Below are 56,110 nucleotides of genomic sequence, written 5' to 3'. Positions count from 1 at the left end.
TTGGGCCTGTTGAAGGCTTCCTTTACGAACCGGATGGTGCGGTCATCCGCGCGGGTCTGGTGGCCGACGTCGCTGAACGACTCGGCGGGCATCTGGTGGACGAGCACATCGCCTACATTTGCGCTCCCGAACTCCACGACACCCCTTTCGCCCGCGCGTACAAGGTGCTGGAAATAATGCCGTTCAACGTCAAGGCCCTGAAGGCCTGGGTCAAGGGCAACGGCATCACGGTCCTGGACATCAAGAAGCGTGGCACCGCAGTGACTCCCGAAGAGCTCCGCAAGCAACTGCTGCCGGGCAAGCCTGCCAAGGGCAAGGACGCAAAAACAGCCACCCTGGTCCTCACCAGGATCGGCGAGGAACGGGTGGCTGTTGTGGTGGAGCCGGTGACCGCCTGAGGCGTCAGCGACGCGAGAATTCAGAGGCTTCGCGCACCTGCCCGGGAGTCGGGCGCACCCCTGTGTAAAGGACGAACTGTTCCTCGGCCTGGATGGCGATGACTTCGGCACCGGTAATGACCGGCTTTCCGGCAGCCCGCGCAGCAGTGATGAGCGGGGTTTCGGAGGGCAGGGCAACGACGTCGAAAACCACCTGCGCCGCGGCGATAGTGGCGTCATCGAAGGACTGCGCAGTTTCATCCGCTCCGGCCATGCCAAGCGGTGTGACGTTGATGATGAGGTCCGCGGTCGCTCCGTTGACGTCGTCCTGCCAGCCGAAACCGTACAGCTCCGCAAGAGCGCGGCCGGTGGTTTCATTGCGGGCCACAATGGTGACGGCGGTGAAGCCGGCGTCCCGGAGGGCTGCCGCAACGGCCTTCGCCATACCCCCGGCACCGCGCAGCAGGACCGTGTGGCTTGTGGGAACCTCGTGGTCTTTCAGCAGTCGCGCAATGGCGATGTAGTCCGTGTTGTAGGCGGTCAGGACGCCGTCGTCGTTCACGATCGTGTTTACCGAATCGATGGCTTTGGCCGACGGATCCAGCACATCCACCAACGGGATGACGGCCTCCTTGTAGGGCATGGACACCGCGGCGCCCCGGATCGGGAGGCCGCGGATGCCAGCTACTGCAAGCGTGATGTCCGCAGGTGCGAATGCCTTGTAGATAAAGTTCAACCCGAGCAGATCGTACAGATAGTTGTGGAACCGGGTCCCGATATTGCTGGGGCGGGCCGCGAGCGAAATGCACAGGGACATGTCTTTATTCAGGATGGGCATTCCCCCATTAAACAACGGGCCGTTGACCGTTTAGCCTTGGCGTGCCTTCATCCGTGGGTTGTTCTTGTTGATGACGAACGTGCGGCCCCGCCTGCGGACGATTTGGGCGCCCGGGATCTTCTTCAGTGCACGCAGCGAGTTCCTGACCTTCATGGTGTTTCTCCTTTTTCTTTGGTGATTTGGCCTTGGAGGCTTCTACAGGGAGTTGCTCAGATCCAGCGGATCCTCCCACACGGCAAAATCCGCTTCCATCTCGGCCTCCGTGAGCTGGCAGCTGTCCAGGAGATCGCTGACTTCCTGCGCGTCGATGTCCTGCGCATAGCCGGTGAGGGCCAGGACGGTGCCCCGGTCGCCATGGTTTGGGTGCCAATCAAGGGCAGCGTCGACGTCCGTTCCGGGCACTGATTCAGGCCTGTCAGCCAACCATGCTCCGGTGCTTTCGAGCCACACCCGGGGTCCAATCCCCTGCACGGCAATCCGGGTTGCAGGGGCCGAGGCAATCCAGAGCCGCCCGCGCATCCAATGCGTTCCGCTGGCCAGGTGTGGCAGGGCGTCGCGGAAACGCCCCGGATGCAAGGGACGACCGGCTTTATGCAGCACGGTGGTGAAGGAACCTTGGGATTCGCTGACAGGAAGACGTACGACGCCGGGCTTGTTCCGGGCCGCCGCTTCCGCGGGGTCGAAGCACCCCGGCCGGAACGTGTCAGCCGGAGCCACGAGGTGGGCATGGGGCGCCAGCTCGCCCAGCAGTTCAACTCCCGTCAACCATGATTCCGATCCTTCGCCCGGATTTCCGGACAACACCGAGCCCAAGCCCGGGGACATGAGCACGGTATCCACCTGCCCGAACTCTCCGACGAGGAACTCGCCGCTGGTGCGCTCGTCGCTGGGCATCGAGGTGAAGCCGGATTCGAACAGCGTGTGGCGGTCCCAGATCTGGTTGTCCACCTCCGCCGGGTCCACGGCCAGCACTGCGTTGTCCACCACAACGGGGGCGTCCAGTCCGCGACGAAGCTCGTCCACGGCCATACCCGTGGCAACTCCTGGCGGCAGGCCCAGGACCACGTGGTCGAAGCCGCACGCGGCGAGCCGTTCCGCCGTCGGAATTACATCCAACCGGACTGTGCAGCTAAGGCAGCCGTGTTCCAACAGCGTCGTTTCCCGCTCGAAGAGCCGGCCATCGCGAAATACGCGACGAAGGACCAGCGATCCGTCCAGGAGGTCGTGGAGGACCACCACGGAATTGTCGTGGGTGCGGCCCAGCCGTTCTGCGGCGGCTTCGCGGCACTGACTGTCGAGGGAACTGACAACGGTGAAATGCATGAAATGACAATAATGCGAATGGTTCTCAATAGCAAGTTGCGGGCAAGGAACGGTTACGCTCCGTGATGCCGGATCTTTCCCCTGCATTAGACTTGATCCGACCGCTGGCGGCCCCGCAGCGGGGAACCACGCCCGGCCGGGGCAACCCCCAGCCGGAAAGTACATACCGAGGGGACTACGTGCAGATTGATTTTGCGCCATCCAGGCAATCGACACTGGGTGTGGAATGGGAGTTGGCGCTCGTCAATGCACGCACCGGAGAACTTGTCTCCGTGGCAAACGATGTCCTCAAAGGCGTGGCGGCAAACCACCCCGACCTCAACGAGGACGACGAACACCCCCATATCAAGCGCGAACTCCTCCTGAACACGGTGGAACTCGTCACCGGCATCTGCGAGACAGTCAAGGACGCCAAAGAGGACCTCAGCCGCTCCCTCGAAGCAGTACGGGAAGTCACCGATCCCATGGGCGTCGAAGTGTTCTGCGCCGGCAGCCATCCCTTCAGCCCTCCCCTGCTCCAGCCGGTCACCGACAAAGAGCGTTACGCCAAGCTGATCGAACGGACCCAATGGTGGGGACGCCAGATGGTCATCTACGGCGTGCACGTCCACGTGGGCATCGACCGCAAGGAAAAAGTCCTTCCGATCCTGGACGGTTTGGTCAACTACTTCCCGCACTTCCAGGCGTTGTCGGCCTCCAGCCCCTACTGGGCCGGTGAAGAAACGGGCTACGCTTCCCAGCGCGCGCTCATGTTCCAGCAACTCCCGACGGCGGGACTGCCCTTCCAGTTCGACGCCTGGGAAGGCTACGAAGCCTACGTCCAGGACATGTTCACTACTGGTGTGATTGACGCGATCTCGGAGATCCGTTGGGACATCCGGCCTGTCGCAGCTTTGGGCACCATCGAGATGCGGATTTGCGACGGACTCGCCACGTTGGAGGAAGTGGGCGCGATCGCGGCGTTGACGCAGTGCCTGGTCCACGAGTTCTCCGGCATCCTCGACGCCGGTGGAACCATCCCCACCATGCCTCCGTGGCACGTGCAGGAAAACAAGTGGCGCGCTGCCCGCTACGGCATGGAAGCGATCATCATCCTCGACGCTGAAGGCAACGAAAAGCTGGTGACTGAGCACCTGGCGGAGACCTTGGAACGCTTGGAACCCATCGCTGCCGAACTCGGTTGCTCCGAGGAACTCAAGGACGTTGCGAAGATCATTGAACGGGGTGCCAGCTACCAGCGCCAGCGCCGCGTCGCCGCCGAACACAACGGCGACCTCCAGGCCGTGGTGATGGACCTGGTGCAGCAGATGCGCAAGGGCCCGGACGCCTAAGAGCCAACGCGGGGTCACTTATGGCCCATAATTGCCGTCGGGATGGGCCATAAGTGACCCCGCGTTGCTTGTTGGCTAGGCGGGCACCGACACCGTGGTGACCGGCATTGACGAATCCGGCGCGAACTCCACCCCGCTGGGTCCCACACCTGCCATGATCAGCTGGGCTCCGAGGGCCGCCACCATGGCACCGTTGTCCGTGCACAAGTCCAACGGCGGTACGTGAAGCCTGACTCCGGCGGAGGTGCAGCGCTGCCCGGTCAGTTCCCGGAGCCGCGAGTTGGCGGCCACGCCACCTCCGAGCAGGAGGTCGGTGATGCCGTTCTCCTTGCAGGCCAGAATTGCCTTCGAGGTGATGACATCCACCACGGCCTCCTGGAATGCAGCCGCGATGTCCGCCACGGGCACTTCCTCGCCCCGTGCCTCGAACTGTTCCACGCAGCGTGCCACCGCGGTTTTCAAACCGCTGAAGGACCAGTCATATCGGTGCGGCCCCTTCTCCTCCGCCGTGCCCATGTACTTGGGCTGGGTCAGGCCGCGCGGGAAACGGATCGACTTGGGGTTGCCTTGGCGGGCCAGTTTGTCGATGGCAGGACCGCCCGGATAGCCAAGGCCCAGGATGCGCGCCACTTTGTCGTAGGCTTCCCCGGCGGCGTCATCGATGGTCGAGCCTAACAGCTCAACATCGTCCGTGATGCTGCGGATACGCAGGATTTCCGTGTGCCCACCCGATACCAGGAGTGCTCCCAGGTTCTCCGGCAACGTCCCGGCACCCAGGCCGGCGGCAGCACCGCCGTCGGGCTTTCCGTCCGCCCCGGGCCGCTTGTCCAGCAGGCCCACACCGACGTGGGCCACCAGGTGGTTGATCGCGTACAGCGGCTTTCCGGTAGCGACAGCCAGGGCCTTTGCCGCGCAGACTCCCACCATCAGTGCCCCTGCAAGGCCGGGTCCGGATGTCACGGCGATGGCGTCGACATCGTCCAGGGTCACTCCGGCTTCATGCAGTGACTCCTGCAAGGTGGGGACAAAGGCGTCGAGGTGTGCTCGGGAGGCAATCTCCGGGATCACCCCGCCGAACCGTACGTGCTCATCCATGGAGGATGAGACCGTGTTGGTGAGCAAAGTGGTTCCCCGGACGATGCCGACGCCGGTCTCATCGCAGGACGATTCGATGCCGAGCACCAAGGGCTGCTGCGGAACGGGCGTGCTCATGCTGTGGGTCCTTCCGGGGATGTGGCGTCGCCGAGCTGCAGTCGCATGATCAGGGCATCGGTGCCATCACGGTAGTAGCGCGGCCGAATGTGGATCTGTTCAAAGCCAAAGCGCAAGTACAGTTGCTGGGCGCGGGGGTTGTCTGCCCGGACCTCGAGCAGGACATCAGCCGCGCCGCGTCGCCGGGCTTCATCGATCAGTTCGGTCAACATGGCCGATCCGATCCCCTTGCCCTCATATTCGGGAACGACGGCGATCGTCTGCACATCCGCGATGGGTTCAATGCACATCAGGCCCGCGTACCCCACGATTTCGTTGCCCACCTCTGCCACCACATAACGGCGGGTCCCAGGCTGGGCCAATTCATCAATGAACATCTGGAGCGGCCAAGCGTCGACGGGGAAGAGCCGGCGCTCCAACGCCTCCACTTCCCGGATATCGGCGTTGCCCATGTCCCGCAGGGAAATCCCGGCGAGCTCCAGCTTCGGTGACAATTTCACAGTTTCCGTCCGATCAGAGCGCGCGCTTACGGGGACCGGGCACCTGGGCGTCCGACTCCCGCAAGTACAGCGGCGTGGAGTCCAGCAATGGCTGCCCGGCGTTCAGGCGGGCCAAAGCGAATTGACCCAGGGAGGCGGCGTCCGGCTGTGTCGTGGCGAAGTCTTCGTCCGCACGCAGGACGTCAGCGTACAAACCCGCACCCGCTCCGAAAACGGGCAGGTCCGGCAGTTCAGAGGCGAAGCCGACGTGCGGGCCATCGACGAGTTCCGGAAGCTGCCCCTGGACATAAACGTAGCGGGCCCAGTAAACCTCTTTGCGCCTGGCATCCGTGGCCACCAGGAACTCCGGGACAGCAGCCGTGGACTCAGCCACTTCCAACGCGATCGCATCCAGGCTCATCAGGCCGTACAGAGGCTTGTTCCATACGAAGGAAAGGGTCCGGGCGGTGGCAATGCCGGATCGGAGGCCGGTGAAAGGGCCCGGGCCCACTCCTGTGACGATGGCATCAATGTCGGTGCCCGTAACACCGGCGCCCGCCAGCAGCTTCTCAATGCCCGGGGCCAGCACTTCGGCGTGGCTGCGGGTGTCCTCCGTGGCGAACGAATCCACCACGCCTTCCATGGCTTCATCGGAAATGAGGGCAGCACTGGCCACAGCCGAGGTATCAATAGCCAGGATCAGCATCAGTTGCCTCCCAGTTCTGCGTTGTCAAGAATCGAGGGAGCCTCGGCCCAACGGGGACCGAACCCCCGGAAAACAATGGTGCGGGGCTCGTCGTCGTCATCGGTATCGAAGTCCAGCACATCCAGCGCCTCCGTGGACCTTTCGCCACCGACGGACCTGTGCAGCTGAACTTCGAGCCGGCTCTCCGACAGGTGCTCTACCCGGTCCCGCCCCCACTCCACCACCGTGACGGCGGTATCCATGGTGTTCTCAAGATCGATGTCGTCAATCTCGGCGGCGGACTCCAGCCTGTAAGCGTCCACGTGGACGAGGTCCGGTCCGCCCGGCCGTGGCCCGTCAGGCAGGTTGGGGTGGATCCTGACCAACACGAAGGTGGGCGAGATGATGCCGGCACGAACGCCCAGGCCCTCCCCCAGTCCTTGCGTGAAGGTTGTCTTGCCGGCACCGAGCTCGCCGGTCAGGACCAAAAGGTCACCGGCTTCCAGCACCCCGCCCAATGCCGCGGCGAGTGCGTGGGTCTGGTCCGCCGTCGTAACCGTTAACGTGCGCTCCCAAAGGGCTCCGCTCACAGCGTCGCCTTTTCAGGGTGGGCGGAAACAGCCGAGGATTCTTCCGCAGCCGCAGGAACCTCGTTGACGTAGCTGCGCGGTACCCGGGAGCTGATACGCGTGACGATCTCGTAGTTGTTGGTCCCGGCCGCGGCAGCCCAGTCATCTGCCGTGGGACCGTTATCTGCGCCGTTACCGAACATGGTGGCTTCTGCGCCCTTGTAGGACGCCGCAGTCTCCGGGGTCATCGGTCCAAGGTCGATCACCATCTGGTCCATAGCGATCCTGCCAACCACAGGGTAGTTGACGCCGTTGACGCGGACCGGACCGCCGGTACCAATCCGGGGGACGCCGTCGGCATATCCCAAAGGCACCAGGCCAAGGGTGCTCTCTTCGCTGGTCCTGTAGTTCAGTCCGTAGGAGACACCTTGGCCTTCAGGGACCTTCTTGCAGTTGGACAGGAGCGTGCGGACCGTCATTGCCGGGTGCAGGCCAAGTTCGGCCGAGGTAGCGCCCTCAAAGGGGGACAAACCATAGATGCCGAGGCCTACGCGGACGAGGTCGAAATGCGAGTCCGGGCGGGACAGGGTCGCTGGCGTGTTGGCGATGTGCCGGACTTCAGTGTCCACACCTGCGTCCTCGGCCATGGCGATGGCTTCGCGGAACACGGCGAGTTGCTCATCGGTTTCCGGGCGTCGGGGTTCGTCAGCCACGGCCAGGTGCGAGAAGATACCGACCACCCGCAGCAGGCCCTGGTCCTGGTAGTCCATGGCCTGGCCCAGAAGCTCGTCCCAGTCGGCGATGGTGCAGCCGTTGCGGCCCAGGCCGGTATCCACTTTGAGGTGCACGCGCGCGGGCCGTTCCTGCTCACGCGCTGCCGCGACGACAGCGTCAAGTTCCCAGCCCGAGATTCCGACGTCGATGCCGGCGGCTACGGCCGCTTGGAAGTTGCTCTCCCGGGTGTGCAGCCACGCAAGAAGCGGGGCGTCGATGCTGGCGGCCCTCAAGGCGAGCGCCTCGGAAATGTGGGCGACCCCCAACCAGGCGGCACCGGCGTCGAGGGCGGCCCGGGCGACCTGGACGGCGCCGTGGCCGTACGCGTCGGCTTTCACCACGGCCATCACGGCGGCGGGAGAGGCAATGCCGACGAACTGCCGGACATTGTGGCGCACTGCTTCGAGATCGATCACAGCGGACCGTTCAAGCACCGCCGCTTTGGCTATTGCGGCCTTTGAGCCGATCCCGATATCTGCAGCTGCTTCATAAGTCACCCTAGAGATTCTAGTGGCGCCAGTGAATTCGGGTTAACTGCGGGTGTGCTCCCAGCTCTACTGGGCGTCCGACAAGTGGGCTATCGTGGCACGCGCGCGACGTTGGGCTTCGGCCGGGATATCCTTCACGATCGGTTCCAGGAACGCGAAGCGACGCAACCATTGGCTGGATTGGCGTTCCTTCCGGGCATTGGCCCGTTGCCACCAGTCCGCGATGTCACCCCACCCTGGCGCGGCCAACGATCCGCCGACTTGTTGGACGGCCAGGGAGGCGCACAGGTTGGCGAAGCGGAGGCGGTCCCCCAGCCGCCATCCCGAGAGGCATCCCACAATGAAGGCCGCCCCGAAGCAGTCCCCCGCCCCCGTAGGATCCGCAGCCGACACAGGCAAGGAGGGAACCCACTCTTCCTCACCGCTTTCGGAATCGACTGCCACCGCACCCTGGGGGCCAAGGGTCACCACCGCCACCGGAACGCGGTCGGCCAGGGCATACAACGCCGCCCAGGGATCGGACTTGCCGGTGAACGCCATGGCCTCCGGCGCGTTGGGCAGGAAGGCATAGTAATTTTCGAGCTGGTCCAGCCTGCGCTCCGACCATTGTCCGGTCGGGTCCCAACCCACGACGCCGAAGAGCCTGGTGCCGGCTGCCTTTGCTGCGACCATCCACGGCTCCATCTCCTCTTCCAAGTCGGCCACTGCTGCGAGCGCCCGGGGAGGCTGGCCAATCAACTGGGATGAAGTGATCGGGGCAGGGTGGCCGTGCGTGACCATGGAGCGGTCCTGGTTCACGCACATGGAGACGGTCACGGGTGAGTGCCATCCGGGAATCCGCCGGGACAAGGACAGGTCCACGTGTTCCTGTGTTTCCAGGATCTGCCAGTTGTAGTCGCCGTAGCCGTCATCGCCAAAGGTGGCAGCAAGGTTGGTACGCAGTCCAAGCCGGGCTGCGGCGATGGCCTGGTTTGCGACTCCTCCCGGGCAGCTTCCCATCCCCTCGCTCCATACTTCGGTACCGGGTTCAGGTGCTTGGGGAAGGCCCGTGAAAATAATGTCTTGGAAGACCGTGCCGGTCAGGAGGAGATCGCATCCGGCGTCGGCGTCGGACCTCACGGCGGCCAGGGGGTCGAATCGTCGCTGGGGCATAGCGTCCATGAACGGCACACTACGCCGGAGCTTGCAGGGCTGCATAGACTCGGAGCATGCGGCTCATGATCGCCGGTGGTGGCGGGTTCCGGGTTCCCCTTGTGTACCGGGCGTTGTGTGAGGGCCCGTTCGCCGGCCTGGTCAGCGAACTGGTGCTTTACGACGTCGACGATCAACGGCTCAGGGCCATCCAGGCAGTACTGAGCGCCATGCCGTTAACCTCCGGCTCCGTTCCCGCCGTCGTGGGCTGTACGGATCTTGACGAGGCACTCACGGGGGTCGACGTCGTATTCGCGGCCATCCGGCCCGGCGGAACGGCTGGCCGAATCGCTGATGAAGGCGTTGCGTTGTCCCTTGGCCTGCTGGGCCAGGAGACCACCGGCGCCGGGGGAATTTCCTACGCCCTTCGATCCATCCCCCGGATGCTGGAACTCGCCGAGGCCATGCTGCGTCATTGCCCCGAGGCCTGGTTGATCAACTTCACCAACCCTGCGGGAATGGTCACGGAGGCCTTGGTGCCAGTTCTTGGGAAGCGGGTCATCGGGATCTGCGATTCCGCCGGAGGACTGGTCCAGCGGGCATCGCGGGCGGCGGGCTTTGCGCTGGAGGAGGGAAATCTCGACGGCGTGGGCTACTACGGGCTGAACCACCTCGGCTGGCTCTACCGGCTTGCGCCTGGTGGAACGGAGCTGCTGCCCGGGTTGCTGGAGGATCGCGCCGTCCTGGAGTCGCTGGAGGAAGGGCGGCTGTTCGGGCAACACCTCCTGGAGAGACTCGGGTGCATCCCCAACGAGTACCTGTTCTACTACTACCAAACAGCGCAGGCCACGGCAGCCATCCGTGGACAAAGCCAGACCCGTGGGGCGTCCATCCACCAACAGCAGCATTCCCTGTATCCGGAGTTGCTCCGGTCCGGCGATCCCTACGCCCTCTGGGACGCGGCGCGGCGGTCCCGAGAAGAGGGGTACCTTGCCGAAGCCCGCCTCCACGGGGAACAACGGGATGAGGCCGATCTCGCCGGCGGCGGTTATGAGCGGGTGGCCTTGTCCGTCATGCGGGCTCTCGCGGGAGGCGGGACCGCCCAGCTCATCCTCAACGTGCCCAACGCGCCGGTGCTGGCGGCTCACACCGCCGCTGGGGTGGCGGTGCCCGGGTTGCCGGCGGACGCCGTCGTCGAAGTCCCGTCCCAGGTGACGCCCGACGGCGCGGTGGCGGTTGCGCAGGATCGCCCGCCCGGGCAGTTCCTCACCTTGATGCAGCACGTCAAGGAGGTGGAGCGGCTCACGATCCGCGCGGTGCGCGAGCACGACCGCGAGGCAGCTGTCCAGGCCTTTGCCTCGCATCCGTTGGTTGGATCGGAACTGTTGGGCCGGCAACTGCTCGCGGGGTATGAGGAGGCATTTCCCACGCTGGCCGGGCTCTGGGAGTGACGCTCCGGCTTTACAGCTTGCGGTACATCACGTGCAGGCCGACGTAGCCGATCTCAGGGTGGCTGAAGGCCTCCGGGACGGTGGCGAGGATACGGAACCCCATCGACTGCCACAGCCATACGGCCCTGACGTTGCTCTCCACCACGGCGTTGTATTGCATTGAGTAGAAACCTGAGGCTTTGGCCTCCTCAAGGGAGTATGCGCAGAGAGCGCGGGCAATACCCTGGCCCGAATGGTTGGCCGCCACCATATAGCCTGCATTGGCCACGTGGCTTCCGCCGCCGCCCTGGTTGGCATGGAACTCACCGGTGCCCAGGATCTTGCCGGTTTCCTTGTCCACGGCAACAAAGGTCTGGCCGGGAGCTTCCTTGGTCCACTTGGCCTTGGCCGCTTCCTCGGTGGTGTCCCGGTCCCAGGTGAAGGTCTCGCCTTCACGGATCACGGGCTCCAGGATGGACCAGATTCCGGCCCAGTCCTCTGCGCTTGCCTTGCGGATGTCGAAGGTTTGTTCTTGGCTCACAAGCCACACGCTAGCAGCCTTGCACGGCTGGGGGTTTTCCACATAGCGGCGACTTTCCAGCGACTGTCCACATACCGGGGGCACTTTCCCGGGGCATGCACCGGCAGGAGTAGTGTTTTCTGCAGTGAAGTGGTGAAAGTCAGGAGGGATGCCATGCCGATGGTCCGTCGTGTGGCGTTCCTGTCGCTGCATACCTCCCCCATGGAGCAGCCCGGCGCCGGCGATGCCGGCGGAATGAATGTCTACGTTCGAGCTTTGGCAATGGCCCTCGCTGAATCCGGCGTGGAGGTGGAGATTTTCACCCGGGCCACCAAAGCCAGCCAGCCCGCCGTCGAGCATCCCGGCCCGGGCGTGTGCGTCCACAACATTCCTGCCGGACCCCGCCGCAAGGTTCCCAAGGAAGAATTGCCCGAACTCCTGCACCAGATGGTGGTGGAGATAGACAACATCCGGAACCGGCAGCTGCATGGCCGTTACGACGCCATCCATTCCCACTATTGGGTTTCCGGTGTCGCGGGCCTGGAACTGTCCGCTTTGTGGGGCGTCCCGCTGGTGCACACCATGCACACCATGGCGAAGGTGAAGAACCTGGTGCTGCAACCGGGCGAACATCCGGAGCCGCGACGCCGGGAGAACGGCGAGCAAAGGATTGTCGACGGCGCCGACCGCCTGATTGCCAACACCCCCGCCGAGGCTGATGAGCTCGTGTCGCACTATGGAGCGGACCGTGACCGCATTGATGTCGCTCCGCCCGGTGTGGATCTGAACATTTTCACGCCCGCTTTCCGCAAGAAGTCCCGCGCCAGGCTGGACGTGCGGCCGAACAGCTTCCATATCCTGTTCGCAGGCCGGATCCAGCGGCTCAAGGGCCCCCAGATTTTCGTCAAGGCCGCCAGCATCCTCCGTCAGCGGCGACCCGACATTGACCTGGAAATGACCATCCTTGGTGCGCTCAGCGGGGCCAAGGACTTCAATCTCCAGCAAATCATCAGCGACGCCGGAATGGACGACGTCGTTGCTCACCGCCCGCCGGTGGTGGCGACGGAGTTGGCTGGCTGGTTCCGCTCGGCCGACGTCGTAGTGATGCCTTCCTTCAGCGAATCCTTCGGTCTGGTCGCTTTGGAAGCACAGGCGTGCGGCACACCGGTGGTTGCCACCAACGTCGGAGGGCTCTCCCGGGCCATCTCGGATGGCCGCACCGGCATCCTCGTGGACGGACACGACCCCTCCGACTGGGCAGATGCCCTCGAGGATCTGTACGACGACGTCCAAACCCGCGAAGACATGGGCAGGCTCGCTGCCACCCACGCCGAGTCCTTCGGGTGGCAACGCACGGCTGCCATCACTCTGGAGAGCTACCGCGAAGCCGTCGGAGGACTGCTGCTCCCCAGGGGTTGAGGTTCCTCAGCATCCTGCCCCAGTGCTGGTAGATTGGCGCGCACAGCGTGTGCGCCACAAGCGTCAGCCCTGAACGGGAACATCCAGCCGAAGGACAACGATGTCTGAAGACAAGGTCTTGAGTGATCTTGAGATTGCCCATCAAGCCGCCATCCTCCCCATCGAGGAGATCGCCCAGAGAGCCGGCATCCCGCGTGACGCCCTGGAGTTGTACGGGCCTTACAAAGCAAAGATCAACACTGGCAAGCTGGTTGTTCCCGAGAACAAGTCACCGGGAAAAGTGGTCCTGGTCTCTGCCATGTCCCCCACCCCGGCGGGCGAGGGCAAGTCGACCACAACGGTGGGCCTTGCCGATTCCCTGGCACGTGCGGGCCACAAGGTGATGATTGCCCTCAGGGAGCCTTCACTGGGTCCCATTCTTGGAATGAAGGGCGGGGCCACGGGCGGCGGATATTCCCAGGTCCTGCCGATGGACGACATCAATCTGCACTTCACCGGGGATTTCCACGCGATCACCTCAGCGAACAACGCACTCATGGCGTTGGTGGACAACCACATCTTCCAAGGTAACCAGCTTGGCATCGATCCACGGCGCATGACGTTCAAACGCGTGCTGGACATGAATGACCGTGCTTTGCGGGAAGTGGTCATAGGCCTCGGCGGCCCCGCCCAGGGCGTACCGCGCCAGGACGGCTTCGACATCACCGTGGCATCGGAAATCATGGCCGTGTTCTGCCTGGCCTCTGACCTGGACGATCTGCGGACCCGACTGGGCCGGATCACCTTTGGGTACACCTACGACCGCGCACCGGTGACCGTGGCTGATCTCGGCGTCGAAGGCGCGCTCACCATGCTGCTGAAGGACGCCATCAAGCCAAACCTTGTCCAGACCATCGCCGGGACTCCGGCATTGGTTCACGGAGGTCCATTCGCGAACATCGCCCATGGATGCAACTCATTGATCGCCACCAGGACGGCCATGCAGCTGGCTGACGTCGTGGTCACCGAAGCCGGCTTCGGCGCGGACCTTGGCGCAGAAAAGTACATGGACATCAAGGCGCGCATCGCAGACGTGGCGCCATCCGCCGTCGTGGTTGTTGCCACCATCCGTGCGCTCAAAATGCAAGGCGGAGTTCCCAAGGAGCGCCTCAGTGAACCGGACCTGGACGCGATGGCGGCTGGGGTGGAGAACCTTAGGAGGCATCTGCGGAACGTGGCCAAGTTCGGCATCACGCCTGTGGTCTCCATCAACAAGTTCGCCACTGACACTGCCGGGGAACTTGAATGGCTTCTGTCCTGGTGCGCAGCGGAAGGCGTGGAGGCCGCCGTCGCGGACGTCTGGGGCCGCGGAGGCGGAGGCGACGGCGGAGACGAGCTCGCAGCCAAGGTGGCGGCCGCATTGGGCGCGGCGTCGGACTTCCACCACCTCTATCCGCTGGAGCTGCCTGTGGAGGACAAGATCCGGACAATTGTGCAGGAGATCTATGGGGCCGACGGCGTCGAATTCTCGGTGCCTGCGTTGCGTCGGCTGGCGGAGATCGAGAAAAATGGCTGGTCCGGTATGCCTGTCTGCATGGCAAAGACGCAGTATTCATTCACCGATGACGCCTCCAGGCTCGGGGCGCCGAAGGGATTCAGGGTGCATATCCGGGACCTGATTCCCAAAACCGGTGCCGGCTTCATCGTTGCCTTGACCGGCGCCGTCATGACGATGCCCGGGCTGCCCAAGGAACCGGCCGCCATGCGCATGGACGTAGACCCCGACGGCAACCCCACCGGCCTCTTCTGACCCTCTCTCACATCCCCCGTGTTTCCCCCCCAACCCTCACTCACATCCCGACCGCTTCACCCCATCCCTCACTCACATCCCGACCGCTTCACCCCATCCCTCACTCACATCCCCTGTGTTTCCTCCAAACCCTCACTCACATCCCGACCGCTTCACCCCATCCCTCACTCACATCCCCCGTGTTTCCTCCAAACCCTCCTCCATTGGGGTGGGGAACGTGAGAGAGCGACCCGCACAAACCCCGGGAACATGAGAGAGCGACCCGCCCAAACCCCGGGAACATGAGAGAGCGACCCGCCCAAACCCCGGGAACGTGAGAGAGCGACCCGCAAACGACTGACGCCCCCGCACAGAAATGCGGGGGCGTCAGAGGTAACGCGGTGTTTAGCGCTCGATGTCGCCGCGGATGAAGGCTTCAACCTTCTCACGGGCGATGTCGTCGTTGAACTGCTCCGGCGGCGACTTCATGAAGTAGCTGGAGGCAGAGAGCAGCGGGCCGCCGACTCCACGGTCCAGGCCGATCTTGGCGGCGCGGATGGCGTCGATGATCACGCCGGCGGAGTTCGGGGAATCCCAGACCTCAAGCTTGTACTCGAGGGAAACCGGGGCATCGCCGAAGTTGCGGCCCTCAAGGCGGACGAAGGCCCATTTGCGGTCATCGAGCCAGGCAACGTAGTCGGACGGTCCGATGTGGACGTCGTCGGCGTGCAGCTCGGCCTCGACGTTGGAGGTGACGGCCTGGGTCTTGGAGATCTTCTTGGATTCCAAGCGGTCGCGCTCAAGCATGTTCTTGAAGTCCATGTTGCCGCCGACGTTCAGCTGGTACGTACGGTCCAGAGTGACGCCGCGGTCTTCAAACAGCTTTGCCATGACGCGGTGGGTGATGGTGGCACCGATCTGGCTCTTGATGTCGTCGCCAACAATCGGCACGCCTGCTTCGGTGAACTTGTCGGCCCATTCCTTGGTACCGGCAATGAACACGGGGAGGGCGTTCACAAAGGCGACGCCGGCGTCGATGGCGCACTGGGCGTAGAACTTTGCAGCCTGCTCAGAACCGACGGGCAGGTAGCAGACCATGACGTCGACCTTGGCTTCGCGGAGGGCGGCAACGACGTCGACTGCTTCCTCGGAGGCCTCAACGATGGTCTCGCGGTAGTACTTCCCCAAGCCGTCCAGGGTGTGGCCACGCTGAACGGTGACGCCCGTGGCGGGGACGTCGGCGATCTTGATGGTGTTGTTTTCGCTGGCACCGATGGCGTCTGCCAGGTCCAGTCCAACCTTCTTGCCATCAACATCGAAAGCAGCAACGAACTGGACGTCGTTGACGTGGTACTGGCCGAACTCGACGTGCATCAGACCCGGGATCGTGGCCTTGGGGTCAGCGTCGCGGTAGTACTGAACACCTTGGACCAGCGATGCGGCGCAGTTTCCTACGCCGACAATGGCAACACGAATCGGATGTGAAGACACGGAACTCCTTTGAGAACTAAAGCTCAGGTGCCAAGCGCAACCCTGACTGAGCACAAGGCGCGGCTGATTGGCACGGCGCCATTCGGCGCACACTTGCATTGTAGCCAACAGGGAAGGGACCGGCTTTGTTCCCCGCCGGTCCCTTCCGTTTATGTCGTTACTGGACCGCTACTTCTGCGCCCACAGGTTGATGTCGGATTCGACGGCGAACTCGTCGATCGCCGTCAGTTCTTCCGTGCTGAATTCCAGGTTGTTGATGGCGCTGAGGGTGTCTTCGAGCTGGGTCACGCTTGAGGCACCGATCAAAGCCGACGTCACCGGAGAACCCTTTGGCTGGTCCCGGAGGATCCAGGCTACGGCCATTTGGGCGAGCGTCTGCCCACGCTCCTTGGCGATGGCGTTCAGCCCACGAACACGGTCCAGTTTGTCTTCGGTCAGCTGCGACTCGGACAGGAACCGTTCCTTGGCCGCGCGTGAATCCGCCGGCACTCCGTTGAGGTAGCGGTCGGTCAGCATCCCTTGTGCCAGCGGCGAGAAGGCGATGGAACCGGCACCTACCTGGTCCAGGGTTTCGTAGAGGTTGGGTGAGCCGTCCTCGGTCCAGCGGTTCAGCATCGAATAGCTCGGCTGGTGGATCAGGAGCGGAGTGCCAAGTTCCTTGAGGATTCGAGCCGCTTCGAGGGTCTGCTCCGGGGTGTAGGAAGAGATACCCGCGTACAGCGCCTTGCCTGAGCGGACCGCGTAATCCAATGCGCCCATGGTTTCTTCCAGCGGCGTCTCGGGGTCGGGCCGGTGGCTGTAGAAGATGTCAACGTAATCCAGGCCCATGCGTTCGAGGGACTGGTCGAGGCTGGAAATCAGGTACTTGCGCGAGCCCCACTCTCCGTAGGGTCCAGGCCACATGTAGTAGCCGGCCTTGGTGGAGATAACCAGCTCGTCGCGGTAGGGCTTGAAGTCGTCCTTCAGGTGACGCCCAAAGTTCGTTTCAGCAGATCCGTCCGGCGGACCGTAGTTGTTGGCGAGGTCGAAGTGGTTGACTCCGAGATCGAAAGCACGTCGCAGGATGGCGCGTTGCTCGTCGAATCGCTTGTCGTCGCCGAAGTTGTGCCAAAGGCCCAACGAGATGGCGGGCAGCTTGAGTCCGCTGCGTCCGACACGGCGGTAGGGCATTGTTTCGTAGCGGTTTTCCGCGGCCGAATAAGTCATACGCACCATCCTGCCACTGCTGAAACCGGGGCGACGGCGTTGTCCGCCATGTGGGCGCCGTCACCCCGGCCCGGTGGTTGCTTCAGCTGACGCGTACGACGGCGGCGCTACCGCCGGGAAGCGTCAGCGTGTCCTCGTCGAGGACTGCTTCAGGGTCGGTGGCCAGCAACAGTGAGCCTTGGAGGGGGGTCGAGAGTGCGTCCCCACCCAGGTTGCACACCACGCGGACACTGCCGCGGGAGAACTGCAGCCAGTGCTCGTCGTCGTCGAACTCCACGGAGGTATCTCCAAAGCCGCCGTCGACGAGTTCAGGCGTGTTCCGGCGCAGCTGTGCTAAATCCTTGTACAGCTGCAGCAGCCGTGCGTGGTCCCCTTCGCCGGCTTCCTCCCACTTGAGCTTGGAGCGCTGGAACGTCTCGGGATCCTGGGGATCGGGCACGACGGCCGGATCCCACCCCATCCGTTCGAACTCCTTGATCCGGCCCTCGGCTGTAGCCTTGCCCAGGTCCGGTTCCGGGTGGGAAGTGAAGAACTGCCATGGAGTGGACGCCCCGAACTCCTCTCCCATGAACAACATGGGCGTGAAGGGAGAGGTCATGGTCAGGACTGCCCCAACAGCCAATTTGCCGTAGGACAACGACGCCGTGAGCCTGTCGCCGGTTGCCCGGTTTCCGATCTGGTCGTGGTTTTGCAGGCACACCACCAGAGCCGAGGGGTGGGCGAGGTCGTGCCGGATGGGCCGTCCGTGGTGGCGTTCCCGGAAGCTCGAGTAGCTTCCATCGTGGAAGAAGCCGTGCTCGAGGACCTTGGCCAATACGGACAACGAATCGAAGTCCGAATAATAGCCGGTGGTCTCCCCGCTGAGGTTGACGTGGACTGCATGGTGGAAGTCGTCGCTCCACTGGCCTTCCAGTCCGTAGCCGTTGTCCTTGCGGGGGTAGATCAGGCGCGGGTTGTTCAGATCAGATTCCGCAATCAGGGTCCGTGGGATCCCCGTTTCGGATTCGATCTGGTCCCCCAACGCCCCGAAGTCCTCGAGGATGTGCACGGCACGCTCATCACGGAGGGCGTGCACGGCATCGAGGCGGAGTCCGTCCACGTGGTAATCCCGGAGCCACATCGCGGCGTTCTCCAGGATGTAGCGCCGCACATCGTCCGAGCCCGGGCCGTCAAGATTCACTGAGTCGCCCCAGGTGTTGCCCTCCCCCGATTTCAGGTAGGGCCCGAACTTTGGCAGGTAGTTCCCGCTGGGACCGAGGTGGTTGTAGACAACGTCCTGGATGACTCCGAGCCCTGCCGCATGCGCAGCATCAACAAAGCGCTGGTAGGCGGCCGGGCCACCGTAGGGCTCGTGGACGGCGTACCAAAGAACACCGTCGTAGCCCCAGTTGTGCACCCCATTGAACCCGTTGACCGGCAGGAGCTCGATGAAATCGATGCCCAGGTCCACCAGGTAGTCCAATTTCGCAGCGGCAGCATCCAGCGTGCCCTCGGGGGTGAAGGTTCCGAGGTGCAGTTCATAGATGACCGAACCCTTGAGGTGCTTCCCCTTCCACCTGCTGTCCTTCCACTCATGGATGGAAGGGTCGAAAATTGCGGACAGCCCATGGACTCCGTCCGGCTGCCGCCGTGAGCGTGGGTCAGGGAACGGCCCTTCTCCATCCACGAGATAGCCGTACGACACGCCGTCGGCATCCTGCGCTACGACGTCAGCCGGCGCGTGCCACCAACCGTGCGCGGCGGCGTCGTCGAACTGCTCCATGCCGTACTCGTGGCCTCCGGCCACCAGCCGAACGCTCTTGGCGTTCGGCGCCCACACATCAAATCTATTTTTTCCAGCAGCGTGCTTGAGCATGATGTTCCCCTGTACGTTCCTTAAGCGTGCGTTGCCGCGAATTCAGGTTGGCTTCAGTCGGTGGGTACCAGCAGCGCCACCGGGTACCGTTCCAGCAGCTTCCCCACCTGGACGGGGCCGGGGCCGTAGCTTGCTCCGGTGAGTTCGTCCTTGCAGTTCACGGTGAGTTCGATGCTGGTGTCCCGCCAGCCGCCTTCCCGGGCGAGACGCCTGGGCAGACGCGTGGCCACAGTCAATGCACCTCGTCGGCCCGCACCGCGGTCGAAGGCCACAACATGCGCCGCTGCCGCCCCCTGCGCTGCGACGGGCAAGTACCCTTCGAACAGCTCCGGCCGGGTTTTCCGTAGCCTCAGCGCACGGGAAACCACCAGCAGCTTGGCGGATTCCTCCGTGAAGGATGGAGTGGTCCCTTGGTCCAGCTTCGCCAGTGCCGCCTGGCGGGCCTGGAAGTCCACTGGCCGGCGGTTGTCCGGGTCAGTCAGGGAGCCGTCCCTGAACTCCGTGCCTTGGTAGACGTCCGGGACGCCTGGCATGGTGAGCTGGATCAGCTTGGCGGACAGTGAGTTGGAGGTTCCATAGGGTTCCAGCTCGGCCACGAAGTTGGTCAGCGCGGCCGCGACCTCGGGAACGTCGAACGCGGCGTCGACGGCGGCTGCCAGCTGCCGTTCGAACTCCGGGTTCGGGTCGGTCCAGTTGGTTGAATTGCCGGCCTCGCGTGCCGCTTTCAGTGCATAGGACTGAAGGCGTCCGCGGTCTGCCGGCCAAGCACCAACGATCGACTGCCACACCAAGGCAGCCAGCGGGCCGTCCGGGATCGGTGCGAGCTGCTGCACCGTGCCAAGGAACAGTTCCCACTCCGGCACGGCCTCGGAAATGACCGATATCCGGGCCCTGGCGTCCTCGCTCCGCTTGGTGTCGTGCGTGCTCAGGGTGGTCATGGAGTGCGGCAGGAGCTGCTGGCGACGCGCCATCCGCTCGTGGAAGACCCCGTTGGGCAGGGAGAACTCGGTCGGATCCGCGCCGACCTCGGTGAGCGAGCCGAGCCGGGTGTAGCGGAAGAACGCGGTGTCCTCCACCCCCTTGGCCATCACCATGCCCGAGGTCTGCTGGAACCGTTGTGCCAGAGTGTTGCCGGCATCCAGCAGCAGTGGTTGCAGTTTGCCCAGCACTGGTTCAAGTTCGGGACGGTGACGCCCTGCTTTCTCGATCGCCTCGACCAGAGTCTTGCCGCCATGGGGCAGGTAGGTCCGGTAGATGGGGAACCAGCAGATGATCTCGGCCAGGGAATCGGCTACCTTGGCGAACGGCAGCTCCAAGGTGGCCGGCACCAGCCGCGCAAGCCGGAGGATCTCCGAGCGGAGAATGCCGTCGGCGATGCGACGCTTGGTCCCATGGATCATCTCGGCATAATCGGCCGGTTTCTCCGAGTTCCGCAGCCGCGCATCGAGCGAGTTGAGGTATTCCTCGGCCGTGGGGTCCACAAACAGGCGGTCGACGTCCGCGAGGGCGTCGTACCCGGTGGTGCCTTCGCAATTGAAGGTCTCCGGAAGCTGCTCGCCGGGTTCGAGGATCTTCTCCACCAGCAAATAGGCGCCGCCGGTGACTTCGCGAAGCCTTGCAAGGTAGCCTTCAGGATCGGCAAGCCCATCCGGATGGTCGATGCGGAGGCCATCCACCAGGCCCTCACGGAACCAGCGGACAATTTCGGCGTGGGACTCGTCGAAGACCCACGGGATCTCTACACGGATGCCCGCCAGGGTGTTCACGGCGAAGAACCGGCGGTAGTTCAGGTCCGCGTCTGCCCGTCGCCAACCGATCAACTCGTAGTTCTGGCGTGAGTGGACATCCTTGGGGCTGTCGCCGGCCCCGTACGTTCCATCAGCCAACGGGAAACGGTGATCGTAGTAGTGCAGTTCGCCGTCCACGACCTTGAGTTCATCGAGGTCGTCGTCGCTGCCGAGCACCGGGATCCGGATCTTGCCGCCGCCGAAATCCCAGTCGACGTCGAACGCTTCGGCGTACTTGGACTCCTGCCCTTCCTTCAGGAGGCTCCACCACCAGGCATTCTGCTTGGGAGAGGCAACACCCATGTGGTTGGGCACGATGTCCGCAAGAATCCCGAGGCCGTTCTCCTTGGCAGCCTTGGACAGTGCGGCCAAGCCCTCGGGACCTCCCCTGGCCGGGTCCACGGTGGAAGGGTCGGTCACGTCATAGCCATGGTCCGATCCCTGCTCGGCGGTCAGGATTGGCGAGACGTAAACCCAACCGATTCCCAGTGATTTCAGGTAGCCGATGAGCCCGGCGGCATCCTGCAAGGTGAAACCGGGACGGATTTGGAGGCGGTACGTGGAGACTGGCGTCCTCATGATTCCGTCTCCTCCGCTTCGCCGGCTTCAGCAGCATCGCTGTCGTCGCTGGCTCCAGCAGCCTCTGCAGGAGCAGCCTCTTCTGCAGGGGCCTCCTTGTAGTCATACGGCAGGGACGTCACGGCGGGCGCCGTGATGGAGGCCGTTTCCGGGGTGCTGGTCTGCGTCAGGGCTGCCAGCGAGGCGGCCACGGAGTGGTCCGGTTCGATCTCGGGGGTGCTGTGGGCACGCAGTACCACCAGCGACTTGCCGCCGACCGAGAGGATCTGGTCCGGCTTGATGACGCCGGCTTCCGCGCCCTCTCCTGCGGTATCGATCATCACGTCCCAGGCCGGTGCGTACTCGTCGGAAGGAATCCGGAAGTCCACCTCTTCCTGGTCCGCGTTGAAGTACAGGAGGAAGTTGACGTCGGTGATGCGTCGGCCTTGGTTGTCGCGGCCGTGGATGCCGTCACCGTTAAGGAACACACCCACCGAACGGCCCAGGGCTTCGTCCCAGTCCGAAGGACTCATGGTGGTTCCGTCAGCGTCCAACCAGACGATGTCCGGAAGCCGCTCCCCCTCCCCACGCAAAACGGGACGCCCGTCGAAGAATCGGCTGCGCCGCAAACTGGGGTGCTTGGCACGCAGGGCACTGACTGCCGCGGTGAACTCAATCAGCGGTTGGTCCACGTGCTCCCAGTTGATCCAGGTCAGTTCGGAGTCCTGGCAGTAGCCGTTGTTGTTGCCCTGCTGGGTCCGGCCCAGTTCGTCACCGTGCAGGAGCATCGGGACGCCCTGGGACAGGAACAGGGAGGCGATGAAGTTGCGCTGCTGGCGTGCCCGCAGAGCGAGGACGGTGGGGTCGTCGGTCGGTCCTTCGATGCCACAGTTCCAGGAGCGGTTGTGGGATTCGCCGTCGTTGTTGTCCTCGCCGTTGGCCTCGTTGTGCTTCTCGTTGTAGGACACCAGGTCCATCAGGGTGAAGCCATCGTGGGCGGTGACGAAGTTGATGGATGCGAACGGACGGCGCCCCGAGTGCTCGTAGAGGTCCGCCGAGCCCGTCAGCCGCGACGCGAATTCACCGAGCGTGGAGGGCTCGCCCCGCCAGAAGTCGCGGACGGTGTCGCGGTACTTGCCGTTCCATTCCGTCCACTGTGGCGGGAAGTTGCCCACCTGGTAGCCGCCGGGTCCGACATCCCACGGTTCTGCAATGAGCTTCACCTGGGACACTACGGGGTCCTGCTGGATCAGTTCGAAGAACGTGGAGAGCTTGTCGACGTCGTAGAACTCGCGGGCCAAGGTGGAGGCGAGGTCGAAGCGGAACCCGTCCACGTGCATTTCGGTCACCCAATACCGCAGCGAGTCCATAAGCAGCTGCAAGGAGTGCGGGCTGCGCACGTTCAGGGAGTTACCCGTGCCCGTGTAGTCCATGTAGTACTTCTGGTCGTCTTCCACCAGGCGGTAGTAGGCCGAGTTGTCGATGCCCTTGAAGGACAGCGTGGGGCCCAGGTGGTTGCCTTCAGCGGTGTGGTTGTAGACGACATCGAGAATGACCTCAATGCCGGCGTTGTGCAGCGAACGGACCATGGCCTTGAAGTCCTGGACCTGCTGGCCGGTATCGCCCTTGGAGCTGTAGCTGTTGTGCGGGGCGAAGAAGCCGATGGTGTTGTAGCCCCAGTAGTTGCTCAGGCCCTTGTCCTGGAGGATCCCGTCGTTGACAAACTGGTGCACCGGCATCAGTTCGATGGCCGTGACGCCCAGCTTCTGCAGGTGCGAAATCACTGCCGGGTGCGCAACGCCGGCGTACGTTCCGCGCTGCTCTTCCGGGACCTCGGGGTGCAGCTGCGTGAGTCCCTTGACATGGGCTTCGTAGATGACCGACTTGTGGTACGGGATCCTGGGGAGCTTGTCGCCGTCCCAGTCGAAGAAGGGGTTGATGACGACGCCCAGCATCATGTGTGCTGCTGAATCCTCGTCATTGCGGGAGTCGGGGTCTCCCAGGTTGTACGAAAACAGGGAAGGATCCCAGTCGATTTGCCGGTGCACTGCCTTGGCGTAGGGGTCGAGCAGGAGCTTGTTGGGGTTGAAGCGTTGGCCGGCGTCGGGGTCGTAGGGACCGTGGACGCGGTAGCCGTATTTCTGTCCGGGCTGCACCGTCGGGAGGTAACAGTGCCAAACATAGCCGTCCACTTCCACAACGTCGACGCGGACTTCGCCGCCGTCGTCGTCGAAGAGGCACAGTTCAACCCGCTCAGCCCTTTCGCTGAACAGTGCAAAGTTGGTGCCGGTACCGTCAAACGTGGCTCCGAGCGGATAAGCCGATCCAGGCCAGACTTCCATGCGTTCTCCTCTTGCTGATGCGAACAACTGTTGCAAGCCTACTCATGACCCTGACAACGACAGCAACCTTACGGTATTGTTCGGTCGTATTCCGCGCTGAGCGAACCCATGACGCGCGAAACGGCCTCAGCGATCGCCGAGGCTGTAATGGGGCCACCATAACAATCTGCCGAAGCCAGCGCTCCCGCCCGCCCATGGATGCTTGCTGCCACGGCTGCAACAGCAGCCCAGCGGTCGTCAGGGTCCAAACCCAAAGCGGCATATGCGCCGTCGTCGTCTGCCAGCTCTTGCGCAGCCTGCGCCACCAAGGCTCCGAGGACCCCTGCCAGGACGTCGCCGCTCCCGGCGGTCGCCATCCAGGGGGTGCCGTCGGACTGGCTGAACACAGTTCCCGACGGCGATGCCACCACGGTGGTGGCACCCTTCAGGAGCACTGTGGCCCCGGTTTGTTGCGCGGCCTGCCGTACGAAGTGCAGGGGGCGGGATTCGACGTCGGAGCGGGTTACGGCCACTTCGCCTGTGGAAGGCAGCGAGTCCAGCAGCGTCGCGAGTTCACCGGCATGCGGAGTGAGGATCCAGTGCGGCGGGCAGTGGCTTGGCAGGAGGCTCAGAGCCCCCGCGTCCACGACCACCGGAAGGTCATCACGGAGCGCAGTCTCAACGGCAGCTCCTGCCCGGCCAAGCTGTTCCTGCCCATCAACGCCCGGACCCATCACCCAGGCCTGCACCCGGCCCGGGTCCTGGGGCTCCCACAGGGCTTCCGGGGTCCGGCTGAGAACCATCCTGGCCGCTGATTCAGGGCCGAGGTACCGCACCATGCCAACCCCGGCCAGAGCAGAGGCATGCACGCTCAAAACAGCTGCGCCGGCGAAGCGGCTGGAGCCTGCAACGATTCCCAAGACGCCCCGGGAGTATTTGTGGGCGCGCCGTGATGGGCGGGGCAACAAGGCGCCCAGGTCCCGGGCCGTGAGCCGGCGCAGTCCCGGCGGTTCATGCAGCAGCGTGGACTCGATGCCGATCTCCACCAGTTCGACGCGGCCGGCGCAGCCTTCACCGGGGTCACTCAGCAGGCCGGCTTTGATGCCGCCGAAAGTGACAGTGATATCGGCATCCAGGACAGGCCAGTGGACCTCTCCCGTGCCTGCATCCAGGCCGCTGGGAACATCGCATGCCACCACCAGCGGAGGCCGCAGCTCCTGGAGCCCCGCTACCAGCTCGGCAGCGGCGTCACGCAAGCCGCCGCGGGCTCCCGTACCCAGGAGGGCATCGATGACCACGTCCTGGCCGGCGCACAGGACCGCGAGCTCTTCCGCGTTCGAAGCCTCCAGCCGCAAAACCCGGCCGCCAGCAGCCTTGAAGGCAGCCAGAGCCTCCGAGTGGACAGTTTCCGAGGCGAGTATCGCCGTCGTCCGCATTCCGCGGCGGGCAAGCTGCGCCGCAGCGTAGAGACCGTCGCCCCCGTTGTTGCCTTTGCCGACAAGAACCGTCGCGCCCGCTCCTGCCAGCCGGCGCTTTTTCCTCAGCTCGCGGATCACCGCTTGGGCAAGGCCATAGGCTGCCCGCTGCATAAGAACAGCGCCCTCACCGGAGTCCAGGAGCGGTTGTTCCGCGTCCCTGATCTGTTGTCCGGTGAAGGCGCTGATCATGTTTCGTTGTGTCCGTCTAGCCCTCGGCGAGCACGGTCGCCGTGGCGATGCCGCCGTCGTGGCTCATTGACAGGTGCCAGCGCTTGACGCCCTTGGCCTCAGCGACGGCAAGCACGGTGCCCTTGACCTGAACGGTTGGACCGTTCTGGTCCAGGCCGATCCAGCAGTCCTGCCAGTTCATGCCCGCAGGCGCGCCCAGAACCTTGGCAACGGCTTCCTTGGCCGCGAAACGGGCTGCCAAGGACCGCGTGTTGAGTTCGCGCTCAGCCGGCACGAACAGCCGGTCCCTCAGGCCTGGAGTCCGTTCAAGCTGCCGGCCAAACCGCTCAATGTCTACGACGTCTACGCCAATGCCAACAATCATGGCGTTATTCTACGGTGACGCTCTTGGCGAGGTTACGCGGCTGGTCGACGTCGTAACCCTTCGCCCCGGCCAGTTCGGCAGCAAAGATCTGCAGCGGAACCGTGGTGAGCAGCGGCATGAGCAGCGTCGGCGTTTCGGGAACGTAGAACACCTGCTCCGCGTAGTCCTTGACCGACTCGTCGCCCTCTTCAGCGATGACCAGGGTACGTGCACCGCGTGCGCGGACTTCCTGGATGTTGCTGACCACCTTGGAGTGCAGCGAGTCGCGGCCGCGCGGGGAAGGCACGACGACGAAGACCGGCTGGCCGTCATCGATCAGGGCGATCGGGCCGTGCTTGAGTTCGCCCGCGGCGAAGCCTTCAGCGTGGATGTAGGCGATTTCCTTGAGCTTCAGCGCACCTTCGAGAGCCACCGGGTACCCCACGTGGCGGCCCAGGAACAGCACGGACTTTTCGTCCTTCATGCTGCGGGCGAGCTCGCGCAGCGGACCTGCGTTGTCGAGGATCGTCTGGATCTTGGCCGGGATCTTGTTCAGGTCCGCGAGGACATCCTTGATCTGGCCGGAGAAGATGTTGCCGCGCAGCTGGGCCAGGTAGAGGCCCAGGAGGTAGGCGGCAGTGATCTGCGCGAGGAATGCCTTGGTGGACGCAACAGCGATTTCCGGCCCGGCGTGCGTGTAGAGCACAGCGTCGGATTCACGCGGAATGGTGGAGCCGTTGGTGTTGCAGATGGAGATCGTCTTGGCGCCCTGTTCGCGGGCGTAGCGGACGGCCATCAGGGTGTCCATGGTTTCACCGGACTGGCTGATGGAAACCACCAGCGTCTTGGCGTCCACAATCGGATCGCGGTAGCGGAACTCGTGGGCGAGCTCCACCTCCGTGGGGATACGGCACCAGTTCTCGATGGCGTACTTGGCCACCAGGCCGGCGTACGCGGCAGTACCACAGGCGAGGACGATGATCTTGTCCACCTGCTTAAGGAGCTCCGGGTCGATCCGGAGCTCGTCCAGGGTCAGCTGGCCGTTGAGGTCCGAGCGGCCCAGGAGGGTCTGCGCCACGGCGTCAGGCTGGTCGTGGATTTCCTTCTCCATGAAGGAGTTGAAGCCACCCTTTTCAGCCGATGCCGGGTCCCAGTCAACGTGGTATTCCTTGCCTTCGGCGGGAGCGCCGAAGAAGTCCGTGATCTCCACAGAGTCGGCCGTGATGGTGACGATCTGGTCCTGGCCCAGTTCCACCGCGCGGCGCGTGTAGTCAATGAAGCCGGAGACGTCGGAGCCGAGGAAGTTCTCGCCATCGCCCAGGCCCACTACCAGGGGTGAGTTGCGCCGGGCAGCAACCACGACGTCGGGCTGGTCCGCGTGCACTGCCAGAAGCGTGAACGCACCCTCAAGGCGCTGGCAGGCCAGGCGCATCGCTTCGGTGAGGTTGCCGCCGTCGCCCTTGAGCTGGTTCCGGAAGATGTCACCCAGAAGGGCGGCAGCCACTTCGGTGTCGGTTTCCGATTCGAACGTGACACCCTTGGCGAGCAGTTCCTGGCGGAGCTCAGCGAAGTTCTCAATGATGCCGTTGTGGATGACAGCCAGGCGGCCGCCATCGGAGAGGTGCGGGTGGGCGTTACGGTCGGTGGGGCCACCGTGAGTGGCCCACCTCGTGTGGCCAATGCCCGTCAGCGACTCGGGAACGGGATGAGCTTCCAGTTCCGCGACCAGATTGCTCAGCTTGCCGGACTTTTTACGCGATGAGATTGCCCCATCGGCTACTACTGCGATGCCAGCGGAGTCATATCCGCGGTACTCCAGACGGCGCAGCCCTTCCACCACGACGTCAAGGGCGCTGTAACCAGCTGCCTCGCGAGACGAATTGCCAACATAGCCTACGATTCCACACATGGATACAAGCCTAGCGGCTTCTGCAAACAACTGACGTGGGACATCCTATTTCCTAGACTACTTGCTCCCCGTTTAACAGCACACAATTCACCCTCTGGTCATCGCGCATTTCCTGATCAGCCGCGCGGAGGGCAGAATCATGATCGTGACTTTGCAACGCACCGAAGCTAATGGCGACGGCGCTTCCCCGTTTGTTGAGCTGGACCGTCAGACTTGGTCCAGGCTCGCGGCGCAGATGGAGCAGCCCCTCAACGAAGAGGACATTTTCCGCCTGCGGGGGCTTGGAGATCCCTTGGACATGAAGGAAGTCAGGGAGGTTTACCTGCCCCTGTCCAGGCTCCTTCACCTTTACGTCCAAGCCTCGCACCAACTGCACGCGGCAACCACTACCTTCCTCGGTGAACAGACCCAGCGCACGCCGTTCGTGATCGGCGTCGCCGGTTCCGTGGCGGTCGGCAAGTCCACCATCGCCCGCGTGCTCCGCGAGATGCTGCGCCGCTGGCCGGGCACGCCCAACGTCGAACTCATCACCACGGACGGCTTCCTCTACCCGCTGGCCGAGCTCAAGCGCCGCCACCTCCTTGAACGCAAGGGTTTCCCTGAGTCCTATGACCGGCGGGGACTTCTCCGCTTCGTCTCTGAGGTCAAGGGCGGCGCCGAGGAAGTCCGGGCACCGTGGTACTCGCACGTTACCTACGACATCGTGCCGGGCAAGGAGGTTGTGGTGCGGCGCCCCGACGTCCTGATCGTCGAGGGCCTGAACGTGCTTGCCCCGGCCCGGCCGCGCATGGACGGAAAACAAGGCCTGGCGATCAGTGACTTCTTCGACTTCTCCATCTATGTCGACGCCAAGACCTCGTACATCGAGGAATGGTACGTGGACCGCTTCCGGAAGCTGCGGAGCACCGCTTTCGCCCAGCCCGAGTCTTACTTCCACCGGTACGCCACCTTGTCCGACGAAGACGCCGAGTCCACCGCCCGGGGCATTTGGAAGCGCATCAACGAGCCCAACCTGAAGGAAAACGTCCTGCCGACGCGCGGGCGCGCTCAGCTGGTGCTCACCAAGGATGCAGACCACTCCATCCGGCGCATGCTGTTAAGGAAGGTCTAGTTTGCGCAACGACAACACGCCGCTGCCCAGCCGGCGGGCCTTCGCCGGGCTGCTCACTGCCGGCACCGGACTGGCCGCCTTGACCGCCTGCACGCCGCAGAACGGCGCGCCCTCCCCCGCTGCGGCTACGGTGCCGGTTCAGGCCGATGCCACGCCTTCAGCGGCCGTTTCCAGTAGCGCTGCTGCACCCACTGCCGCGCCAACGGTAGAGCCAACAGCCACTGCGGAGCCCACGGCCAGCCCGGTTCCGTCCATCACCCTGAAGACCCAGCACTCGTTGACCGACCCCACCAGCCCCTGGGTCATCGTCAATAAGCACCGGCCCTTGAACCCGCAGAACTTTGTGCCCGCAGATTTGGTGCAGCCTGCCGTACGGCTCGCCGTCAGCGGAGAGGCCGCACTGCTGAACAGCACGACGGCGGCTGCCGCGGAAAAGATGTTCGGCGCTGCTGCTTCGGAGGGCGTCATCATGACGTTGGCTTCGGGCTACCGCTCCTACACCACCCAGGTGTCCACCTACAACGGATATGTGGCCAGCACCGGACAGGCCGCGGCCGACCGTGCTTCGGCACGCCCGGGCCACTCAGAGCACCAGACGGGTTGGGCTTTCGATATCGGCGACGGCGGCGGAGCCTGCAGCTTCCAGCCATGCTTCGCCGAGCAACCGGCAGCCATCTGGGCCAAGGCCAATGCGCACAAGTACGGATTCGTCGTCAGGTACCCCTGGATGTTCCATGACACCACGGGCTACTTCTACGAATCCTGGCACCTGCGGTATATCGGAGTCGATGCCGCGGTGGACATGGCCACACGCGGCATCGCGACTCTCGAAGATTACTTCGGGCTTGAGGCAGCGCCGGACTACCTCTAGCTCCGTTCCTAGACGGCCATCTCGCTGGAAGCGCCGAGGCGCTCCTTGACCACTGCTGCGAGCTCCGTGCAGATGCGTTCGGCGGTTTCCATGTCCGCCGCTTCCACCATCACGCGGACCAGTGCTTCCGTGCCCGAGGGACGGAGCAGCACGCGACCGGTTTCGCCGAGTTCCAGCTCAGCTGCGGCCACAGCCGCGGCCACGCCTTCGTCGGTAGCGGCGCGGGCCTTGTCGACGCCCTTGACGTTGATCATGAGCTGCGGGAGCTTGGTCATCACGCCGGCAAGCTCCTGGAGGGAGCGTCCGGTGAGGGCCACCTGCGCGGCAAGCTGCAGGCCGGTCAGGACGCCGTCGCCGGTGGTGGCGTAGTCGGAGAAGATCACGTGGCCGGACTGTTCGCCGCCGAGGTTGTACCCGCCGTCGCGCATTTCCTCCAGGACGTAACGGTCACCAACACCGGTTTCACGGATGGTGATGCCGGCATCGCGGAGGGCAATCTTAAGGCCGAGGTTGCTCATGACCGTGGCTACCAGGATGTCGTCCTTGAGCTTTCCGGCCTTCTTCAGTGCCAGCGCCAGGATTGCCATGATCTGGTCGCCGTCCACTTCGTTGCCTTCGTGGTCCACGGCAAGGCAGCGGTCAGCATCGCCGTCGTGCGCTACGCCGAGGTGTGCGCCGTGCTTGACGACAGCTTCCTTCAGGGGACCCAGGTGGGTCGAACCCACGCCCTCGTTGATGTTCAGGCCATCGGGTTCGGCACCGATGACCACAACGTCCGCGCCGGCATCCTTGAACACCTGGGGCGAGCAACCGCTCGCGGCGCCGTGGGCGCAGTCGACCACGACTTTCAAACCGTCCAGGCGCTTCGGGAGCGTGCCGAGCAGGTGCACGATGTAGCGGTCCTCGGCGTCCGAGAAGCGCTGGATGCGTCCGACGTCGGCGCCCACGGGCCGCTGCGGCTCGTTGCCCAGCTGCGCCTCAATGGCGTCCTCGACGTCGTCAGGCAGCTTCTGGCCGCCCCGTGCGAAGAACTTGATTCCATTGTCCGGCGCAGGATTGTGGGAAGCGGACAGCATGACGCCGAAGTCGGCGTCGAGGTCTGCCACCAGGTAAGCTGCGGCGGGGGTGGGGAGAACACCGGCGTCGTAGACGTCGATACCGGAGCTGGAAAGCCCGGCCTCCACGGCGGCGGCGAGGAATTCACCACTGGCCCTGGGGTCCCTGGCGACTACCGCCCGGGGCCGTTTTCCGTCTGTCGCGCGGTCATGGCCGAGTACGACGGCGGCCGCCTGCGCGAGCTGCATCGCCAGTTCAGCGGTGAGTAATCCGTTCGCGAGACCGCGCACGCCATCTGTTCCAAATAATCTAGACATCGGGTCAAGTTTAGACGACGCCACGGCACCAGCTGTTCATCGGGGCTTGGGAGCGTCCCCTCCCGACCCACCTTTCCGGTGTGCTTAAACGGCGGAAGCCCGCCCCACCGAAAGGGTGGAACGGGCCTCCGATGCCCCTGACGTGGGGCGAAGCGATTTAACGCTTGGAGTACTGCTGGGCCTTGCGTGCCTTCTTGAGACCGGCCTTCTTACGCTCGATGACGCGGGCGTCGCGAGTCAGGAAGCCAGCCTTCTTGAGGGTGGCGCGGTTGTTCTCGACGTCGATCTCGTTCAGCGAACGGGCGATGCCGAGGCGCAGTGCACCAGCCTGGCCGGAGGGGCCACCGCCGTGGATACGGGCGATGACGTCGTAAGCACCCTCGAGGTCAAGAACGCGGAACGGTTCGTTGACATCCTGCTGGTGCAGCTTGTTCGGGAAGTAGTTGGCCAGCTCGCGGCCGTTGATGATCCACTTGCCGGAACCCGGAACAACGCGAACGCGTGCAACGGCTTCCTTGCGGCGGCCAACAGCTGCGCCGGCAACGGTCAGTGCCGGGCGCTCCTTCTTGGGAGCATCTTCAGCAGCGGGGCTGCTTTCAGAGGTGTAGCTGGTGAGGTTTTCCTCAGCCTCGACGGCTTCGGCGGTCAGTTCTTCGTTCTGAGCCACGGTTCTCCTTGTGATGAAAAGTTAGTTGGTGGCCAGGACTACTGGGCGACCTGGGTGATTTCGAAAGTCTTCGGCTGCTGTGCAGCGTGCGGGTGCTCGGAGCCTGCGTAGACCTTGAGCTTGCCCAGCTGCTGAGCTGCCAGGGAGTTCTTGGGGAGCATGCCCTTGATGGCCTTCTCAACAGCGCGAACCGGGTTGGATTCCAGCAGCTCGGCGTAGTTGACGGAGGTCAGGCCGCCCGGGTAACCGGAGTGGCGGTATGCGCGCTTCTGCTCCAGCTTGGCGCCGGTGAGGGCAACCTTTTCAGCGTTGATGATGATGACGAAGTCGCCCATGTCCATGTGGGACGCATAGGTCGGCTTGTGCTTTCCGCGCAGCAGTGTTGCGGTCTGGCTGGCAAGACGACCAAGGACAACGTCGGTGGCGTCAATGACGTGCCACTGGCGGTTGATATCGCCGGGCTTCGGGGTGTACGTACGCACGGTTTTGCCTCGTTCTTGTTCTGGCGTTCATGTTTTAGGCGACACGCAGTGAGTCGTGTACCTACTATGTATGCGCTACCGGAGCAGAGGTGAGGGCTCTATGTACCAGTCATCCCAAGATCTCGAAATGCCTCCGGAGTTAGCGATCCTGCAACTGGATCCCCCTGAAGGCATGTGTCATCGAGATAGGACACGCACAACGACTCTAAACAATACCGGTAACGGGGCGTCCGGGTCAAAATGGGGTTAGACCGCCCGGGGGTACCTGTGTTAATGAGGGAGAGCACGTGACTGACGGACTTGCCATGCCGCTCCTGCTGGCGCTTGCCGGCCTCCTGCTCAGCCCGTTGTGCGAGCTGCTCATCGCCCGTTCGCTGCCGCGGCTCGGCGGCCTCCCTCCCATTAAGGTCCGGATCACGACGGCGGCGCTTACCGCATTGCTCTTCGCTTTGCTTGGGTGGCGGTTTGGGATGGCGCCGGAATTGCCGGCCTTTCTTTTATTGGCACTTTTAGGCGTTCAACTTTCACGTATTGATTTCACGCTTCATTTGCTTCCAAACCCCCTTGTTTTGACCCTGCTTATCGGCGCATTGGGGCTCCTGGCGCTGTCCTCCGTGCTTGAACCTGGGTGGACAGACCTGCTCCGCGCACTCGCCGGAGGCTTCATACTGTTCGCCGGCTACCTGATTTTGGGACTGATTTCTCCGGGCGCCCTCGGAATGGGCGATGTGAAGCTCGCCGCACCACTTGGAATGTACTTGGGCTACTTGGGTTGGCAGCAAGTACTCTTCGGCGGCTTGCTGGGATTCGTGGTGGGCGGGGTGCTGACGGTGCTGATGTTACGGCTGCGATCCGCGGAAAAACCAGCAGAAACGGCCCATGGGCCTGCGATGGTCCTCGCGGCCTTTGGCGTAATCCTCGCCCTGCACTGAGCCTGGCTGAGTACGTGCTCTTCTCTCCTCATGGCCGCTCTCTGATTAGTAAGCCTCCTGCTAAAACCAAGTAGTTCCTGCTTGTTCAGCCACCGAAACTGAGTACTTGGCTCCCCTACGCTCACCGGGCAGGTAATGCATGCCCAAATAAATCGAGTACGGCTACGCATTGTGGCTATTGGCGTGCCTGGGCAATTCTTGAGTCATCGAATTCCGAACGGGTAAAGCAATAACAGCCCTTCGAGCTCGGATAATCTACACTCTCGCAATAACCATTCATTACCCTCAAACAAAATCATTTCTGGGAAGGATTTTCCAATGTCTACTTTCATGATCCACACCATTGCATTCATCGCCGGCGTCAAGGACCGCTTCACCCGGGAAGAGAAGGGCGCGACAGCAACGGAATATGGGCTGTTGGTTGGCCTGATCGCCCTGATCCTCGTCGGCGGCGTAGGCGCCTTCGGCGGAGCCCTTAACGGCTTCTTCAATGGGCTGGCCAACACGGTCAACAGCTGGTAGGACCCACACCCCCGAGCACGATGCCGCGTCCGCCCAGCGCGGACGCGGCATCGCTGTCTTAGGCGCCAACCCCTGGGAGGGTTACGTGAACAACATGAAGAAAGGGCCGGCGAATGAGCGTGGGGCCGTGGCGGTCGAATTCGCCCTGGTAGCGCCGCTACTACTGCTCCTCGTCGTGGGAATCGTGGAATTCGCATTCTTTTTCAATCTCCAGATTTCCGCTACGCAAGCCGCGCGGGAGGCTGCCAGAACCATGGCTGTCACCAATAGCACAGCTAAAGCCCAAGCCGCCGCAGTGGCAGGGGCACCGAGCATTAATCTCGCTCCCGGAAACGTCAGCCTTTCCGGCGCCTGCAGTCCGGGCGCGACTGTCACCGCAACGGTGACGTTCAGCTCGCCGACGCTGACCGGGCTCTTTACTCCATCGCTTTCCGTAGTCGGTAAGGGGGCCATGCGGTGCGGTGGTTAAAGACAAGGTTCAGCGGGGACAGCAACGAACGCGGCGCAAGCGGCATGCTGGTAGCCCTCATGATGCTGGTACTCATAGGCGCAGGCGCCATGGCAGTGGATGTCGGGCAAATCTACGCCGAACGCGGCGAGCTTCAGAACGGTGCGGACGCAGGAGCGATCGCGGTCGCCCAACTCTGCGCGTCCAGCTCGGGCTGCACACAAAGCAGCGCGAACACGGCCGCGAAACAACTCGCCGACCAGAACTCCAGAGACGGTGTTTCACGAGTGAGGTCTGTAGACCTCTCGGTTCAGAACCAAGTGACTGTCCAGACCTCCACCATCGACGGAACCAGCAATGCGGGTTTCCTTACGAAGATGTTCGCCAGCGCACTGAGTTCAGGGCCGGCCACGGTTGGGGCCACGGCAACCGCAGCCTTGGTAGCCCCAAACGGGGGCGGCGGCTTTCCCTTGGCGTTCTCCAACAAGTGTTGGGACCTCGCGGGAGGTTTGGCGAGCGGGAGCCTTCAAAAGGTCTCCTGGAAGCCGGGCGTAACCTGCACGAATGCCTCCGGGCACACCATTCCCGGTGGCTGGGGCTGGCTGGACGATCCGGACAACGACTGCAAGGTTGTGACAACAGTGGGGAATGTCGCCGGCTCTGATCCAGGTAACAACAAACCCTCGCAATGCGCCATTATCCTGCAGGGCTGGATCAATACCCTCAACGCCGGAAAGGTGCTGGAAGTACATTTTCCCGTATTTGATACAGCAACCGGGACAGGCAACAACGGGTCCTTCCACCTGATGGGCTACGCAACGTTCCGCATCACAGGCTGGAAGTTGGGCCAAGGTGGCGTCTACGAATTCCGCAACACCACCGCGGCAGTCGGCAACTCGAACCTTGCGTGTTCGGGTGGCCCGGACCGCTGCATCATAGGGAAGTTCGTCAAATACGTTTCCATCGACGATATCGAAGGCGGTAATAGCACCGGTCCTGGTGCAAATCTTGGCACCGTCGTGGTGAAACTCATCAAATAGCGGTCCGGATTCGCTCTGCCCCGCATCGAACAGGAGAAGCAATGAAAGCTCGCCTACTGGGAGGCATCGCTGCGCTTGTCGTAGCCGTCATTGGAACAGTGATGCTCGTTCTCTACGTCCAAGGCGCCGACAAGCGCGCCTTGGCCAACACTGAGACTAAAGAGGTCTACATCGTCCAAAAGGACATCCCGGCCGGCACCACAGCGGCCAAGTTCGGAGATTCTGTCGTGAAACGGGCAATTCCCAAGTCGGCAGTGGCGTCGGACAGCATCAGCAGTCTGGCCGACCTCGGTTCGAAGGTCGCGGCAGTGGCGCTCGTTCAAGGCGAACAAGTCCTTTCCTCGCGCATGGTGGAACCGAACGCCGTGGTTGGGCCGGGTCGGGTTGAATTGCCGCCAGGCCTCCAGGAAGTAACCCTGAAACTACCGATCGAACGAGTTGTTGGTGGGAGCCTCATCGCCGGTGACACTGTTGGCGTCATGCTGTCAGTCAAGGAAAACGACAAGTCCAACGCCCCTGACCAGACGCAGCTGACCTTCCACAAAGTGCTGGTGACGGCTGTTCAGGACGCAACTGGAGCAGTCGCTGACACTTCCAGCGCAGAAAATGCTTCCGGTGGCGGAGCCCTGAATGCCAATAAGAACTCCAGCCAAGCCGGTCAGTACCTCGTCACCTTGGCAAGATCGGATGTTGACGTGGAGAAGATCGTCTATGCAGCCGAATTCGGCACCGTCTACCTGTCCAAGGAGCCCGCAGGCGCCACCGAAGGAACCTCAGGAGTCCTGGACCGGGGGAGGTTGTTCAAATGAGTCGCTTTATTCTCATCACAGCAGATCACGACTTTGAGAAGCGCGTTCGGACCGCAACTGCGGGCATGAGCGGCAGTCTCCAATGGTTCCAGGCGAACTATTTGCCTGAGGGACCCCGTGACATCATGGACCAGCTTCTCGGCGAACCCCCTGAGGTTATGATTCTCGGACCCGGGCTGGAAGTGTCGGAGTCGCTGAAGCTCGCATCGTTGATGGACCTGCAGTATCCGGAAATCAGCGTGGTGCTGGCGGCCGTCCAGACGGCCGAGCTTGTGCTTGGAGCCATGCGGGCCGGCGTTCGGGACATCCTTTCGCCCACCGCAGATGTGGAAGACATCCGCATCATGGTGGAAAGGGCGTGTTTGGCGGCTGCTGGCCGGCGCCGGGGCCTGGCTCCTGTCTCGGGAGAAGGAACGATCGGTTCCGGTGGCCGGGTCATTGCTGTCATGTCACCCAAAGGCGGCGTAGGCAAGACCACAGTGGCCACTAATCTGGCCGTGGGCCTTGGCAAACTTGCGCCTATGGGAGTGGTCATTGTGGATCTTGATCTGCAGTTCGGCGACGTCGGCAGCGGCTTGCTACTGGAACCTGAACGAACCATCACCGATGCCGTCCTCGGTCCAGCAACCCAAGACGCGATGGTCCTCAAGACCTACCTCACAGTCCATCCCGCCAGCATCTACGCCCTGTGTGCGCCACGGAATCCAGTGGAAATGGACAAGATCTCGGCTGCCCATATCACTCGCCTCCTGGAACAATTGCGTCACGAATTCCAATACGTCGTGGTCGATACGGCTCCGGGCCTGGGAGAGCACGTGTTGGCCGCCCTCGAATGTGCCACAGATGCGGTGTGGGTTTGTGGGATGGATATTCCAAGCATTCGTGGGCTCCGTAGCGGGTTGCAAATCCTGGATGAGCTGCAACTGCTTCCGCGGAACCGGCACGTGGTACTGAACATGACCGACCACAAGAGCGGGCTGCAGCTCAAGGACATCGAAGCCACCATTGGCGTCCCCGTCGACGTAGCGATCCCCCGTTCCCGAACGTTGCCGTATTCAACCAACAAGGGCGTACCACTGCTTCAGGACGCCAGCCGGGATGCTGCTTTGAAGGGGCTCCGCCTGCTCGTCAGCCGGTTCCAGCCGAATTGGGATGAACGGTCCCGCAAGCAGGTACACAGAAGGGCGGTAGTTCGATGAGTCTGTCACGCAGGTTTGAAGATCTTCGCAATCCGGAGAGCGCTCGCCAGGAGACACTGAGCACTCCTACCCTTCTTCCGTCGGACACCCCAGCATCCACGCTGGGGCGCATACAGGAAGCCAGGGTCGCCGCGGCGGCATCCAGTATCACGGAAGCGGATGGGGAATCACCCTCGACGATCCTGGCCAGCGGGGCTCTGGCTGGGCTCAAGGAACGAGCGGTGTCGGCCCTGTACGAACGACTTGGTTCCCGGCTCACTGATTCCACGTTGGAAGAAAACGAACTCAACCAGTACGTCAGGGATGAACTTCGACTCGTCGTTGACGAAGAGCAAGTTCCACTCAGTACGACTGAGCGGCAGCGGCTGACCGGGGATATTCTTGACGATGTCATGGGCCACGGAGCAATCCAGCGATTCCTGAACGACTCGGCGGTGACCGAGGTCATGGTCAACCGGTTCGATAGCATTTACGTCGAACGTGGGGGGAAGCTGTACAAGACGGAGGCCCGCTTCACGTCGGATGAGGCTCTCCGCCGCGTCATCGAGCGGATCGTCTCCCGGGTAGGTCGCCGCATTGATGAGTCATCCCCACTGGTGGATGCACGCTTGGCCGACGGCTCGCGCGTCAATGCCATCATCCCGCCGCTGGCCGTTAACGGGCCATCGCTTACCATCCGCAAATTCGGCCGGGAGGCCTTGACTGCAGCGAAACTCATTGAGTTTGGCAGTATGACTCCGGAAATGGCCGAACTGCTCAGCGCATGTGTCCGGGCCCGCATGAATATCATCGTTTCCGGGGGCACTGGTACCGGTAAAACCACACTCCTCAATGTCTTGTCGTCCTTCATTCCTGCAGATGACCGGATCGTCACCATCGAGGACGCCGTGGAGCTGCAATTGCAACAGGAGCATGTGGTGCGCCTGGAGAGCCGTCCTGCCAATATTGAAGGCCGGGGGGAGATTTCCATCCGTGACCTGGTCCGCAACTCCCTTCGCATGCGGCCTGACAGGATCGTGGTTGGCGAAGTACGCGGTGGCGAATCGCTGGATATGTTGCAGGCCATGAACACCGGGCATGATGGCTCCATTTCGACTGTGCACGCTAACTCTCCACGCGATGCCATAGCCCGCATTGAGACCCTCGTGCTGATGTCGGGAATGGACCTGCCGCTTCGGGCCGTCAGGGAACAGATTGCCTCGGCCATCAACCTTATCGTCCATATCAGCCGTCTTCGGGACGGTACCCGGCGCATCACCCACATCACCGAGGTCCAAGGGATGGAAGGGGACGTGGTGACCCTTCAGGACGCGTTCGTCTTCGACTATGCAGCAGGGGTGGACACCAACGGCCGTTTCAGGGGCCGAACCGTTCCTACTGGCGTCCGGCCCCGGTTCACGGAGCGATTCGCCGACCTTGGCATTCAACTGTCACCGGCAGTCTTCGGTTCACTGATCTCCGGAGGCCCACGATGATCGCACGGTGGGACTCGCCAATGGTTCTGGCGATTGGCTTGATCTTTGTCTACATCGCTCTGTTGCTTTTGGTGACGGTTGTCCTGAAGTCGAGGCGAACGATTGCCCTTGAGCGGCGGCAACCCCCGGCCCTGGTGCGTCGGACGGCGCTGGATGTCGTTGCCGGCTCAGCCAGGGGCCTCGTAGCCTCACGGTTTCTGGACCGCCCCCGCGGCATTCTCTCGCCAGCGGTCCTCGATGCCGCCGGACTTAAGAAGCAGGCGTCTGACTATATGGTCCTGTCCGGCGTGGTGCTGCTGGTCTGCGCAGTGGCGGGGGCCTCGTTGGGCGGGCTGTTCATGTGCATCGTCTTCGTCTTCTTCGGAGTTTTGGGCCTTTACGCTGCACTGCGCCTGCTGACCGCGCGTCGGAGAGCCGCCTTCGAGGAACAGGTGCCGGACACCCTTCAGCTCCTGACTGGTGGGCTTCGGGCAGGCCACAGCCTCCTGCGTGCGGTGGATGCTGCCGCCGTGGAAAGCCAAGCTCCCATGTCGGAAGAACTAAGCCGCGTGGTTAATGAGTCCCGGATCGGGAGGGATCTCGGCGGATCTTTGCTGGATGTTGCCGAGAGGACAAAAAGCGAGGATCTTGCGTGGATTGCCCAAGCCATCGAAGTCCACCGTGAAGTGGGCGGGGATCTCGCCGAAGTATTGGATCACGTGGGTGAAACCATCAGGGATCGCAACCAGATCCGACGGCAAGTAAGGGCGCTGAGTGCGGAAGGCCGAATGTCTGCCATCGTCTTGCTGGCGTTGCCGATAGCGATGTTCTTCGCGCTGATGCTGATTAATCCCACCTACGCTCACACCTTTACCTCTACCCTTCCGGGATACCTGATGCTCGGGGTGGCAGCTGTGATGCTGGGCCTGGGGTGGTTCTGGCTCAGCCGTCTTATCAAGCCGAAGTTCTAGGAGCCAGCCATGACACTTTTTGCCTACGCCGCAGTCCTCTGCATTGTCGCCCCAGTCTCCTTGCTCGTTTGGCTTGCTGTGGCCGGCGACCGGGCGGGCCTCCGTAACATCAGGTCCAATCTGGGCCGCACCTCCGTCCTCACGACCCGTCCCGTCACAGCAGTCCAACGGATAGCAGGAGTCTCCAGGCGGTTCGCCCCCGACGGGTATATTGCATGGCTAGACAAACAACTTGCCGGGGCGGGACGGCCCAAGGAGTGGCCTTTGGACAAAGTCCTGGCGGCAAAGCCAATGGCCTCAATCGCCGGCGCATTGTTGGGACTGGTCTTGTACTTGGGCGATCCCAACGTCGGAAAATTACTCCTGGGTTTGGCTACGACCGCCCTGTGCTATTTCGTGCCGGACTTGCTGATCCGTTCCAATGCGGAAAAGCGCCGGGCTGCGATTCGCATGGAACTGCCCAACACTCTGGACCAGATGCTAATTGCAGTGCAGGCGGGCCTGGGTTTCGAAGCTTCCATGGCACGGGCGGCAACGAACGGGACCGGCCCCTTGGCAGATGAGCTCATACGAACTCTCCAGGACATCCAAGTAGGTCGAAGCCGCAAAGAGGCCTATCTCGCCATGTCGGATCGCGTGGATGTGCCGGACGTCCGAAGCTTTGTCCGGGCCATAGTCCAAGCGGATGCCTACGGCATCGCCATCTCGAAAGTCCTGAAGTCGCAGGCCCAAGAGATGCGAACCAAGCGGCGTCAGAGGGCTGAGGAGTACGCCATGAAAATTCCGGTGAAAATCCTGTTTCCCCTGCTTTTCTGCATCCTTCCCACCTTGTTCATCATCCTGCTGGGTCCCGCAGTCATGGGCATCATCAAGGCTTTTTCCGGATAGGCGACTCTCCAACCAACCTTAACCGCCCCCCATAGACCGGCACTTCGCGGATCCCAGACCACGGAGTGCCACAACGGCCCCCTTCCGGTACCCAGAGCCGGGAGGGGGTCCTCCAACGTCCGGGTGCGGCACGACAAAAGGCTACTCGCGCCGCGCCCGCGTCAGTTCGGCCCGGGCCAACAGCTCACTGTCAGACGGGTAGGCGACTTCCTCCAAAACCAGCGGATGTGGCGCAGCCAGCACGGATTTCGCATCCCGCTTCCGCTCAAGCAGCCGCTCGTGAAGCCATATGGGAGCCTCCAGCCCCTCGCCCACCCGCAGGGTTGATCCCACCAACGAACGCACCATGTTGTGGCAGAACGCGTCAGCCTGCACGGTGGCCACAATGACGCCATCGCTCCCCCGCGCAAACGAGAACTTCTGCAGCTCGCGGATAGTAGTGGCGCCCTCCCGGGGCTTGCAGTACGAGCGGAAATCCTGGAGCCCCAGCAAGGACTGAGCGCCCTCATTCATCAGGGAAACATCCAAGGCCGCCTTGTGCCAGAGCGTGATGCCACGGAGCACCGGATCCCATCGCCCTGGACCGTCGGCAATCCGATAACTGTACCTGCGCCACAGTGCCGAAAAGCGCGCGTCGAAACCTTCCGGCGCCAGACCGGCGTCGTGCACTTCCACTGCACCGGTGAAGTCGCCCAGGACGCGGCTCAAAGCGCCGCGGAGCCGCCGCAAAATTGCGACGGCGGGATCAAGTTCGTGCCCGCGCGGCAGAGACAGCCACTCGGCTTCGGTGACGTCGAAGTGGACTACTTGGCCGCGGGCGTGGACACCGGCGTCGGTCCGGCCGGCGACGGTTACACGCACACTGCGCTGCAGGAGCAAGGCCAAAGCCTCTTCAAGGGAGCCCTGCACGGTCCGCAGGCCCGGCTGCAATGCCCACCCGCTGAAAGGGCCGCCGTCGTAGGAAAGATCAAGCCGGACACGCAAAAACCCGCCGCCCCCCAATACGGGGGCAGCGGGTTTTCGTTCGTTCATAGACTCAAGTCTACTGTGAAGAATTCAGTGAATTACTTCTTGTCCTCAGCGGCCGGAGCCTCTTCGGTTTCAGCAACTTCAGCGTCAGCAGCTTCGGCTTCAGCGGCCGGAGCCTCTTCGGTTTCAGCAGCTTCGGTCTCTACAACCTCTTCCTCGGCAGGAGCTTCGGCAGCCGGAGCAGCCTTGGCAGCGGCAGCGGTTGCTTCAGCAACAACGGCCTGCTTCGGGGAAACCGGCTCGAGAACGAGCTCGATGACAGCCATGGGAGCGTTGTCGCCCTTGCGGTTGCCGATCTTGGTGATGCGGGTGTAGCCACCATCGCGGTTGGCAACGGCGCCGGCGATGTCGGTGAACAGCTCGTGGACAACGCCCTTGTCGCTGATCAGGCCGAGAACGCGGCGGCGGGAAGCGAGGTCGCCACGCTTGGCGAAGGTGACCAGACGCTCTGCGTACGGCTTGAGGCGCTTGGCCTTGGTGACCGTGGTGGTGATGCGCTTGTGCTCAAAAAGAGCAGCTGCCAGGTTCGCGAGCATCAGGCGCTCGTGAGCCGGGCCGCCTCCGAGGCGCGGACCCTTAGTGGGGGTAGGCATAGTTATTTCTCCTGTTATGTGAGCCGGTCAGGTCCATTGCTGGACCCGGCGGCCAAGATCTGCTGTTTAGAGCTCGTCGTCGCTGAACGCGGCGTCGTCCTCTTCGATGGCTGCGGCGCGGGCTGCGAGATCGAAACCGGGAGGGGAGTCCTTGAGGGACAGACCCAGTTCGACGAGCTTTGCCTTGACCTCGTCGATGGACTTCGCACCGAAGTTACGGATGTCCATCAGGTCAGCCTCGGAGCGGGCAACGAGTTCACCCACGGTGTGGATGCCCTCACGCTTGAGGCAGTTGTAGGAACGGACCGTGAGGTCCAGATCCTCGATCGGCAGAGCCATGTCCGCTGCCAGGGCAGCGTCCGTCGGCGACGGGCCAATCTCGATACCTTCAGCTGCGGTGTTCAGCTCACGGGCCAGACCGAACAGTTCCACCAGGGTGGTGCCTGCGGAAGCAACAGCATCGCGCGGAGCGATTGCCTGCTTGGTCTCGACGTCGACAATGAGCTTGTCGAAGTCGGTGCGCTGCTCAACACGGGTAGCTTCCACGCGGAAAGTTACCTTCATGACCGGCGAGTAGATCGAGTCGACCGGGATACGGCCGATCTCGGAGTCGCCGGACTTGTTCTGAGCTGCCGAAACGTAGCCACGGCCGCGCTCGATGGTCAGCTCGAGTTCGAACTTGCCCTTCGAGTTCAGAGTGGCAATGTGCAGATCCGGGTTGTGGAATTCGACGCCGGCCGGCGGAGCGATGTCCGCGGCGGTGACGACTCCGGGGCCCTGCTTGCGCAGGTAAGCAACAACCGGCTCGTCGTGCTCGGAGGAAACCGAAAGGTTCTTGATGTTAAGGATGATCTCGGTGACATCTTCCTTGACACCCGGAACCGTGGTGAACTCGTGCAGCACGCCATCGATCCGGATGCTGGTTACAGCAGCACCGGGGATGGAGGAGAGCAGGGTACGGCGGAGGGAGTTTCCGAGGGTGTAACCGAAGCCCGGCTCCAGCGGTTCAATGATGAAACGGGAGCGGTTCTCGGATACAACTTCTTCAGACAGGGTGGGGCGCTGTGCAATGAGCACTTAGGTTTCCTTTCGGCGAGCATCCGCTATATGACGCAACACAGGTGGTGGAAATCGGCTTCGGTTTCCAGCCTGACCAGCCGGGCCATGCTTGTGGACGGTCAAACCATCCACAGCAGGCCCGGCCAGTCAGGCAGGGTGAACCTAATTAGACGCGGCGGCGCTTCGGCGGGCGGCAACCGTTGTGGGCGCTGGGGGTGACGTCCTGGATGGAGCCAACCTCGAGGCCAGCAGCCTGAAGCGAACGGATTGCGGTTTCGCGTCCCGAACCCGGTCCCTTGACGAAAACGTCAACCTTGCGCAGACCGTGCTCCTGAGCGCGCTTTGCAGCAGCTTCGGCAGCCATCTGGGCAGCGAACGGGGTGGACTTACGGGAGCCCTTGAAGCCAACCTCACCGGCGGAAGCCCAGGAGATCACAGCGCCAGTCGGGTCCGTGATGGACACGATGGTGTTGTTAAAGGTGCTCTTGATGTGCGCCTGTCCAAGCGCAATATTCTTCTTATCCTTGCGACGCGGCTTACGAACCGCTCCACGAGTCTTCGGGGGCATTGTTTCTCCTACAGAAAGTTATCGGGGGAAAACCAGGTCAATCCCGAGGGATTAACGTCCGGCCTTCTTCTTGCCGGCGACGGTGCGCTTCGGGCCCTTGCGGGTACGAGCGTTGGTCTTCGTACGCTGACCGCGTACGGGCAGGCCCTTGCGGTGGCGCAGGCCTTCGTAGCTGCCGATCTCGACCTTGCGGCGGATGTCAGCGGCTACCTCGCGGCGAAGGTCACCCTCAACCTTGTAGTTGCCTTCAATGTAGTCACGCAGCTGAACCAGTTCGGCGTCAGTCAGGTCCTTGACGCGAACGTCAGCGCTGATGCCGGTGGCAGCCAGGGTTTCGTGTGCACGGGTCTTGCCCACGCCGTAGATGTAAGTAAGCGCAATTTCCAACCGCTTTTCGCGGGGAATGTCTACGCCAGCGAGACGAGCCATAGTGGCGGTACTCCTTGAATAAACCGGAGGTCGTAGGCAGTACACCCGCACTTTCAGTGCGGCCCCAGCCTCCGACCGGGGGTTCGCTGACCAGGCTCTGTGAAGCAGTCCTGGCACAGCTTGTGCTGCCTTTATTTACTTGCGTGGGCTAGCAACCCAGGTTTGCCCTTGCGGGCGCTGATTCCCGAAAGGGAATTAGCCCTGGCGCTGCTTGTGGCGCGGGTTCTCGCAGATCACCATGACCCGGCCGTTACGGCGGATCACTTTGCACTTGTCGCAGATCTGCTTGACGCTCGGCTTGACCTTCATGGCGTTCCTTTGCGTGTTTTGCAGTTGATCTGCTGGAGCGGCTTGGGCACTATTGCCTGCCGCCCAGCAATTTACTTGTAGCGGTAGACGATACGACCACGTGTGAGGTCGTATGGGCTCAGCTCCACCACTACCCGGTCCTCTGGGAGAATCCTGATGTAGTGCTGACGCATCTTCCCAGAGATGTGTGCGAGAACGATGTGCTTGTTGGTGAGCTCAACACGAAACATCGCGTTGGGCAGCGCCTCAGTCACAACGCCCTCGATCTCAATGACCCCGTCCTTCTTGGCCATATCCTCCGCTAACTGTTGTTTGCCGCCGTCCTTCGATGAGGCACCGAAGATCCAACGGACGTTTTTTGTTTGCTTGACCGTCCTGGAACCACGACCCTAAAAAGGGCGCGGCTGCACAGACAACCAACAAACAACTCTACGCCAATCAGGCTGGAAAGTTAAATCCGACCATGGTAGCGCACGTATCCCCGGCCGTCACTCCCCCACCGGACGATAGGCCGGGAAGCTGCCCGCCGCCGTCGTGATGCTTTCGGCCGACTCAACGCCGTCCAGGATGGCCAACCTGACCGCCTCGGCAGCCGCACTCTGCAAGGTGATCAGCGATACCTGCCGTGCCTGTTCGCTGCTTCGATCAAGGGCGACGGCGCCAGTCGCCAGAGCGAAAACGGTGTCGCCGTCCGCCAAAGTATGGGACGGATCAAGGGCCCGCGCCAGGCCCGCATGCCCGGACGAAGCAGTCCGCCTACACTCGGCTACGTCCAAAACCGCATTCGTCGCGATGACGACGAGCGTGGTGTTGAGTCCCTGCGGTTCGACCCGCGCTGGCTTATTCCCGGCCTGCAGTCCCGCAGGAAACACCGGCGAACCCAGCGCGTTGACCACCGCCAGCGCACCTACGATGACGCCGCCCTCGAGTTCGATCGAGGACGTCCCTACGCCGCCCTTGTACTGTCCGCGGGCAATGACGGCACCGGTACCGGCGCCGACGTTTCCGCGTTCGACGGCGGCATGGTCACCTGAGGCGAAGGCCGCGGCAGCTGCCTGGTAACCCATCTCCTGGTCGGGTCGGGCATGCACGTCGCCACCGCGGCCGAGGTCGAAGATGGCAGCGGCCGGAACAATCGGAACCACGGTGCCGGGGACGGCGAATCCCCGCCCTTGTTCTTCACACCATCGTTGGGCGCCATGCGCCGACACCAGACCGAAGGCGCTCCCTCCGGTCAGTACCACCGCGTCAACCGTCGAGACAAGGGTGGTGGGGTCGAGGGCGTCCGTCTCATGCGTTCCCGGGCCTCCGCCTCGCACGTCAACCGATCCCACGGTTCCCACAGGCGGAAGGACGACGGTCACGCCACTGAGCCACCCGTCGTCGTTCTTCTGCACGTGCCCAATCCGGATGCCTTCAACATCGGTGATCGAATTCATGGCTCCATTCTCCACCTCGGCGCAACCGCCCACCCGGCAACAAAACGGGAGTCTGGCCTCAAATACGAATGCGCGGGTAACGTCCGGTGAACGGTCCCGGAAGTGTAAGACAACTCTCGCTACGGAGGCGGCTTTTGGCAATGGAGGCCATGGCCAATGTGGTGAGCTAGGCCTGTCTTCGCCGCCCCTGTGAGGGAGCAGGCGCCCCGCATTCGCCGAAACCGTGAGTACTACATGACTGCCCCTTTGATAAACAAGAGCAGCGCCGCGCCCGTTCAGGCACGGCCACGCTGGTCCGGCCGTAGCCGCAAGGATTTTGTGGTGTTCCTGGCCATGGCCTTGCCAAACCTGCTGTTGATCGGAACCTTCACCTATTGGCCCCTGATCAACAACATCTACTACTCCACCTTGGACTGGACCCTCGGTTCTTCAAGGGCCACAGTGGTCGGACTTCAGAACTACGTCACGTTCTTCACCAGCGAGGACGCGTCCAAGGTCCTGGGAACCACGGCAATCTTCACTGTGCTGACCGTGGGCGGGTCCATGGTCCTCGGCTTGCTGGTCGCCCTGGCCTTGAACTCGAAAGTCCGGGGCACCACGTTCGCCCGCTCGGCGGTGTTCGCGCCCTACGTTCTGTCGGGAGTCGGCGTCGGCCTGGTGTGGTTGTTCATCTTCGATCCCGGATATGGAGTCCTCGCCTGGATCCTCCGGGGCTTGGGCCAACAGAGTCCCCAGTGGATCAACGACCCCCAGCTCTCGCTGGTGATGGTCATCATCGTCTACGTGTGGAAGAACCTGGGCTACTGCGCAGTGGTGTTCCTGGCTGGGCTGCAATCCCTGCCTCGGGACGTGATGGAGGCCGCCGCGCTGGACGGGGCCAACAGTGTCCGGCGGTTCTTCAACATCTCGCTGCCGTTGCTCTCCCCCACCACGTTCTTCCTGCTCATCACCACCATGCTCAGCTCGCTGCAGGCCTTCGACCTCATCCGCATCATGACTCCGCTGGGCAACGGCACCAGCACCCTGATCTACGAGGCCTACCTCCAGGCATTCGGGGCCTACAACAGGGCCGGCTACTCGGCAGCGGTTTCGGTGATCCTCTTTGCCATCCTGCTGGTCATTACCGTCCTCCAACTGCGGTTCGTTGAGCGAAAGGTCCACTACTCATGAGCGCCCCGGCACCCGTCCTGGTTCGTGAAGACGCCGAACAAACCGCTGTACCGGAGCGTCCACTCTCCAGGTCCAATCTGCTGCAGACAGTTGCAACCGGCTATGTCCCCCTGATCATCGCAACCCTCGTGGTGTTCCTGCCCCTGTTGTGGATGCTCCTGAGCTCCTTCAAGCAGCCCGGCGAAATCGTCACCATGGATCTGAAGATCCTTCCGGAGACGCTGAATCTGCAGAATTACGTCACGGCCATGACCACGGTCCCGTTCGCGCAGTTCTTCGCCAACAGCCTGATCGTCACAGCGGTGGGCTCGTCCATCAAGGTGGTCCTGGCCATCCTCACCGCCTACGCGCTGGTATTCGTGCGTTTCCCGTTCAAGAACTTCATCTTCGTGCTGATCCTTGTGGCCCTCATGGTCCCGGCCCAGGTCTCGATCCTGCCCAATTACATCCTGATAGCGGGCATGGGCGGCAAGAACACCCTGTGGGGCATCATCCTGCCGGGGCTTGGCACGGCGTTCGGCACCTTCCTCCTGCGGCAACATTTCCTGACTTTGCCGCCGTCAATCCTGGAAGCCGCGGAGATCGATGGGGCAGGCCACTGGCGCAGGCTGTGGCAGATCATCGTCCCCGTGTCCGTGCCATCCATCGCCACCGTGGCCCTGGTGACCGTCGTCAGTGAATGGAACGACTACATCTGGCCCCTGATCATCACCGACCGGCCCGAAACCATGACGCTGCCCGTGGGCCTGACCTTGCTCCAGAACTCTGAAGGCAACGGTGCTGGCTGGGGAATCCTCATGGCCGGAGCGGTCCTGGTGATCGTCCCCATCCTGCTGGTGTTCGCCGCACTCCAGCGCTATATCGTCGCCGGGCTGACCCAAGGCAGCGTCACCGGCTAGTTCTCCACTGCACCATTCGCATCAATGTCAGTTATTGAGAGGAAGCACCATGAGCACCACCCTTGACCGCCGCCATTTCCTGGGTCTGGCGGGCCTCGGAGCCGGGGCTGCGGCCCTCGCCGCTTGCGGCGGACCGTCGACGGCGGGTCCGGCAGACGCCGTCGACACCGGAACCATCGACTTCAACGGCGTCAAGCCCGCGGCCTCCATCGACTTCTGGACAAACCACCCCGGCAAGTCCCAGGACGTCGAGAAGGCCATCATCGAGAAGTTCCACGCCAAGTTCCCGGACATCAAAGTCAATTTGGTCACCGCCGGCGCCAACTACGAGGAGATTGCCCAGAAGTTCCAGACGTCGCAGGCGGCCAAGACCGGCTTGCCGGGCCTGGTGGTCCTTTCCGACGTCTGGTGGTTCCGCTATTTCACCAACGGCAGCATCATCCCCCTCGATGGCCTGGTCAAGCAGCTGGATATCAAGATCGACGACTTCCAGAAATCGTTGGTGGACGACTACAAGTACGACGACAAGCAGTGGGCCCTGCCGTACGGCCGTTCCACCCCGCTGTTCTACTACAACAAGGACCACTTCAAGGCAGCAGGCCTCCCCGACCGCGCACCGGCCACGTGGCAGGAGTTCGCGGAGTGGGCCCCCAAGCTCAAGGCCACTTCCGGGGCCCAGTACGCATACATCTACCCCGCCCTCGCCGGTTATGCCGGGTGGACCCTGCAAAACAACCTGTGGGGTTGGGGCGGCGGCTGGTCCAAGGGCTGGGACATCACGTGCGACTCCAAGGAATCCGTAGCAGCCCTTCAATGGGCCCAGGACTCCATCTACAAGGACGGCTGGGCAGGTGTTTCCTCCAAGGAAGCAGCTGACGACTTCGCCGCCGGCATCACGTCCTCCACCATCTCCTCGACGGGTTCACTCCTGGGCGTCCTGAAGGCAGCCAAGTTCAATGTCGGCGTCGGGTTCCTGCCCGGCGGCCCCGAGGCCCCCAGCGGCGTCTGCCCAACTGGCGGTGCCGGTTTGGGCATCCCCAGCGGCATCACCAAGGAAGAACAGCTGGCCGCCGCGACGTTCCTCAAGTTCATGACCGAGCCGGAGAACACTGCTGCATTCTCCGCCGCTACCGGCTATATGCCTACCCGGGTCTCAGCTGACATGTCCGCTGTCCTCGCGGCGACGCCGCAGATCAAGACCGCCATGGACCAGCTCGCAGCCACCAAGGTCCAGGACAACGCACGCGTGTTCCTGCCGGGCGCGGACCAGGAAATGGCCAAGTCGGCAGCCAAAATCCTTACCCAGCAGGGCGACGTACAGGCCACCATGAATGAGCTGAAGAAGACGCTTGAAGGCATCTACACCAAGGACGTCAAGCCGAAGCTGAAGTCCTGACTTTTCGCGGCAAAGCAAGAGCGCGGCTACTTCGGAAGCCGCGCTCTTCTTATTCAGGTGCTACGGGATCGGGACAGGAACGACGCCGAGGGGCGCCAATTGTGCGGCGCCTCCATCGGGGGCGGACAGTACCCAGATGCCCTTTTCGTGGACGGCTACCGAATGCTCCCATTGGCAGGAACGCTTGCCGTCCGTGGTGACGACTGTCCAGTCGTCGTCGAGGGTTGCGGTTTCGATGTCACCGCGAACCAGCATCGGCTCGATGGCAAGGCAAAGCCCCGGACGGATCTTGGGACCACGGTGGCTGGTCCTGTAGTTCAGGACATCAGGGGCCATGTGCATCTCGGAACCGATGCCGTGGCCGACGTAGTCCTCAAGAATTCCCAAGGGCTTGCCGGGAACCGAGGAGACGTAGTCATCGATTGCGTTGCCGATATCGCCCACAAACTTTCCCTTGGCCAGCGCTGCGATGCCCCGCCACATGGCTGCTTCAGTGACATCCGAGAGCCGCTGGTCTTCGGGGTCAGCGGTGCCAACGATGACAGTGCGTGCAGAGTCCGAGTGCCAGCCATCAACGATGCAACCACCGTCGATGGAGATGATGTCGCCATCCTGGAGGACGCGCCCGCCGGGAATGCCGTGGACCACTTCCTCATTCACGGAGGTGCAGATGGTGGCCGGGAAACCGTGGTAGCCAAGGAAGTTGGACTTGGCTCCGGCGTCGTTGAGCACCGCGGCAAAGACATCATCCAGGTCCTTGGTGGTGACGCCGGGCTTGGCAGCAGCAACGGCAGCGTCCAGTGCGCTGCTCAGGACGAGCCCGGCCTGCTGCATGGTGCGCATCTGCTCGTTGCTCTTGTATTCAATGCGGGGCTGACCGAACGCCATGTTCTCCTCTGGAAGGTTTGCGGTTGGGACCGATCAGGCCCCGTGCTCCAACCATTTTCCCGCATCGGAGACCGTGGTCGAAATTGGCTCGATTCCCAGCTCCTGGCGCAGCCGGTCCAAACGGTAGGTTCGCTGCTTCCCCACCTGGCTGACGGCGTAGCGGGTCACCTTCGGAGCACGTCCACTGATCCGTGATGCGGTTTCAGAAACCGCTGCGAGCGCCATTGCCGCAGACTCGGGCAGATAGGTGATGGGAACGCCGGAATGGCCGGAGACGTCCAGGACCTGCCGGAGGACAGTTCCCAGTTCAACGGGTTCTGCATCTCCGACGTTGACGGCGCCCTTCACCGTTGACTGGCAGGCAGCCAGTACGGCCCGGACCAGGTTGTCCACATGCGTCAGCTGGTGTTTCACCCGCGGGTTACCCACACTGATCAGCCGCCCGCCGGTGATGTTGCCAACCAGGCGGGGAAGGAGCGTTCGATCCCCCGGACCATAAACACCGTGGGGGCGCAGGACTACGGCATTGCCATGGTTCCTCGCTTCCACATCGGCGAGCGCCTTGCTGCGGCCGTAGGCATTCAGGTGCCGGGAGGCCACTTCCTCTTCTGCGCGGTCAACGCACGGTTGCCACCAGGGATACACACTGGAACTGGAGAGGTGCACCAGACGGGTGCCGGCGAAGGCTTCGGCAACTGCCCTGGTTCCCAGCACGTTTGTCCGGTGAAAGAGCGCCGCGTCTCCCCAGTCGGCTACGTGTGCTCCGGCGTGGACTACCGCATCCACGGCCGGAAGCTGTGCGGGCGGCAGCCCGGCCAAGTCCCAATAGCGCAATCCCTCCCCTGGTCTGCGGGCATAACGCACCACCTCCCAACCGCGGGCTTCAGCAGCGTCGGCCACCGCGCCACCGATGAACCCCGTGGCGCCGGTGACTGCGATCCTCATCCTGCCGACCCGGGCGCTGGGCGGGCGGCGAACATGGCCCGCAACGCCACTCGGTCAGCTTTGCGGTGCCTTCCCGTAGTGGGAAGGGCATCCAGGACTTCCACATGGTCCGGGAGCGCGGACTCATCGATGATCTTGGGCAGTTCCTTCGCCAAGTGGGATTTGAGGGCTTGGGCAGCCTGTCCGGGACCCGGGACTACGGCCAGCCAGACGGCTTCGTCGCCGATGCTGTCGGGAACACCCACCATGACCGCCTGCCGGACACCAGGTACCGCGGCGATCAATGGCTCATAGAGGGCGGGATAGATGTTCGTCTTGCCGCGTATGATCATGTCTTTCTTGCGCCCGATCATGACCAACCGGGGTGTCCCTGTTCCGCCATGGTCCAGCCGCACGAGGTCCCCTGTCGCGTGCTCCGCCATGGCGTCCTCGCCCAGGTAGCCGCGGCACATGTTCGGGCCGCGGGCGAACAGCTCATGGTCTTCGGCTACCCGGATTCCGACGGCGGGCAGCAGCTCCCCGAGGAAGTCGCCTTCTCCGCTGCCATCGGGAGCCGTGAACTCGGCTTCCGTGCCGGAGGCGAAGGCCAACTTCTCCCGGCCGTCCGCGATCGCGATCGGCAGCACCTCCGTCATGCCGTAGATGAGCTTGAAGTCCACATCGGGCAGGAGCTTCATGGCGCGGTCAAGAAAAGGCGCAAGAATCGGCGCGGCCCCGAGCATGACGGTCCGCAGCGTTCCGGGCAGCTGCACGGATCCCTCTTCGACGGCATCCAGGATGGGCGCCAGCTGCGAGGGAACCAGGAAAAGGTGGGTGGCGGCGTCGTAGCTTGTTCCCTGTCCCGAGGCAGGACCCAACTCTGCTGCCAGCCGCAGCGGATCGATGTGCGCCGAGAAGCCATAACCTGGCATGGTCCAGTGTGCCCCGGCGATCAGGGCCGGCAGGCCCATCATGAGCTGCTCGGAGTGGATCCGGTCGCCCTCCCCGAAGGTGCACCGCGTGGATAACTGCTCGAAACCCGCCGCGAGCGAGCCACGCGTGTGAACCACGCCTTTGGGTGAGCCGGTGGTGCCCGAGGTGAAGATGATGACAGCTTCTTGTTCCGTCACCGACTCCGCGGCGTCATCCTGCCTCACGTCCCCGTGGGAGGGGGCCGCAAGAGCCCTCACCGGCGAAGCACCCCGGGGCACGCCCGGCAGCCACGGTCCGGAGTAAAAGTGCCGGACGTCCATTGCTCCGTAATCCGGGAGGAGGAGTCCCCGCCTCCTCGCCAAGGGACGGAGCGGGCTCTTGGCACTGAGCGCATAGAGGAGAGACTCGGAGGCAGCCCAGCGCGGTGCGGCAAGCTCCGCCCGGTCCCGGAAGAGCGCAGGCCCGATTCCGGGGTCGATAAAGACCACGGAACCACCGGCCCGGACTGCACCCAGGGCCAGGATGAAGGCTTCCGGACTGGGGCGAACGGAAAAGAGCATCCGCTCCCCTGAGCCGAATCCTTCTTCCAGGAGCCCCCGCGCCGTTGCCTCGATGCCAGCTACCAGCCCACGGTAAGTGATGGTGCGGCCGGGCCGTACGCCGTCGTTCTTTTGTCTGGTCCAACGCCGCTGCCTCCTTCCGGGTGCGGTGATGGCCGGGTGGTCGGGAACGCGTTCTGCGGCGGCATACACTGCGCTGATCAAATCCGCGGTGGCGATGGACCGGGCAGGTACTTCCTCAGGCATGGGCCAACTCCAACCTCCGGTAACCAGGTATCAGCACTCCCCTGCTCACGTGGCGGCTGGCAATCCTCCACGGTCGCTGACGGTACAAGTCCAGCAGCAGCTCCACGGTCGAATTGATTTCGGCCATGGCCAGCGGCATGCCGATGCAGAAGTGCGGTCCGGCACCGAACCATAACTGGCGTGCCTGCTGTGGGGTTGGCCGGGAGGGATCAAAACCCCCAAGGCTTTTGGCGGCGTGAATGGTCGAAAGCAGGATCCGGTCTCCTGCGAGCACCTTCGTGCCGCCAATCATCCCGTCTCCCACTGCGTCCCGAAGCATCATCGGCGAGGGAACAGTAAATCGCAACGCCTCGTTGACTGCTGCAGGAAGGGCGGACCGATCCCCGGCAAGTTCGCCGAGCTGTTCACTGTCAGCCAACAGCGCCACCAACCGCGGCACGAACGAAACCAATGTCTCGGTACCCACCATGACGAAGGCGCTGATGATGCCCATCGCCTCGTCCTCGGACATGCCAAGTTCATGGAGCCTGCCGGGGAAGGTTTCCGGGTCACCTTCCCTGTAGGCCACCCGGACCGGACCGGCCAAAACCTCGACGGCGGCCTTTCCCTTGGCCACCTGGCTCGCCGTAAGCGACGGCCGGCCCAGGCGGACAAGGGAGGAGATGGAGGAACCGAGGTCGAAGAGTTCCCTGTCAGCCAGCCTCCCCGGGGCATCCGCAGGGATCCCCAGCAACCGGGAAATGACACCACCGGCCAATTCCTTCACGCAGTCCACCAGATCCACTCGGCCTTGCATGGCCAAACCGCCGCGGACGCGTGACTCCAAAGCAAGGGCTGCCGGTTCCACGATGCCCGCAACGGAACGGGGAGTGAAAATGTCTGCCAGCCGCCGCCGCAGGAGCCTGTGTTCCTCGCCGTCCATGTTCAGCAGCGCCTTCGGCCCCACCACGGGAGTCCACAGCGCCCCCGAGCCCGACGGGCCGTCCTTCACGAAGAGTTCCTGGTTCATCAACACTTCGCGGACCAAGCCGGCCTCGCTGACCAGCACTCCCAGCCCTGGAAGCCTCAGTACGGGACGTAATCCGCCAAGCCCACGGATCACCGGATACAACACCGGGTGCGCTCCAAGGTGGACACGGCGCTCCCACCGTTCCGCCGCGATCTGCCGGGTGTTCTGTTGACGCTCCACGTCGGGTCCGACCATCAGCGAATGTCCACATGCTCGGGGCGGTACCGATGGTCCGCGTACCACGCCAGCGTGTTCTTCAGTCCCCAGGCCTTCACACGTCGTGAGGACCCGTAGACCACCACGTCGCGTCGCAGCCCGTAATTGCGCGTCAGCTTTCGAACCCGGTTGGATAATGCCCGGTCCTCGTGAAGGTCCTCGATCCTGGTCCTCGGAAAACCACCCGAGCGGTGGTACAAGTCTGCCGTGATGGCCATATTGCACCCTGGAAGCATCTGGTACGGGCCCAGGTACCCCTCGCCCTTGTTTCCGGGACGGATTTTTCCGAAGAAGGAAGCCACTTCAACGGCGAACAACATCATGAGCCGTTCACGTTGCGTGATTCCCTCGTCTTCGCGGGGAACCAGTTGGCCGGCCACCAGTTCCAGCCCGTCATCGAATGCGGCCATGATCCGCGCCGTCCAGTCGGGAGCTGCCAGGCAATCCGCATCAGTCCGCGCCAGCCACCGCGCTCCGTGCTCGACGCCAAAACGCATGCCGGTATCAGCTGCGGCGCCCGTGCCCTTTTCGGCATCATGCACCAACCTGATGTCCATGTCCGGATGCTCCGCGGCGAAGTCCGCCACGATGGCACAGCTGCGGTCCGTGGAACCGTTGTCCACTACCACCACTGTGAAATCCGGAAACGACTGCGCCGCCAAGGAGTCCAAGGCCTGCCTTACGAGCTTCTCTTCGTTGAGCATCGGCATGGCTATGCACAGCTCCCGCGAAGGGCCTGTACCCGTCAGCCCCTTATCCGGACCCTCCTGGCTCATAGCCGCACCACCGCAATTCCCAGGCTGACGCCGCCGCCCAGGCCTACCAACGCCACAAGGTCGCCCGGACCTGCACGGCCACTGTCAACAGCAAGCTTCAACTGCAGGGGGAGGCTGACTGATGCCAGATTCCCGAATTCCTCGACAGAGTTCACCAACAGCCCGGGCGGCACACCGGCACCCTCTGCGAAGATCTGCCGGTAAGGTGCGCTGACCTGGTGCACACAGACCACGGCAAAGTCAGTCCAGGCAAGACCCAAAGCCTCGAGGGTCTCCTCGAGCAGCTCCGAGCCCAGGTCAAGGAAGGCGTCCTTGAGCTTTTCACCATCCATGGCGAAGTAGCTGGCCTCAGGATCACGTGGAAATGCCGAGCCGCCTGCCGCCAGGGTCCCGACGGACCAGTGGCTGCTTCTGGCAGTGAAAGCCGCAGCGACAATCCCTGCCGCGGCGCCGGCAGCCCCAACAGGCCCAACCGCAGCCTCCAGCAACACCGCGGCGCCGCCGTCGCTCATGGTGTAGCCGGGGAAGCTCGAGGCAAACGTCGGGAAGTCCGGAACCGACCACCGCACGGCCCTTGAAGGCGACTCCCCCGTCGCTACCACGACACGGGCATAACGTCCGCTGCCAATCAGGGCATCTGCGACTTCCATGCCATTCAGGAAACTGTTGCAGGCGTTCTTGACGTCCATGACAGGGCAGGACAGTCCCAACTTTGCGGCCACCATGTGGCCGGTCGCCGGCTCAACCATGTCCTGGCTGGCTGAAGCGAAAATGAGCAGGTCAACATCAGGAGCCTGGAGCCCGCATTCCGCCAGGACCTTGGCAGCGGCGTTGGCGGCCAAGTCCGAGGCCTGCTCTGTATCGGCCATGACACTCCTGGACCGGATGCCGGTGACCCTGCCGATGAGGCCTTTCGGGACCCGGAACCCGGGACTGGACTCTTCAATGCGGCGTTCGACGGCGGCCGTGTCCAGGCGCGCTGGCGGCAAGTAGACCTCAAGCCCCGCGATCCGGCTGTGTCCTGACAGAGCTCTCTGCATGCGCTTCCCCCAAGAATGTGCCGCGTCATAAGAAAAGGGTGTGTCCCGCACCTTATGGTACGGGACACACCCAACATTGAAGCTCCGGTCGCCCGGCTATGTGGAAAGCCTAGACAGCCTTGGCCGACTCGATGGCCGTGAGCACGCGGTCGGTAACTTCATCGATACCGCCGATGCCATCCACCTGGGTGAGGATTCCACGTTCGGCATACTTCGCCACCACGGCTTCGGTCTGCTCGTGGTAGAGGTCAAGACGGTGACGGATCACGGTCTCGTTGTCGTCCGAGCGGCCCGTTTCCTTGGCGCGGCCAAGAAGCCGTGCAACCAGTTCTTCGTCGTCAGCGGTCAGCTGGAGCACGACGTCGAGCTCCTGCTCACC

55 protein-coding genes (2 of these 55 cut by a window edge) are annotated in these 56,110 nt (G+C 63.1%); 19 read left to right on the top strand and 36 right to left on the bottom strand.

The features are described 5' to 3' along the window. Window positions 1-398 carry the final stretch of a THUMP-like domain-containing protein gene (locus FDP28_RS04975; RefSeq protein WP_144659488.1) on the top strand. It extends 832 nt beyond the left edge of the window, so 398 of the gene's 1,230 nt are visible here — the last part of the coding sequence; its start codon lies beyond the left edge, outside the window; its stop codon occupies window positions 396-398. A gap of 4 nt (window positions 399-402) precedes the next feature. On the opposite strand, the gene FDP28_RS04970 is transcribed toward FDP28_RS04975, so the two are convergent. The 3 genes from FDP28_RS04970 to FDP28_RS04960 are packed head-to-tail and all read right to left on the bottom strand — an operon-like array spanning window position 403 to window position 2,538. Beyond that, the gene (locus FDP28_RS04970; protein ID WP_144659486.1) at window positions 403-1,215 is read right to left on the bottom strand and encodes a shikimate 5-dehydrogenase; all 813 of its coding nucleotides are present in this window, start codon (window positions 1,213-1,215) and stop codon (window positions 403-405) included. A 30-nt stretch (window positions 1,216-1,245) separates the two neighbouring features. Continuing rightward, a complete protein-coding gene (gene ykgO / locus FDP28_RS04965) occupies window positions 1,246-1,368 on the bottom strand; it encodes a type B 50S ribosomal protein L36 (protein ID WP_011775528.1) in 123 nt (40 codons plus the stop codon). A gap of 42 nt (window positions 1,369-1,410) precedes the next feature. Next, window positions 1,411-2,538, bottom strand: a complete 1,128-nt coding sequence (locus tag FDP28_RS04960) for a GTP-binding protein (protein ID WP_144659484.1) — start codon at window positions 2,536-2,538, stop codon at window positions 1,411-1,413. A gap of 179 nt (window positions 2,539-2,717) precedes the next feature. Between FDP28_RS04960 and FDP28_RS04955 the strand changes: the two genes are divergently transcribed. Next, window positions 2,718-3,869, top strand: a complete 1,152-nt coding sequence (locus FDP28_RS04955; protein ID WP_144659482.1) for a glutamate--cysteine ligase — start codon at window positions 2,718-2,720, stop codon at window positions 3,867-3,869. A 75-nt stretch (window positions 3,870-3,944) separates the two neighbouring features. Here the strand turns inward: FDP28_RS04955 and tsaD are convergent, their stop codons facing one another. From tsaD to FDP28_RS04925, 6 genes are read right to left on the bottom strand one after another with little or no spacing between them, the layout of a single operon-like run. After that, window positions 3,945-5,081, bottom strand: a complete 1,137-nt coding sequence (tsaD, locus tag FDP28_RS04950) for a tRNA (adenosine(37)-N6)-threonylcarbamoyltransferase complex transferase subunit TsaD (RefSeq protein WP_144659480.1) — start codon at window positions 5,079-5,081, stop codon at window positions 3,945-3,947. After that, on the bottom strand, window positions 5,078-5,581 hold the full coding sequence (gene rimI, locus FDP28_RS04945) for a ribosomal protein S18-alanine N-acetyltransferase (RefSeq protein ID WP_144659477.1): 504 nt from the start codon (window positions 5,579-5,581) through the stop codon (window positions 5,078-5,080). The genes tsaD and rimI overlap by 4 nt, the downstream gene beginning before the upstream one ends. 13 nt (window positions 5,582-5,594) lie before the next feature. After that, entirely contained in the window at window positions 5,595-6,266 is a 672-nt protein-coding gene (gene tsaB / locus FDP28_RS04940; protein ID WP_144659475.1) for a tRNA (adenosine(37)-N6)-threonylcarbamoyltransferase complex dimerization subunit type 1 TsaB, read from the bottom strand. Further along, window positions 6,266-6,835 (bottom strand): tRNA (adenosine(37)-N6)-threonylcarbamoyltransferase complex ATPase subunit type 1 TsaE, encoded by a 570-nt coding sequence (gene tsaE, locus FDP28_RS04935; RefSeq protein WP_144659472.1) that lies wholly within the window; start codon window positions 6,833-6,835, stop codon window positions 6,266-6,268. The genes tsaB and tsaE overlap by 1 nt, the downstream gene beginning before the upstream one ends. Then, window positions 6,832-8,085: an alanine racemase gene (gene alr, locus FDP28_RS04930; RefSeq protein ID WP_144659470.1), complete on the bottom strand. Its 1,254-nt coding sequence runs from the start codon at window positions 8,083-8,085 to the stop codon at window positions 6,832-6,834. The genes tsaE and alr overlap by 4 nt, the downstream gene beginning before the upstream one ends. A gap of 57 nt (window positions 8,086-8,142) precedes the next feature. Further along, window positions 8,143-9,237 carry a carbohydrate kinase family protein gene (locus FDP28_RS04925; RefSeq protein WP_260842339.1) on the bottom strand — a complete coding sequence of 365 codons (1,095 nt, stop codon included), beginning with the start codon at window positions 9,235-9,237 and terminating at the stop codon, window positions 8,143-8,145. A 47-nt stretch (window positions 9,238-9,284) separates the two neighbouring features. Here FDP28_RS04925 and FDP28_RS04920 point away from each other — a divergent pair, with 47 nt between their 5' ends. Continuing rightward, window positions 9,285-10,658: a family 4 glycosyl hydrolase gene (locus FDP28_RS04920; protein WP_144659465.1), complete on the top strand. Its 1,374-nt coding sequence runs from the start codon at window positions 9,285-9,287 to the stop codon at window positions 10,656-10,658. 10 nt (window positions 10,659-10,668) lie between these two features. On the opposite strand, the gene FDP28_RS04915 is transcribed toward FDP28_RS04920, so the two are convergent. After that, complete coding sequence (locus FDP28_RS04915; protein WP_260842338.1) at window positions 10,669-11,178, bottom strand: GNAT family N-acetyltransferase; 510 nt, start codon at window positions 11,176-11,178, stop codon at window positions 10,669-10,671. A gap of 153 nt (window positions 11,179-11,331) precedes the next feature. On the opposite strand from FDP28_RS04915, the gene mshA reads away from it, so the two are divergent. Then, window positions 11,332-12,576 (top strand): D-inositol-3-phosphate glycosyltransferase, encoded by a 1,245-nt coding sequence (gene mshA / locus FDP28_RS04910; protein WP_144659461.1) that lies wholly within the window; start codon window positions 11,332-11,334, stop codon window positions 12,574-12,576. A 100-nt stretch (window positions 12,577-12,676) separates the two neighbouring features. Next, on the top strand, window positions 12,677-14,365 hold the full coding sequence (locus FDP28_RS04905) for a formate--tetrahydrofolate ligase (protein WP_144659458.1): 1,689 nt from the start codon (window positions 12,677-12,679) through the stop codon (window positions 14,363-14,365). Between the two features lie 384 nt (window positions 14,366-14,749). Here the strand turns inward: FDP28_RS04905 and FDP28_RS04900 are convergent, their stop codons facing one another. The 8 genes from FDP28_RS04900 to glmS form a co-directional block, all read right to left on the bottom strand. After that, window positions 14,750-15,835, bottom strand: coding sequence for an inositol-3-phosphate synthase (locus FDP28_RS04900; RefSeq protein ID WP_144659455.1), 1,086 nt, complete (start codon window positions 15,833-15,835; stop codon window positions 14,750-14,752). Between the two features lie 168 nt (window positions 15,836-16,003). Beyond that, window positions 16,004-17,041 carry an L-glyceraldehyde 3-phosphate reductase gene (gene mgrA / locus FDP28_RS04895; RefSeq protein ID WP_144659453.1) on the bottom strand — a complete coding sequence of 346 codons (1,038 nt, stop codon included), beginning with the start codon at window positions 17,039-17,041 and terminating at the stop codon, window positions 16,004-16,006. Between the two features lie 82 nt (window positions 17,042-17,123). Continuing rightward, window positions 17,124-18,896: a malto-oligosyltrehalose trehalohydrolase gene (gene treZ, locus FDP28_RS04890; RefSeq protein WP_144659452.1), complete on the bottom strand. Its 1,773-nt coding sequence runs from the start codon at window positions 18,894-18,896 to the stop codon at window positions 17,124-17,126. Window positions 18,897-18,949: 53 nt separating this feature from the next. After that, window positions 18,950-21,262 (bottom strand): malto-oligosyltrehalose synthase, encoded by a 2,313-nt coding sequence (gene treY / locus FDP28_RS04885; RefSeq protein WP_144659451.1) that lies wholly within the window; start codon window positions 21,260-21,262, stop codon window positions 18,950-18,952. Further along, window positions 21,259-23,583, bottom strand: coding sequence for a glycogen debranching protein GlgX (gene glgX / locus FDP28_RS04880; RefSeq protein WP_144659450.1), 2,325 nt, complete (start codon window positions 23,581-23,583; stop codon window positions 21,259-21,261). The genes treY and glgX overlap by 4 nt, the downstream gene beginning before the upstream one ends. A gap of 68 nt (window positions 23,584-23,651) precedes the next feature. After that, window positions 23,652-25,229 (bottom strand): NAD(P)H-hydrate dehydratase, encoded by a 1,578-nt coding sequence (locus tag FDP28_RS04875; RefSeq protein ID WP_186313509.1) that lies wholly within the window; start codon window positions 25,227-25,229, stop codon window positions 23,652-23,654. A gap of 16 nt (window positions 25,230-25,245) precedes the next feature. Further along, complete coding sequence (locus tag FDP28_RS04870) at window positions 25,246-25,593, bottom strand: holo-ACP synthase (protein WP_066277757.1); 348 nt, start codon at window positions 25,591-25,593, stop codon at window positions 25,246-25,248. A 4-nt stretch (window positions 25,594-25,597) separates the two neighbouring features. Beyond that, window positions 25,598-27,481, bottom strand: coding sequence for a glutamine--fructose-6-phosphate transaminase (isomerizing) (glmS, locus tag FDP28_RS04865; protein ID WP_144659449.1), 1,884 nt, complete (start codon window positions 27,479-27,481; stop codon window positions 25,598-25,600). A gap of 139 nt (window positions 27,482-27,620) precedes the next feature. Between glmS and coaA the strand changes: the two genes are divergently transcribed. After that, window positions 27,621-28,592: a type I pantothenate kinase gene (gene coaA, locus FDP28_RS04860; RefSeq protein WP_144659448.1), complete on the top strand. Its 972-nt coding sequence runs from the start codon at window positions 27,621-27,623 to the stop codon at window positions 28,590-28,592. 1 nt (window position 28,593) lies between these two features. Continuing rightward, window positions 28,594-29,463, top strand: a complete 870-nt coding sequence (locus FDP28_RS04855) for a M15 family metallopeptidase (protein ID WP_144659447.1) — start codon at window positions 28,594-28,596, stop codon at window positions 29,461-29,463. 8 nt (window positions 29,464-29,471) lie between these two features. Here the strand turns inward: FDP28_RS04855 and glmM are convergent, their stop codons facing one another. From glmM to rplM, 3 genes are all read right to left on the bottom strand, one after another. Continuing rightward, window positions 29,472-30,836, bottom strand: a complete 1,365-nt coding sequence (gene glmM, locus FDP28_RS04850; protein WP_144659446.1) for a phosphoglucosamine mutase — start codon at window positions 30,834-30,836, stop codon at window positions 29,472-29,474. Between the two features lie 157 nt (window positions 30,837-30,993). Continuing rightward, window positions 30,994-31,503, bottom strand: coding sequence for a 30S ribosomal protein S9 (gene rpsI, locus FDP28_RS04845; protein WP_144659445.1), 510 nt, complete (start codon window positions 31,501-31,503; stop codon window positions 30,994-30,996). Window positions 31,504-31,541: 38 nt separating this feature from the next. Next, complete coding sequence (gene rplM, locus FDP28_RS04840) at window positions 31,542-31,985, bottom strand: 50S ribosomal protein L13 (RefSeq protein WP_144659444.1); 444 nt, start codon at window positions 31,983-31,985, stop codon at window positions 31,542-31,544. A gap of 305 nt (window positions 31,986-32,290) precedes the next feature. Between rplM and FDP28_RS04835 the strand changes: the two genes are divergently transcribed. The 9 genes from FDP28_RS04835 (at window position 32,291) to FDP28_RS04795 (ending at window position 40,248) form a co-directional block, all read left to right on the top strand. After that, window positions 32,291-32,917, top strand: a complete 627-nt coding sequence (locus FDP28_RS04835; protein WP_260842337.1) for a prepilin peptidase — start codon at window positions 32,291-32,293, stop codon at window positions 32,915-32,917. 318 nt (window positions 32,918-33,235) lie between these two features. Further along, window positions 33,236-33,439 carry a Flp family type IVb pilin gene (locus tag FDP28_RS04830; RefSeq protein WP_144659442.1) on the top strand — a complete coding sequence of 68 codons (204 nt, stop codon included), beginning with the start codon at window positions 33,236-33,238 and terminating at the stop codon, window positions 33,437-33,439. A 94-nt stretch (window positions 33,440-33,533) separates the two neighbouring features. After that, window positions 33,534-33,908 carry a TadE/TadG family type IV pilus assembly protein gene (locus FDP28_RS04825; RefSeq protein WP_144659690.1) on the top strand — a complete coding sequence of 125 codons (375 nt, stop codon included), beginning with the start codon at window positions 33,534-33,536 and terminating at the stop codon, window positions 33,906-33,908. Next, window positions 33,896-34,927: a pilus assembly protein TadG-related protein gene (locus FDP28_RS04820; RefSeq protein WP_260842336.1), complete on the top strand. Its 1,032-nt coding sequence runs from the start codon at window positions 33,896-33,898 to the stop codon at window positions 34,925-34,927. Before FDP28_RS04825 ends, FDP28_RS04820 begins: the two co-directional genes overlap by 13 nt. A 41-nt stretch (window positions 34,928-34,968) precedes the next feature. Then, window positions 34,969-35,736 (top strand): Flp pilus assembly protein CpaB, encoded by a 768-nt coding sequence (gene cpaB / locus FDP28_RS04815; RefSeq protein ID WP_144659441.1) that lies wholly within the window; start codon window positions 34,969-34,971, stop codon window positions 35,734-35,736. After that, window positions 35,733-36,935 carry an AAA family ATPase gene (locus FDP28_RS04810; RefSeq protein ID WP_144659440.1) on the top strand — a complete coding sequence of 401 codons (1,203 nt, stop codon included), beginning with the start codon at window positions 35,733-35,735 and terminating at the stop codon, window positions 36,933-36,935. The genes cpaB and FDP28_RS04810 overlap by 4 nt, the downstream gene beginning before the upstream one ends. Further along, complete coding sequence (locus FDP28_RS04805; protein ID WP_144659439.1) at window positions 36,932-38,410, top strand: CpaF family protein; 1,479 nt, start codon at window positions 36,932-36,934, stop codon at window positions 38,408-38,410. The genes FDP28_RS04810 and FDP28_RS04805 overlap by 4 nt, the downstream gene beginning before the upstream one ends. 20 nt (window positions 38,411-38,430) lie before the next feature. Further along, complete coding sequence (locus FDP28_RS04800; RefSeq protein ID WP_260842335.1) at window positions 38,431-39,360, top strand: type II secretion system F family protein; 930 nt, start codon at window positions 38,431-38,433, stop codon at window positions 39,358-39,360. 9 nt (window positions 39,361-39,369) lie between these two features. Continuing rightward, window positions 39,370-40,248, top strand: coding sequence for a type II secretion system F family protein (locus FDP28_RS04795; protein WP_144659437.1), 879 nt, complete (start codon window positions 39,370-39,372; stop codon window positions 40,246-40,248). Window positions 40,249-40,389: 141 nt separating this feature from the next. Here the strand turns inward: FDP28_RS04795 and FDP28_RS04790 are convergent, their stop codons facing one another. From FDP28_RS04790 to FDP28_RS04755, 8 genes are all read right to left on the bottom strand, one after another. Beyond that, complete coding sequence (locus FDP28_RS04790) at window positions 40,390-41,280, bottom strand: tRNA pseudouridine synthase A (RefSeq protein WP_186313508.1); 891 nt, start codon at window positions 41,278-41,280, stop codon at window positions 40,390-40,392. A 32-nt stretch (window positions 41,281-41,312) separates the two neighbouring features. Beyond that, complete coding sequence (gene rplQ / locus FDP28_RS04785) at window positions 41,313-41,870, bottom strand: 50S ribosomal protein L17 (RefSeq protein ID WP_144659436.1); 558 nt, start codon at window positions 41,868-41,870, stop codon at window positions 41,313-41,315. Between the two features lie 66 nt (window positions 41,871-41,936). After that, window positions 41,937-42,947, bottom strand: coding sequence for a DNA-directed RNA polymerase subunit alpha (locus FDP28_RS04780; RefSeq protein ID WP_011775567.1), 1,011 nt, complete (start codon window positions 42,945-42,947; stop codon window positions 41,937-41,939). A gap of 148 nt (window positions 42,948-43,095) precedes the next feature. Next, the gene (rpsK, locus tag FDP28_RS04775; RefSeq protein ID WP_021472435.1) at window positions 43,096-43,497 is read right to left on the bottom strand and encodes a 30S ribosomal protein S11; all 402 of its coding nucleotides are present in this window, start codon (window positions 43,495-43,497) and stop codon (window positions 43,096-43,098) included. A 51-nt stretch (window positions 43,498-43,548) separates the two neighbouring features. Further along, window positions 43,549-43,926, bottom strand: a complete 378-nt coding sequence (gene rpsM / locus FDP28_RS04770; protein ID WP_011775569.1) for a 30S ribosomal protein S13 — start codon at window positions 43,924-43,926, stop codon at window positions 43,549-43,551. Window positions 43,927-44,121: 195 nt separating this feature from the next. Further along, window positions 44,122-44,235: a 50S ribosomal protein L36 gene (gene rpmJ / locus FDP28_RS04765; protein ID WP_011775570.1), complete on the bottom strand. Its 114-nt coding sequence runs from the start codon at window positions 44,233-44,235 to the stop codon at window positions 44,122-44,124. Between the two features lie 71 nt (window positions 44,236-44,306). Next, entirely contained in the window at window positions 44,307-44,528 is a 222-nt protein-coding gene (gene infA / locus FDP28_RS04760) for a translation initiation factor IF-1 (protein ID WP_009358723.1), read from the bottom strand. A gap of 195 nt (window positions 44,529-44,723) precedes the next feature. Further along, on the bottom strand, window positions 44,724-45,674 hold the full coding sequence (locus FDP28_RS04755; protein WP_186313507.1) for a P1 family peptidase: 951 nt from the start codon (window positions 45,672-45,674) through the stop codon (window positions 44,724-44,726). Between the two features lie 234 nt (window positions 45,675-45,908). On the opposite strand from FDP28_RS04755, the gene FDP28_RS04750 reads away from it, so the two are divergent. Genes FDP28_RS04750 through FDP28_RS04740 form a run of 3 tightly spaced genes read left to right on the top strand, consistent with a single transcriptional unit; the run spans window position 45,909 to window position 49,139 of the window. Continuing rightward, entirely contained in the window at window positions 45,909-46,844 is a 936-nt protein-coding gene (locus tag FDP28_RS04750) for a carbohydrate ABC transporter permease (protein WP_186313506.1), read from the top strand. Then, a complete protein-coding gene (locus FDP28_RS04745; RefSeq protein ID WP_144659434.1) occupies window positions 46,841-47,743 on the top strand; it encodes a carbohydrate ABC transporter permease in 903 nt (300 codons plus the stop codon). The genes FDP28_RS04750 and FDP28_RS04745 overlap by 4 nt, the downstream gene beginning before the upstream one ends. A gap of 49 nt (window positions 47,744-47,792) precedes the next feature. Continuing rightward, the gene (locus FDP28_RS04740) at window positions 47,793-49,139 is read left to right on the top strand and encodes an ABC transporter substrate-binding protein (RefSeq protein ID WP_144659433.1); all 1,347 of its coding nucleotides are present in this window, start codon (window positions 47,793-47,795) and stop codon (window positions 49,137-49,139) included. A 60-nt stretch (window positions 49,140-49,199) separates the two neighbouring features. On the opposite strand, the gene map is transcribed toward FDP28_RS04740, so the two are convergent. The 7 genes from map to FDP28_RS04705 form a co-directional block, all read right to left on the bottom strand. Further along, a complete protein-coding gene (map, locus tag FDP28_RS04735; protein WP_144659432.1) occupies window positions 49,200-50,027 on the bottom strand; it encodes a type I methionyl aminopeptidase in 828 nt (275 codons plus the stop codon). Between the two features lie 33 nt (window positions 50,028-50,060). Next, window positions 50,061-50,972: an NAD-dependent epimerase/dehydratase family protein gene (locus tag FDP28_RS04730; protein ID WP_144659431.1), complete on the bottom strand. Its 912-nt coding sequence runs from the start codon at window positions 50,970-50,972 to the stop codon at window positions 50,061-50,063. After that, window positions 50,969-52,690 (bottom strand): class I adenylate-forming enzyme family protein, encoded by a 1,722-nt coding sequence (locus FDP28_RS04725; protein ID WP_144659430.1) that lies wholly within the window; start codon window positions 52,688-52,690, stop codon window positions 50,969-50,971. The genes FDP28_RS04730 and FDP28_RS04725 overlap by 4 nt, the downstream gene beginning before the upstream one ends. Beyond that, window positions 52,683-53,894 carry a cytochrome P450 gene (locus FDP28_RS04720; RefSeq protein WP_144659429.1) on the bottom strand — a complete coding sequence of 404 codons (1,212 nt, stop codon included), beginning with the start codon at window positions 53,892-53,894 and terminating at the stop codon, window positions 52,683-52,685. The genes FDP28_RS04725 and FDP28_RS04720 overlap by 8 nt, the downstream gene beginning before the upstream one ends. After that, a complete protein-coding gene (locus FDP28_RS04715) occupies window positions 53,894-54,691 on the bottom strand; it encodes a glycosyltransferase family 2 protein (protein ID WP_260842333.1) in 798 nt (265 codons plus the stop codon). The genes FDP28_RS04720 and FDP28_RS04715 overlap by 1 nt, the downstream gene beginning before the upstream one ends. Then, complete coding sequence (locus tag FDP28_RS04710) at window positions 54,688-55,731, bottom strand: 3-oxoacyl-ACP synthase III family protein (protein WP_144659428.1); 1,044 nt, start codon at window positions 55,729-55,731, stop codon at window positions 54,688-54,690. Before FDP28_RS04710 ends, FDP28_RS04715 begins: the two co-directional genes overlap by 4 nt. Window positions 55,732-55,840: 109 nt before the next feature. After that, window positions 55,841-56,110: the 3' portion of an adenylate kinase gene (locus tag FDP28_RS04705; protein ID WP_174754477.1), read on the bottom strand. It continues 300 nt past the right edge of the window; only the last 270 of its 570 coding nucleotides appear in the window; its start codon lies beyond the right edge, outside the window; it ends in the stop codon at window positions 55,841-55,843.

Origin of the sequence: Paenarthrobacter nicotinovorans, from assembly GCF_007670255.1 — a bacterium.
In the GTDB taxonomy this organism is placed as follows: Bacteria; Actinomycetota; Actinomycetes; order Actinomycetales; family Micrococcaceae; genus Arthrobacter; species Arthrobacter nicotinovorans_B.
This window is presented reverse-complemented; position numbering and strand designations above follow the sequence as displayed.

Excerpts from the sequence above, each read along its gene's own strand:
- FDP28_RS04925 (WP_260842339.1), bottom strand. The coding sequence starts at position 9,237 with ATGGACGCTATGCCCCAGCGACGATTCGACCCCCTGGCCGCCGTGAGG.
- FDP28_RS04960 (WP_144659484.1), bottom strand. The coding sequence starts at position 2,538 with ATGCATTTCACCGTTGTCAGTTCCCTCGACAGTCAGTGCCGCGAAGCC.
- FDP28_RS04800 (WP_260842335.1), top strand. The coding sequence starts at position 38,431 with ATGGTTCTGGCGATTGGCTTGATCTTTGTCTACATCGCTCTGTTGCTT.
- FDP28_RS04745 (WP_144659434.1), top strand. The coding sequence starts at position 46,841 with ATGAGCGCCCCGGCACCCGTCCTGGTTCGTGAAGACGCCGAACAAACC.
- FDP28_RS04810 (WP_144659440.1), top strand. The coding sequence starts at position 35,733 with ATGAGTCGCTTTATTCTCATCACAGCAGATCACGACTTTGAGAAGCGC.
- glgX (WP_144659450.1), bottom strand. The coding sequence starts at position 23,583 with ATGGAAGTCTGGCCTGGATCGGCTTATCCGCTCGGAGCCACGTTTGAC.
- treZ (WP_144659452.1), bottom strand. The coding sequence starts at position 18,896 with ATGCTCAAGCACGCTGCTGGAAAAAATAGATTTGATGTGTGGGCGCCG.
- treY (WP_144659451.1), bottom strand. The coding sequence starts at position 21,262 with ATGAGGACGCCAGTCTCCACGTACCGCCTCCAAATCCGTCCCGGTTTC.
- infA (WP_009358723.1), bottom strand. The coding sequence starts at position 44,528 with ATGGCCAAGAAGGACGGGGTCATTGAGATCGAGGGCGTTGTGACTGAG.
- glmS (WP_144659449.1), bottom strand. The coding sequence starts at position 27,481 with ATGTGTGGAATCGTAGGCTATGTTGGCAATTCGTCTCGCGAGGCAGCT.
- FDP28_RS04970 (WP_144659486.1), bottom strand. The coding sequence starts at position 1,215 with ATGCCCATCCTGAATAAAGACATGTCCCTGTGCATTTCGCTCGCGGCC.
- FDP28_RS04835 (WP_260842337.1), top strand. The coding sequence starts at position 32,291 with ATGCCGCTCCTGCTGGCGCTTGCCGGCCTCCTGCTCAGCCCGTTGTGC.
- FDP28_RS04710 (WP_144659428.1), bottom strand. The coding sequence starts at position 55,731 with ATGCAGAGAGCTCTGTCAGGACACAGCCGGATCGCGGGGCTTGAGGTC.
- FDP28_RS04795 (WP_144659437.1), top strand. The coding sequence starts at position 39,370 with ATGACACTTTTTGCCTACGCCGCAGTCCTCTGCATTGTCGCCCCAGTC.
- tsaD (WP_144659480.1), bottom strand. The coding sequence starts at position 5,081 with ATGAGCACGCCCGTTCCGCAGCAGCCCTTGGTGCTCGGCATCGAATCG.
- FDP28_RS04755 (WP_186313507.1), bottom strand. The coding sequence starts at position 45,674 with ATGAATTCGATCACCGATGTTGAAGGCATCCGGATTGGGCACGTGCAG.
- FDP28_RS04905 (WP_144659458.1), top strand. The coding sequence starts at position 12,677 with ATGTCTGAAGACAAGGTCTTGAGTGATCTTGAGATTGCCCATCAAGCC.
- FDP28_RS04920 (WP_144659465.1), top strand. The coding sequence starts at position 9,285 with ATGCGGCTCATGATCGCCGGTGGTGGCGGGTTCCGGGTTCCCCTTGTG.
- rpsM (WP_011775569.1), bottom strand. The coding sequence starts at position 43,926 with ATGGCTCGTCTCGCTGGCGTAGACATTCCCCGCGAAAAGCGGTTGGAA.
- rpmJ (WP_011775570.1), bottom strand. The coding sequence starts at position 44,235 with ATGAAGGTCAAGCCGAGCGTCAAGCAGATCTGCGACAAGTGCAAAGTG.
- FDP28_RS04730 (WP_144659431.1), bottom strand. The coding sequence starts at position 50,972 with ATGAGGATCGCAGTCACCGGCGCCACGGGGTTCATCGGTGGCGCGGTG.
- glmM (WP_144659446.1), bottom strand. The coding sequence starts at position 30,836 with ATGTCTAGATTATTTGGAACAGATGGCGTGCGCGGTCTCGCGAACGGA.
- FDP28_RS04720 (WP_144659429.1), bottom strand. The coding sequence starts at position 53,894 with ATGGTCGGACCCGACGTGGAGCGTCAACAGAACACCCGGCAGATCGCG.
- FDP28_RS04715 (WP_260842333.1), bottom strand. The coding sequence starts at position 54,691 with ATGAGCCAGGAGGGTCCGGATAAGGGGCTGACGGGTACAGGCCCTTCG.
- FDP28_RS04805 (WP_144659439.1), top strand. The coding sequence starts at position 36,932 with ATGAGTCTGTCACGCAGGTTTGAAGATCTTCGCAATCCGGAGAGCGCT.
- cpaB (WP_144659441.1), top strand. The coding sequence starts at position 34,969 with ATGAAAGCTCGCCTACTGGGAGGCATCGCTGCGCTTGTCGTAGCCGTC.
- FDP28_RS04790 (WP_186313508.1), bottom strand. The coding sequence starts at position 41,280 with ATGAACGAACGAAAACCCGCTGCCCCCGTATTGGGGGGCGGCGGGTTT.
- ykgO (WP_011775528.1), bottom strand. The coding sequence starts at position 1,368 with ATGAAGGTCAGGAACTCGCTGCGTGCACTGAAGAAGATCCCGGGCGCC.
- FDP28_RS04825 (WP_144659690.1), top strand. The coding sequence starts at position 33,534 with ATGAAGAAAGGGCCGGCGAATGAGCGTGGGGCCGTGGCGGTCGAATTC.
- tsaB (WP_144659475.1), bottom strand. The coding sequence starts at position 6,266 with ATGCTGATCCTGGCTATTGATACCTCGGCTGTGGCCAGTGCTGCCCTC.
- coaA (WP_144659448.1), top strand. The coding sequence starts at position 27,621 with ATGATCGTGACTTTGCAACGCACCGAAGCTAATGGCGACGGCGCTTCC.
- rpsK (WP_021472435.1), bottom strand. The coding sequence starts at position 43,497 with ATGCCCCCGAAGACTCGTGGAGCGGTTCGTAAGCCGCGTCGCAAGGAT.
- mgrA (WP_144659453.1), bottom strand. The coding sequence starts at position 17,041 with ATGACTTATTCGGCCGCGGAAAACCGCTACGAAACAATGCCCTACCGC.
- FDP28_RS04870 (WP_066277757.1), bottom strand. The coding sequence starts at position 25,593 with ATGATTGTTGGCATTGGCGTAGACGTCGTAGACATTGAGCGGTTTGGC.
- map (WP_144659432.1), bottom strand. The coding sequence starts at position 50,027 with ATGGCGTTCGGTCAGCCCCGCATTGAATACAAGAGCAACGAGCAGATG.
- FDP28_RS04830 (WP_144659442.1), top strand. The coding sequence starts at position 33,236 with ATGTCTACTTTCATGATCCACACCATTGCATTCATCGCCGGCGTCAAG.
- FDP28_RS04725 (WP_144659430.1), bottom strand. The coding sequence starts at position 52,690 with ATGCCTGAGGAAGTACCTGCCCGGTCCATCGCCACCGCGGATTTGATC.
- FDP28_RS04750 (WP_186313506.1), top strand. The coding sequence starts at position 45,909 with ATGACTGCCCCTTTGATAAACAAGAGCAGCGCCGCGCCCGTTCAGGCA.
- FDP28_RS04875 (WP_186313509.1), bottom strand. The coding sequence starts at position 25,229 with ATGATCAGCGCCTTCACCGGACAACAGATCAGGGACGCGGAACAACCG.
- mshA (WP_144659461.1), top strand. The coding sequence starts at position 11,332 with ATGCCGATGGTCCGTCGTGTGGCGTTCCTGTCGCTGCATACCTCCCCC.
- rplQ (WP_144659436.1), bottom strand. The coding sequence starts at position 41,870 with ATGCCTACCCCCACTAAGGGTCCGCGCCTCGGAGGCGGCCCGGCTCAC.
- FDP28_RS04740 (WP_144659433.1), top strand. The coding sequence starts at position 47,793 with ATGAGCACCACCCTTGACCGCCGCCATTTCCTGGGTCTGGCGGGCCTC.